The organism is candidate division Zixibacteria bacterium HGW-Zixibacteria-1, from assembly GCA_002838945.1.
GTDB lineage: Bacteria > Zixibacteria > MSB-5A5 > GN15 > PGXB01 > PGXB01.
Genome location: PGXB01000009.1, coordinates 1 through 57,671 on the forward strand (window position 1 = coordinate 1; position 57,671 = coordinate 57,671).

45 protein-coding genes, 2 tRNA genes and 1 other RNA gene (1 of these 48 running past the window's edge) are annotated in these 57,671 nt (G+C 48.5%); 37 read left to right on the forward strand and 11 right to left on the reverse strand.

Annotated elements, in window-relative coordinates; genetic code table 11:
• Positions 1-785 precede the first annotated feature (785 nt).
• From CVT49_05175 to CVT49_05185, 3 genes are all read right to left on the reverse strand, one after another.
• Entirely contained in the window at positions 786-1,220 is a 435-nt protein-coding gene (locus CVT49_05175; protein PKK84019.1) for a hypothetical protein, read from the reverse strand.
• Positions 1,195-1,902: a hypothetical protein gene (locus CVT49_05180; protein PKK84020.1), complete on the reverse strand. Its 708-nt coding sequence runs from the start codon at positions 1,900-1,902 to the stop codon at positions 1,195-1,197. The genes CVT49_05175 and CVT49_05180 overlap by 26 nt, the downstream gene beginning before the upstream one ends.
• An 81-nt stretch (positions 1,903-1,983) precedes the next feature.
• Positions 1,984-2,526 carry a hypothetical protein gene (locus CVT49_05185; GenBank protein PKK84021.1) on the reverse strand — a complete coding sequence of 181 codons (543 nt, stop codon included), beginning with the start codon at positions 2,524-2,526 and terminating at the stop codon, positions 1,984-1,986.
• A gap of 108 nt (positions 2,527-2,634) precedes the next feature.
• Between CVT49_05185 and CVT49_05190 the strand changes: the two genes are divergently transcribed.
• The 3 genes from CVT49_05190 to groL all read left to right on the forward strand — a co-directional run bounded on the left by CVT49_05190 (position 2,635) and on the right by groL (position 5,561).
• The gene (locus tag CVT49_05190; protein ID PKK84022.1) at positions 2,635-3,435 is read left to right on the forward strand and encodes a pantothenate kinase; all 801 of its coding nucleotides are present in this window, start codon (positions 2,635-2,637) and stop codon (positions 3,433-3,435) included.
• A 183-nt stretch (positions 3,436-3,618) separates the two neighbouring features.
• The gene (locus CVT49_05195) at positions 3,619-3,903 is read left to right on the forward strand and encodes a co-chaperone GroES (protein PKK84023.1); all 285 of its coding nucleotides are present in this window, start codon (positions 3,619-3,621) and stop codon (positions 3,901-3,903) included.
• Between the two features lie 20 nt (positions 3,904-3,923).
• Positions 3,924-5,561, forward strand: a complete 1,638-nt coding sequence (gene groL / locus CVT49_05200) for a chaperonin GroEL (GenBank protein PKK84024.1) — start codon at positions 3,924-3,926, stop codon at positions 5,559-5,561.
• A 70-nt stretch (positions 5,562-5,631) separates the two neighbouring features.
• On the opposite strand, the gene CVT49_05205 is transcribed toward groL, so the two are convergent.
• Both CVT49_05205 and CVT49_05210 read right to left on the reverse strand, forming a co-directional pair.
• Positions 5,632-7,719, reverse strand: coding sequence for a hypothetical protein (locus tag CVT49_05205; protein ID PKK84025.1), 2,088 nt, complete (start codon positions 7,717-7,719; stop codon positions 5,632-5,634).
• Between the two features lie 16 nt (positions 7,720-7,735).
• The gene (locus tag CVT49_05210; GenBank protein ID PKK84026.1) at positions 7,736-9,766 is read right to left on the reverse strand and encodes a hypothetical protein; all 2,031 of its coding nucleotides are present in this window, start codon (positions 9,764-9,766) and stop codon (positions 7,736-7,738) included.
• Positions 9,767-9,821: 55 nt separating this feature from the next.
• On the opposite strand from CVT49_05210, the gene CVT49_05215 reads away from it, so the two are divergent.
• Positions 9,822-10,625 carry a hypothetical protein gene (locus CVT49_05215; protein ID PKK84027.1) on the forward strand — a complete coding sequence of 268 codons (804 nt, stop codon included), beginning with the start codon at positions 9,822-9,824 and terminating at the stop codon, positions 10,623-10,625.
• Positions 10,626-10,633: 8 nt separating this feature from the next.
• Here the strand turns inward: CVT49_05215 and CVT49_05220 are convergent, their stop codons facing one another.
• Positions 10,634-11,833 (reverse strand): butanol dehydrogenase, encoded by a 1,200-nt coding sequence (locus CVT49_05220; GenBank protein PKK84028.1) that lies wholly within the window; start codon positions 11,831-11,833, stop codon positions 10,634-10,636.
• 154 nt (positions 11,834-11,987) lie between these two features.
• Here CVT49_05220 and CVT49_05225 point away from each other — a divergent pair, with 154 nt between their 5' ends.
• On the forward strand, positions 11,988-13,220 hold the full coding sequence (locus CVT49_05225; protein PKK84029.1) for a hypothetical protein: 1,233 nt from the start codon (positions 11,988-11,990) through the stop codon (positions 13,218-13,220).
• On the opposite strand, the gene CVT49_05230 is transcribed toward CVT49_05225, so the two are convergent.
• Positions 13,209-15,143, reverse strand: a complete 1,935-nt coding sequence (locus CVT49_05230; GenBank protein PKK84030.1) for a Glu-tRNA(Gln) amidotransferase GatDE subunit E — start codon at positions 15,141-15,143, stop codon at positions 13,209-13,211. The genes CVT49_05225 and CVT49_05230 overlap by 12 nt on opposite strands.
• A 180-nt stretch (positions 15,144-15,323) precedes the next feature.
• Between CVT49_05230 and CVT49_05235 the strand changes: the two genes are divergently transcribed.
• The 5 genes from CVT49_05235 (at position 15,324) to CVT49_05255 (ending at position 21,952) form a co-directional block, all read left to right on the forward strand.
• Positions 15,324-16,031, forward strand: a complete 708-nt coding sequence (locus CVT49_05235) for a hypothetical protein (GenBank protein ID PKK84031.1) — start codon at positions 15,324-15,326, stop codon at positions 16,029-16,031.
• Between the two features lie 243 nt (positions 16,032-16,274).
• Entirely contained in the window at positions 16,275-16,997 is a 723-nt protein-coding gene (locus tag CVT49_05240) for a hypothetical protein (protein PKK84032.1), read from the forward strand.
• A 297-nt stretch (positions 16,998-17,294) separates the two neighbouring features.
• Positions 17,295-17,741 carry a hypothetical protein gene (locus CVT49_05245; protein ID PKK84033.1) on the forward strand — a complete coding sequence of 149 codons (447 nt, stop codon included), beginning with the start codon at positions 17,295-17,297 and terminating at the stop codon, positions 17,739-17,741.
• 142 nt (positions 17,742-17,883) lie between these two features.
• Positions 17,884-20,088, forward strand: coding sequence for a S9 family peptidase (locus CVT49_05250; protein ID PKK84034.1), 2,205 nt, complete (start codon positions 17,884-17,886; stop codon positions 20,086-20,088).
• Between the two features lie 133 nt (positions 20,089-20,221).
• Positions 20,222-21,952 (forward strand): hypothetical protein, encoded by a 1,731-nt coding sequence (locus CVT49_05255; protein ID PKK84035.1) that lies wholly within the window; start codon positions 20,222-20,224, stop codon positions 21,950-21,952.
• Here the strand turns inward: CVT49_05255 and CVT49_05260 are convergent.
• Positions 21,896-22,609, reverse strand: a complete 714-nt coding sequence (locus CVT49_05260) for a glycosyl transferase (GenBank protein ID PKK84036.1) — start codon at positions 22,607-22,609, stop codon at positions 21,896-21,898. The two genes, CVT49_05255 and CVT49_05260, sit on opposite strands and share 57 nt — an antisense overlap.
• A gap of 150 nt (positions 22,610-22,759) precedes the next feature.
• Here CVT49_05260 and CVT49_05265 point away from each other — a divergent pair, with 150 nt between their 5' ends.
• From CVT49_05265 to CVT49_05305, 9 genes are all read left to right on the forward strand, one after another.
• A complete protein-coding gene (locus CVT49_05265; GenBank protein PKK84037.1) occupies positions 22,760-24,265 on the forward strand; it encodes a hypothetical protein in 1,506 nt (501 codons plus the stop codon).
• A gap of 4 nt (positions 24,266-24,269) precedes the next feature.
• Positions 24,270-25,472: a hypothetical protein gene (locus tag CVT49_05270; protein PKK84038.1), complete on the forward strand. Its 1,203-nt coding sequence runs from the start codon at positions 24,270-24,272 to the stop codon at positions 25,470-25,472.
• 91 nt (positions 25,473-25,563) lie between these two features.
• Positions 25,564-26,322, forward strand: a complete 759-nt coding sequence (locus tag CVT49_05275; GenBank protein PKK84039.1) for a UDP-3-O-(3-hydroxymyristoyl)glucosamine N-acyltransferase — start codon at positions 25,564-25,566, stop codon at positions 26,320-26,322.
• Positions 26,323-26,333: 11 nt separating this feature from the next.
• Entirely contained in the window at positions 26,334-27,434 is a 1,101-nt protein-coding gene (locus tag CVT49_05280) for a transcriptional regulator (GenBank protein PKK84040.1), read from the forward strand.
• Between the two features lie 52 nt (positions 27,435-27,486).
• On the forward strand, positions 27,487-28,581 hold the full coding sequence (locus CVT49_05285) for a UDP-N-acetylglucosamine 2-epimerase (non-hydrolyzing) (GenBank protein ID PKK84041.1): 1,095 nt from the start codon (positions 27,487-27,489) through the stop codon (positions 28,579-28,581).
• Between the two features lies 1 nt (position 28,582).
• Positions 28,583-30,124, forward strand: coding sequence for a hypothetical protein (locus tag CVT49_05290; protein PKK84042.1), 1,542 nt, complete (start codon positions 28,583-28,585; stop codon positions 30,122-30,124).
• Positions 30,124-31,533 (forward strand): hypothetical protein, encoded by a 1,410-nt coding sequence (locus CVT49_05295; protein ID PKK84043.1) that lies wholly within the window; start codon positions 30,124-30,126, stop codon positions 31,531-31,533. The genes CVT49_05290 and CVT49_05295 overlap by 1 nt, the downstream gene beginning before the upstream one ends.
• Entirely contained in the window at positions 31,533-32,609 is a 1,077-nt protein-coding gene (locus CVT49_05300) for a hypothetical protein (GenBank protein PKK84044.1), read from the forward strand. The genes CVT49_05295 and CVT49_05300 overlap by 1 nt, the downstream gene beginning before the upstream one ends.
• Positions 32,606-33,757, forward strand: coding sequence for a UDP-4-amino-4,6-dideoxy-N-acetyl-beta-L-altrosamine transaminase (locus CVT49_05305; GenBank protein ID PKK84045.1), 1,152 nt, complete (start codon positions 32,606-32,608; stop codon positions 33,755-33,757). Before CVT49_05300 ends, CVT49_05305 begins: the two co-directional genes overlap by 4 nt.
• 65 nt (positions 33,758-33,822) lie before the next feature.
• On the opposite strand, the gene CVT49_05310 is transcribed toward CVT49_05305, so the two are convergent.
• A complete protein-coding gene (locus CVT49_05310; GenBank protein ID PKK84046.1) occupies positions 33,823-36,156 on the reverse strand; it encodes a hypothetical protein in 2,334 nt (777 codons plus the stop codon).
• A 385-nt stretch (positions 36,157-36,541) separates the two neighbouring features.
• Entirely contained in the window at positions 36,542-38,890 is a 2,349-nt protein-coding gene (locus tag CVT49_05315) for a hypothetical protein (GenBank protein PKK84047.1), read from the reverse strand.
• A gap of 332 nt (positions 38,891-39,222) precedes the next feature.
• On the opposite strand from CVT49_05315, the gene CVT49_05320 reads away from it, so the two are divergent.
• From CVT49_05320 to CVT49_05360, 9 genes are all read left to right on the forward strand, one after another.
• The gene (locus CVT49_05320; protein ID PKK84048.1) at positions 39,223-40,218 is read left to right on the forward strand and encodes a GTP-binding protein; all 996 of its coding nucleotides are present in this window, start codon (positions 39,223-39,225) and stop codon (positions 40,216-40,218) included.
• A 121-nt stretch (positions 40,219-40,339) separates the two neighbouring features.
• Positions 40,340-40,413: transfer RNA gene (locus CVT49_05325), tRNA-Met, on the forward strand.
• Between the two features lie 30 nt (positions 40,414-40,443).
• A tRNA-Val gene (locus tag CVT49_05330) sits at positions 40,444-40,517 on the forward strand.
• A gap of 148 nt (positions 40,518-40,665) precedes the next feature.
• Positions 40,666-41,412 carry a hypothetical protein gene (locus CVT49_05335; GenBank protein PKK84049.1) on the forward strand — a complete coding sequence of 249 codons (747 nt, stop codon included), beginning with the start codon at positions 40,666-40,668 and terminating at the stop codon, positions 41,410-41,412.
• Positions 41,412-42,878 (forward strand): IMP dehydrogenase, encoded by a 1,467-nt coding sequence (locus CVT49_05340; protein PKK84050.1) that lies wholly within the window; start codon positions 41,412-41,414, stop codon positions 42,876-42,878. The genes CVT49_05335 and CVT49_05340 overlap by 1 nt, the downstream gene beginning before the upstream one ends.
• 38 nt (positions 42,879-42,916) lie before the next feature.
• Positions 42,917-43,294, forward strand: an RNA gene (rnpB, locus tag CVT49_05345) — RNase P RNA component class A.
• 22 nt (positions 43,295-43,316) lie between these two features.
• On the forward strand, positions 43,317-45,065 hold the full coding sequence (gene recJ / locus CVT49_05350; GenBank protein ID PKK84051.1) for a single-stranded-DNA-specific exonuclease RecJ: 1,749 nt from the start codon (positions 43,317-43,319) through the stop codon (positions 45,063-45,065).
• A 5-nt stretch (positions 45,066-45,070) separates the two neighbouring features.
• Positions 45,071-46,024, forward strand: coding sequence for a methylmalonyl Co-A mutase-associated GTPase MeaB (locus CVT49_05355; GenBank protein ID PKK84052.1), 954 nt, complete (start codon positions 45,071-45,073; stop codon positions 46,022-46,024).
• 124 nt (positions 46,025-46,148) lie between these two features.
• Complete coding sequence (locus CVT49_05360; protein PKK84053.1) at positions 46,149-46,532, forward strand: hypothetical protein; 384 nt, start codon at positions 46,149-46,151, stop codon at positions 46,530-46,532.
• Between the two features lie 31 nt (positions 46,533-46,563).
• Here CVT49_05360 and CVT49_05365 read toward each other — a convergent pair whose 3' ends face one another.
• Positions 46,564-47,784: a hypothetical protein gene (locus CVT49_05365; protein ID PKK84054.1), complete on the reverse strand. Its 1,221-nt coding sequence runs from the start codon at positions 47,782-47,784 to the stop codon at positions 46,564-46,566.
• Between the two features lie 299 nt (positions 47,785-48,083).
• On the opposite strand from CVT49_05365, the gene CVT49_05370 reads away from it, so the two are divergent.
• The 9 genes from CVT49_05370 to CVT49_05410 form a co-directional block, all read left to right on the forward strand.
• Entirely contained in the window at positions 48,084-49,718 is a 1,635-nt protein-coding gene (locus CVT49_05370; GenBank protein PKK84097.1) for a methylmalonyl-CoA mutase, read from the forward strand.
• Positions 49,719-49,765: 47 nt separating this feature from the next.
• A complete protein-coding gene (locus CVT49_05375) occupies positions 49,766-50,185 on the forward strand; it encodes a methylmalonyl-CoA mutase (GenBank protein ID PKK84055.1) in 420 nt (139 codons plus the stop codon).
• A 61-nt stretch (positions 50,186-50,246) separates the two neighbouring features.
• Complete coding sequence (locus tag CVT49_05380; protein PKK84056.1) at positions 50,247-51,392, forward strand: acyl-CoA dehydrogenase; 1,146 nt, start codon at positions 50,247-50,249, stop codon at positions 51,390-51,392.
• Positions 51,392-52,225: a hypothetical protein gene (locus tag CVT49_05385; protein ID PKK84057.1), complete on the forward strand. Its 834-nt coding sequence runs from the start codon at positions 51,392-51,394 to the stop codon at positions 52,223-52,225. The genes CVT49_05380 and CVT49_05385 overlap by 1 nt, the downstream gene beginning before the upstream one ends.
• A gap of 43 nt (positions 52,226-52,268) precedes the next feature.
• Positions 52,269-53,819, forward strand: coding sequence for a methylmalonyl-CoA carboxyltransferase (locus tag CVT49_05390; protein PKK84058.1), 1,551 nt, complete (start codon positions 52,269-52,271; stop codon positions 53,817-53,819).
• A gap of 12 nt (positions 53,820-53,831) precedes the next feature.
• Positions 53,832-54,431 (forward strand): hypothetical protein, encoded by a 600-nt coding sequence (locus tag CVT49_05395; GenBank protein ID PKK84059.1) that lies wholly within the window; start codon positions 53,832-53,834, stop codon positions 54,429-54,431.
• Positions 54,432-54,483: 52 nt separating this feature from the next.
• Positions 54,484-56,004 carry an acetyl-CoA carboxylase biotin carboxylase subunit gene (accC, locus tag CVT49_05400; protein PKK84098.1) on the forward strand — a complete coding sequence of 507 codons (1,521 nt, stop codon included), beginning with the start codon at positions 54,484-54,486 and terminating at the stop codon, positions 56,002-56,004.
• Between the two features lie 4 nt (positions 56,005-56,008).
• Positions 56,009-56,527 (forward strand): hypothetical protein, encoded by a 519-nt coding sequence (locus CVT49_05405; GenBank protein ID PKK84060.1) that lies wholly within the window; start codon positions 56,009-56,011, stop codon positions 56,525-56,527.
• Positions 56,528-57,671 carry the 5' portion of a methylmalonyl-CoA mutase gene (locus CVT49_05410; GenBank protein ID PKK84061.1) on the forward strand. Its footprint extends 428 nt past the window's final position, so 1,144 of the gene's 1,572 nt are visible here — the first part of the coding sequence; its start codon is at positions 56,528-56,530; the stop codon falls past the right edge of the window.

The following is a 57,671-nucleotide window of genomic DNA, read 5'->3' on the forward strand; positions in this document are numbered from 1 at the left end:
AGATCGATCAAATCTACGCCGCTTTTCCATCAGGACACCTCCTGGATTAAATGTAATCCAACCTACTCAAAGTGTCCACTAAATTGGGGCAAGATCAAACCCCTATGGTTTCGACATCATTTCGTTTCTATTATAATCAAAGAATTGTCAAAACCTCCTTCGCTTCGTTTTTGATTTCTGACCCTTCATATCATTCAGGGGCTTCGACGGGGGTTTGGCCTCCCCATGATCTCATTCCCTTATAAAAACGCCACCACTTTATTGTTAATTCCGGTCGGGGGGTAATATAGAGGGATGTGAATATAATTATGGCTATAGGTGCGTCAAAAATGGGGATTGTCAAGAAGATATGTGGAGGGACAGAACATTGCTCTGTCCGCTTTCATCAAACGCGGACAGGGCACTGCCCTGTCCCTAAGCCTTATTTAGTTTGTAGGGGTGACCCATGTGGTCACCCGTTTCATACAATCGCGGGCGGGGGCAAGCCCCGCCCCTACCGTTTCTATATGGCAGGCCGAAGGCCAGAAAGCGCTTTTGCGCCCGATTTTACTATCAAAATGAAGTCGAAACTTTAAAAATGGGAAAACGAACCCAATTCCGTGTAATTGAATGATGGTAAATATAGTACAAGGGAATTTTCGCAAAAGACGCTGCAAAAACGATAGTAATTTGATGGTAATTTTGTCCCTGTGGTGTCGGGTGCGGAGACCCGACACCACATTTGAATTTTCTCGTAGTTTGTCGGCATCACCGCGCGGCATAATCAAATTTGTCTGGGGTTGTACTTAATCCTCTTCGGAGGTGCGTTTGGAGCCGTAGACGATATCATCATAGAAAACATAATCGGCTTTTTCAAAAGCAGACAGCGAGGGTGTGTTCCAGTCCTCGATCAGGACGGCCAGAACCTTGATACCAAGACCATGCAGGAAATCTTCCGCCGCTTTAATCAATTGCGCCGCCAGGCCGCGCCCGCGAAAATCCGGGTCGATCGCCAGACGGTTGAGCCATCCCTTGCGGCCGTCCGAAGTACCGACAATGACGCCGATCATGATGCCGCCGTCGAACATTCCGAGAAAGCAGGTATCGGCCCGGGCAAATTCAGGGCTCATCGCCTCGCGCGAATCGCGCCCATTCGGGCGGTATTTCAGCCCGGCGCGGGACCACAATGCGATTATATCATCATAATCCGAGACATCAAGATGACGCATCGGGTAATCCATACTTCTCCTCCAGAATTGCGGCAACTTTTTCAATCTTCGTTTCAGTGGCAAACGGTTTCTCGGCCCAGTGCTCGCAGCCGGTGAAATTGAGAAAGACCCCGCGCGAGGGCACCCCGGCTTCTTTGGCCGACCGCATCCCCGAGGCCAGCGTCAGGATGCAGGAGATGCCGATAACGCCCAGCGACGGCTTATGTTTTTTGATCCTCTCCAGTTGCTCGGTTAGTTTTCGTTTGGAAAAGTACCCCTCGACACCATACCTGTCCGCAATCTTCATGATCTTATGGATACTGCAATTGGGGACACAGCGGGTGCAGATTTTACCGTATTTTTTTCTCTTCCGCTCGCACTTGTCGCCCATCAGCGACATGCAGTCCGGCAGAATGATGACGGTATCCCGGGTCTGATTGAAAGCATCCCGGTTGATATATTCGAAGACCTGGTAGTACAGCGCTTCGATTAAATAAATCTGTTTCGGCGTCTGCCGGAATGTCTGATCGCCGCGATCCGAGGATTCCTGGAGGGTTTTTAGATAAAACCCGTCGATATTTTTGAACTCTTCGGAAAACAGGTCAAGTCCTTCATTGAGTATTTTTCTGGTGAAAGCATCCAGCTTTTCATAGAAACTGTCGCCGATGCGGAACGTGATGACAGGTTTTTCGGCCATATTAATAATATAATCCATTTGACGTCAATTTGCCCACAAATAAAAAAACCGGTTGAGAAAATTCAACCGGTTTGAAGGAGCGTTTAATGCCAAACGCAATTAGGGTCGCATATTTTTCTTTTTGCCCCAGTTGTCCATGGTTTTGTCGACCGTGATCCGGTTACGGGCCTCGATGGCTTCCTGGTTATCCGGATTGTATTCGAGCGCCAGGGCATATTCGGTCTGGGCATTCTTGATTTTGCCGAGATTTTCCCAGTTGTGGCCGATGGCCATATGCAATTCGGAGCGAATCATATGATTCTCGGGCGAGTATTTCAGGCTGACACTCAGAATCTCGACTGCCTGGGCATACTCTTTCCGGCCCTGCATGGTCAGGCCGAGATAGTAATGGGCCTCCCAGTTACTGTGATTGAACTGGATCGCTTTTTCGCAGTGCTTTTGGGCCTGTTTGTATTTTCCGCTATAGTAAAATTTCTTGGCCTGGCGGAGATGATTTTCAGACGATACAATATCAGGTTTACCGGGCTTGTCCGGCTGGACAATGACCACCTCTTTGGTGGCGGGCGGCTGTGTTTTGACGACAACCACACCGCGGCTGCAGCCGATTGCAAGCAAGAGCATGACCAATATGGAAAGCAACATTAATTGACGCATGGTGACCTCCAGACTCTAATGGAATTGACCTATTATCCTTATAATTATCGGCATTGACAGCCCTTTCCTGAAAGAGAATTATATTCTGCAATTGACATGAGCCGGGGAAAGGAATATATTCGCGCTATGCTACTGGCCATAGACATAGGTAATTCCAATACGGTTGTCGGCGCCTTCGATAACGGCAATCTGATCAATCATTTCCGGCTGGCTTCGAACCACAGTTTCACCATCGACGAATGCGGTTTTTTCGTGATGGGCCTGCTGGAGAAGCTGAATCTGAAACCGGCGCAGGTTGATCGGGTGATTATCTCATCGGTGGTCCCGCGTCTGACACCGGTGTTTAAGGAAATGTCGAAAAAATATTTGTCGGTCGAGCCTCTTATGGTATCATGTAATCTCAAGCTGCCGATTAAGATAGCTTATGATGACCCGAATGCGGTCGGGGCCGATCGCATTGCCAATGCGGTGGCCGGATTTGTCAAATTCGGCGGGCCGATTATTATTGTCGATTACGGGACAACGACCAATTTCGATGTTATCAATGATTTGGGAGTATATCTGGGCGGAGCTATTGCGCCGGGGCCGGAAACTTCGGCCCAGGAACTGGCCAACCGGGCGGCGCGATTATTTGAAGTTACGGTCGAAAAACCCCGATCGGCAGTGGGGAGAAATACCGCCGATTCGATCAAATCGGGGCTGTTTCATGGCACGGTGGGGCAGGTTGACCACATTATTCGGCTTATTCGCGATGAATTGGGCGGGGATGCCCGCGTCATTGCCACCGGCGGCCTGGCCGAGCAGTTCGTGCAATATTCCCAGTTTATTGAGGCCTCATATCCGGCCCTGACGCTTGAAGGACTAAAAATAATCGCCGACCACCAATCTTCGGAATAATCTAAGGCATTGCCATATAATAAATTACCTTGCCACGGCAATTTTCCCAAAAATAATTGAAATTTCTTGACAATTAAGCGTAAAAGAGTATATTTGACGTCTTGTTAGCACTCGTCGATTGCGAGTGCTAACAGATGATAAACTGGAGAAGTTCATTTAAGACAAAATACAGGAGGAAATTCAATGAACGTAAAACCGTTAGCTGACCGTGTTCTGGTAAAACCGAATGAGGCGACAGAGGTCAAAAAGGGCGGGATCATCATTCCCGATACTGCCAAGGAAAAACCGCAGGAAGGTACCATTATCGAAGTCGGCCCGGGCCGCACCGAAGATGGAAAGATAATTCCGATTGCCGTGAAGAAGGGTGATCGTGTGCTTTATGGAAAATATTCCGGCACCGAAATTTCAATCGAGGGCCAGGAATTATTGTTTATTCGTGAATCCGATATTCTGGCCATTGTCGGTTAATTAAGAAGGAGAATTAAATTATGGCAAAACTAATAGAATATGATGCGGCAGCCCGTGAAAAGCTTAAAGTGGGTATCGATAAACTGGCCAATGCGGTCAAGGTCACCCTTGGTCCCAAAGGCCGCAATGTCATTCTTGACAAGAAATTCGGTACACCGACCGTAACCAAGGACGGTGTCACGGTGGCCAAGGAAATCGAGCTGGAAGATCATTTCGAAAACATGGGCGCTCAAATGGTCAAGGAAGTTGCTTCCAAGACATCCGATGTCGCCGGTGACGGCACCACGACCGCGACAGTTCTGGCTCAGGCCATTTACCGCGAAGGTATCAAGGCTGTTACGGCCGGTATTAATCCGATGGCAATCAAATGCGGTATTGACGGCGCCGTGGTTCATCTTGTAAAAGAGATAAAAAAACTTTCCCAGCCGGTAGCTGGCGATGTGGAGAAGATTCGCCAAGTCGGGACCATTTCGGCCAACTCTGATACTGAGATTGGCAACAAGATTGCCGAAGCGATGGGAAAGGTCGGCAATGATGGTGTTATTACGGTGGAAGAATCTCGAACGATTGAAACGACGCTTGAAGTGGTCGAGGGCATGCAGTTCGACCGCGGCTATGTGTCTCCGTATTTTGTGACCGATCCCGACAATATGGAAGCTGTTCTGGAAGACCCGGTGATCCTGATTCATGACAAGAAGATTTCCACCATGAAGGACCTTCTGCCGATTCTGGAAAAAGTTGCGCAGATGAGCCGGCCGCTTCTCATCATCTCCGAAGATATCGAGAGTGAGGCCCTGGCGACCCTGGTCGTCAATAAGCTTCGGGGCACCATCAAGGTGGCCGCCGTTAAGGCTCCCGGTTTCGGTGATCGCCGAAAAGAAATGCTGGGCGACATTTCCATTCTGACCGGCGGCAAGGTCATCTCCGAAGAGCTTGGGTTCAAGCTTGAGAACACCGTCGTTTCCGATCTTGGCTCCGCCAAGAAGGTTACGATCGACAAGGAAAAAACGACCATCGTCGAGGGCGGCGGTAATACCAATGATATCAAGGCCCGTATCGGCCAGATTCGGAAGCAGATTGAAGACACCACGTCCGATTACGATCGCGAGAAACTCCAGGAACGTCTGGCCAAGCTGGCCGGGGGTGTTGCGGTAATCAATGTCGGCGCGGCCACCGAGACCGAAATGAAGGAAAAGAAAGCGCGTGTCGAGGACGCTCTTCATGCCACTCGCGCGGCGGTTGAGGAAGGCATTGTTCCCGGCGGCGGTGTTGCCTTCCTGCGTGTTATGGATTCATTAAACAGTCTGAAGTTCAGCACCGACGAGATGGTTGGTGTCAATATTATCTGCCGTGCTCTTGAAGAGCCGATCCGGATGATTGCCAGCAATGCCGGTGTCGAGGGCTCGATCGTCGTCGATAAGGTCAAGAGAGAAAAGGGCGCCTTCGGTTATAATGCCGAAACTGATGTCTATGAAGACCTGATCAAGGCCGGTGTCATTGATCCGACCAAGGTCACCCGTACCGCTCTTGAAAACGCGGCTTCAATCAGCGGTCTGCTTTTGACGACCCAGGCCATCATTACCGATAAGCCTGAAGATGAAAAAGCGTCTGCGATGCCCGGCGGCGGTATGCCCGGCGGCATGGGCGGAATGTACTAATTCCCGATTATTCCAATTGTAATAAAGACCTCTGTCGTTTCCGGCAGAGGTCTTTTTTACATTTAATAATTTATTTGCGGAAGATCAGACTTTCCAATTCGCCGCAATTGGTGTCGTAATTCAGGGAATTGATACCGACAGCTTTGAATTTCTGATAATTTACCAGCGCCTTTTCAATGTCGCCTGTCATGGCATAAGTCTTGGCCAGAATAAAATAAGAGGCGGAATAGGTTGAATCTTTCAGGGTCATTTTCTGAGTATATTTATAAACCGAATCAACCCTGGCGTTTTTCATGTATGTCGTCGCCAGCCCTTCGAGGATGACCATATTGGTGCTGTCCAGGCGATAGGCCCGCGTGAGAGCCGCCGCGGCTTCGTCATCGCGATTCATGGTGGATAAAATCATGGCATGATTGCACATTAGAAGCGGATCATATTGACGCAATTGCAGGGCCATTTTTGACTCTTCAAGTGCCCCCTCAAAGTCATTGGCGTAAAGATCAAACATGCTTAAGAGATTATGGTAATTTGACGAGTACTTGTCCGGGTCAATCGATTTGATGAGCGTTCCGGCAAGTTCAAGATTGTAATTATCAAGGGCCCGGAAAGCCTGATCCATTCTTTTTTCGTTGGGGAAATTCCTGTCAATAATGTTTATGATTCTATCGGCCTCTTTTTTCTGACCAAGGCCAAGATAATAATTTTTCAAGGTGACCAGTGATGGGAATGATTTATTTTGATCCAGCTCAATAATGTAGTTGAAGTATTTAATCGAGTTTGCCCGATTCAAATTGACCAGCAGGAGGGGTGCTACTGCTATAAGCAAATATATGATTAATGTCGGCATTATTTTTTTAATGACGGGGATTTGCTTGGTGGCAATCAGTGTGATTAATGAGAGATTCAACCCGACGGCCATGAATGAGAACAGATCCCAGTCGCGAGGCATGGCCAGTTTGGGATCGATTATGAAAAGAAATGTAAGACTGAAAATTGCAATAAGAGCCAGGAAAAGTGAATCTTTTGCCTTTTTAATTTTTGTGAAGTCCCCAATAGACATGTATAGCAACCAGGGTAATAATGGTGACAGCAGAAACAGTTGGTTGGCTATGTCTAATAAATGTCTCAAGCCAAGGAGTGAGTATTCGGGATAAATATCCTTGCCTTTGAAGAGCGGAAGGAAAATATTCTGGAAGTACAGATCAGATTTGTATTTAAGAATGAACAGGATAATAAAGCCTATGGCGCCGATCGCAGTTAGTATCCATAGTCCGGCTTTGAACTTTTTATAAAAAGTGAGTCCTTTGCCGTTGCAGAAGATGAGAAACAAATATGCCGGCAGGAGCACCGCCATTTGTAAATGCACCAGAATTCCAGCCAGGAGGAACAAGCCGGCAGCGATTATTCCACGGCCATTTTGTGTTCTTTTCAACCCGAAATAGACAAAACTGCACAGCGGCGGCCATATTAGCGGATAATTCTCGACATATCCGAAAAACAGGAGAATCGCGGATGATATCATAAGGGTTGAAAAGCTCAAAAGTCGTAGCATATTATCTTTTGTGATCAGTTCGGCAATCAAAAAATAAGACCAGATTGAAACCATCCCGGAAAAGACGGAAACTAATTGAAATGCGGCGCGGGCGGTATGCTCGTTTTTGGGGCCGATTAAAGATTGTATCTGTGAGAGAAGAACAGTGATCCACCTTTCGCTCCACTTGTAGAAAGTCCCGGAATCGGAACCGAGATTGGCAATCAGGGTGTACCCATCACCAAGAAAATGGGTCGGCGCCGCGAAGATTGTAAACAGTGCACCCGCGACGGCCACAAAAACCAGTCGGTAGAAATATTTCCGCCGGCTATCGAAAAATACTCCCGAGAATCCGGACGATAGGTCAAAATTTCCGCGCCAACTGCCGGAAATAAAAGGCAGCATGAGGGCGACCAATGAAGCGATCGCAAATAATAGGGTATATGAGTCGGGAAGAAATATAAAATGGTTAAATCCCCAAATTCGAGCCGAGGGGAATAAAACCGCTATGAATCTGATCAGCAGAAGGAAGACAATTAAGCTGAATGAGATCCAGAAAACGGCATTCCCTCTGTCAGGAATATTCTCCGGCGTATTATTATGACTACTTTTTCCACCTGATGTCATTATGTATTTCACCCTGTCATTTGTTTTGAATCAATTGCTGCAGCTCAGCGCTTCTGGCATTATACAACGGATCTCTGGTTCCTCTGGAAAGATATATCTCGGCATTGTCATGCGCCTGTGTCAATCTGCCGAGTTGTATATTTATTTTTGCCAACAGGTAATAACCGGCCACGTTGGCCGAATCCAGTTGAATCAATTTTTCCGCGTAATAATATGCCGAATCCGGTTTGGCGCTGTTGAGAAAGACATTTGACACCATCTCCACGACTTCAGGGGAAGTGTTGTTGTATTTATAAGCCTGCCGGACAGATTCAATTGCCTCGCCGGGCTGCCGTAGCGCGGAAAAGATATATGTTCGAGTCAGATAATATTTATAGTTGTATTTTTGAAGCTGAATAAGCTTATCGGATTCTTCCAGAGCTTTTTGATACTCGCCGGAACTCATGTAGAGCGTACTCATAAAGTTGTGATAATTGGCCGAGAACTTGTCCGGTTTGATGGAGGCGGCAATGCTGCGGGCCCGATTTAGATCGCGCCGGCGCATCGCCGAGAAGGCTTCCTGCATTTTTGATTCATCGGGAAACCAGACCTGAATAATATTATTAATCGAATCGCCGCTGATTTTGTCATTAATGTCGCCGTAATAACCGCGAAGCGTTATCAGGCTCGACATCGACTTGCCCTTATCGAGGTCGATCATGTACTTGAAATAGTCTTTGGAGCGGGCCGCATTGAGATTGGTCGCAAGATAGGGGATAACCGCGGCAATTAAATATATGGTTATGCTTATTATCAGGCGGGAAAGCGATTCAATATGTTTTTTATCGATCAGATAAATAAACAACAAGGTGGGTGCGAAAGCGGCCAGTGAAAACAGATCCCAGTCGCGGGGCATCGCCAGTTTAGGGTCAATCGCGAATAGAAACAACAGGCCGGCGGCGGAGATCAATACCAGAAATATAGAAATATCCTGCCTGAACATTTTCTTCAGATTTCCAAACGAAGCTGCCAGAAGAAGTATAATTGCCGGTGACAGAAGAATAAGTTGATTGAAGATATCAGCCAAATGCGGAAAGCTTAATAATGAATATTCGGGGGCAATTGGCTTACCTCTCAATAAAGGCAGAAAGATATTCTCGAAATAGAGATCGCGGTTATATTTATAGAAGAATATCGCGATAAACGCGACCAAACCCAAAATAAGCAGACTCCAAATATAAATTCGAAGTTGTCTATAAAGGTTCTTTCCCATACCGCGGCACAGCAAAAGAAAAACCATGGCCGGTATCATAAATACGAATTGGAGATGGACCAACATTCCAAATATCAGGAAGAGGCCGCAGAGGGCAAGCCCCCGGCCATTTTTTATGTAATTGGAGCCGAAAAAGATGAAGCCGGTTAGGGCGGGCCACAGAAGCGGATAATTTTCGACATAGCCAAAAAAGAGCAACAGAACAGCCGAAAATAATGACGAGATAAAAATAAGCAACCGTTTGAAGCGATCTTCGGCCAGGATTCCGGCGATTTGAAAGAAAAACCAGGTGGAGACTATTCCCGAAATGACAGAGATGGTTCTGAAGGAACAAAGTGCCGTCTGCTCATTCCGTCCGCCCAATAAGGCCTGGATGCCGGATAATAGTAAAGTGATACTTTTTTCGCTCCATTTATAAAAGGTGCCTTGTGCGGAAGCCAGATTGCTCAAGACAGTGTAGCCATCACCGAGAAAATGGGTCGAGGCCGCAAAAAAAACAAAAGCAACGGCGGCCAAAATAATAAAACCGAACCTGAAATAATATTTCTTTGTTGATTCATAGAAGAACTGATGGAATTTCTCCGAGACTTTTTTTCCAGCGGCGGGTTCAGTCAGGAAAGGGATTCCTAATGCGATAATGGCGGCTATTATATATGCGATGGTATAACCGGACGGCAGGAACAACAAATGATTCAGTCCCCACAGCCTTGCCCCCGGCATCAGAAGCGGGACCAGTCGCATCAGGAAGAGAATAGTCAGAACCAGATATAACGGCAGGAACAGATTTTTTCGCATACTCAAACTCGTTTTCAAAAAGGTCGGCTTTTATATTTTAATATCCTCTAATTTATTGACTAATAGTGATTTTTTCAATAACATATATGCCGCCATGAGTATTGAGAGTTTTTTAAGCATAATCGGGAAGGAATTTCCCGATGACAGGCTGACTTATCAGAAAGGGGTGCCCACTTTTCATCCAGAGTCGGCTCATGAAGCGGCGCATCTTTTTGGTTTAGCCAACCAGAACAATCAACAACTGTTTATCACCGGATTTGGCAATAATATTTCGCCGGTCGGGGAGAAATTTGCCAATATTGTAGCCATCCACACCGACCGCCTTAATAAATTGGTTAAGGTCGTTCCGGCCGATTATTATGTCGAAGTCGGGGCAGGGTATCCGCTGAAAGAGCTGAATCTTCACCTTAAGGAATTCGGGCTTTTTTTGCCGCTGGCGGACTTACCTTATGTCGGCTCGATCGGCGGGGCGCTGGCGGCAGGGTTGGCGGCGATGCGTCTGGGCCACCCGTTGCCGATCGGCCGCTACTTTCTCATGGCCGAAATCGCCGTTCCCGAGGGAAAGGTAATTGAGCCGGGTTCGGCTTGTTTTAAGTCGGTCTCGGGTCTGGATATAGTGAAAATCTTTTCGCCCTCATGGGGTATGCTGGGCCTGATAGTTACGGCCACATTGCGCGTCCTGCCATTGACCGCCAGGGATGAATATGTCGATATGTGTATGCTCCCTATAGAGTATGAGAAATTTGCCCTGAATTATACTCATCCCGGTGACAACCAATCAGCCGTTTACTCGCTTAAAATCAAAGAAAAATTCGATCCGAATGACATTCTGCCATTGGTCGATATTACCCGAGAATAGCCGGTTAATTATGGCAAGCCGGCCATCGACATCTCGAATATCTTGACAATATCCTGTTTATAAAGCGGCTTGGGATTATCCAGGTAACCGGTTCCGTGCGAATAAATCCTCAGCGTGTCATCAGCCATTTGCTCGAATTTGGAATCGTCAATTTCGATATCAGTCATGGTAATATAGCGATCGACCGATTTCAGGAAGTTAATCATGCCCATGACCGCCGCTTCGGCCTGTTCTATATCTGAAAGACCGGGATAGACATCGAACAGCTCGCGGGCCATCAGGGCATATTTTTCCGGCCGTGATCTATAAGTATAGGTCATTAACCGCGGCAGGAGTAACGCCAGACCGCGCCCGTGAGAAATGTCATAATGGGCCGAGAGGGCGTGTTCCATGGCATGAAGCGGGAAGGGGCCGCCGCGGCCGGAGTTGACCATGCCGGATAAGGCGATAGCCGAGGCCCAGGATAATTGCGCGCGCGCGCCGATATCATCAGGTTTTTTCAGCACTTTGGGCAGGTAATCCATGACGGTTTTCACGATAGCAAGGGAGAAGTGGTCTTGAATCGGGGTTTCCTCGACACCGGTGAAAAAGCCTTCTATTACATGGCAGATGATGTCGATAGCGCCATCGATAGTATAATCTCTCGGAACGGTGACAGTCAGTTCCGGGTCGATTATCGAGACCTTTGGAAAAAGAATAGGGCCGCCGATTATTGCTTTCTCATGTTTTTCCCAGTTGGTAATGACACCACCGGCGTCGGCTTCGGAGCCGGTTGCGGCCAGGGTGGGGATTTCGATAATCGGAAGAGCTTTGGTGATTTTTGGCGGGACCGGTTGTCCGTGATAAACCAGATCCCAAACGGGAACATTCATGGCAGCGGCGGCCGCGATACCCTTGGCGGCATCCATCGGTGAGCCTCCGCCGAGTCCGATGATCAGGTTAATCTTGTTCTTACGGACCAGATCGGCCGCTTCATCAATAGTCGATGAGCGCGGATTCGGCTCAATTTTATCAAAGACAATAGCCGCGATGCCTTCCTGTTCGAGTTTGTCGGTTACGCGATTGACAATTCCGAATTGCGAGGCGGACCGTTTGCCGGTAACAATCAGGGCCTTGTCACCATATTGTTTGGCCTCAACTCCGATCTTATCAATTTCGCCCTGTCCGAAAATGAGTTTGGTGGGCAGATAAAAAGTAAAATTTTGCATTTTATTTCTCCTGTATTAATTTCGATTAGTGATATTCTTTAATTATAAGAAAACAACTGCCAAATGCCAAAGTTTCTTAAGCACCTTATAATAATTATTAATTTTGGCGTTTTTTTAGTTAAGTTTCGGACATATATTGTATCATTGAATAATTATGAAAGCAAATCTACATATTGACGGCACAAATGCCGGTAAACCTCTCAAAGTTCTTTTCGTCACTCACAATTATATCCGGTTTGTGGGGGATTTTGCCGGGGTCTTTTTGCATTTGCTGGCCAGGAAACTCAGAGAGAACGGGATAGAGGTCCATGTAGTTGCGCCTCATGATGCCGCTATTCCTGAAATGGAAGAGATCCAGGGCATCAAGATTTACCGTTTCAGGTATGGTCCCGACGAAAAAGAGACTTTTGCCTATCGCGGCAACATGCACCGCCAGCTATTCAGGAATCCTTTCAAGATTTTCAGATTGTTGAAATTCCTGTCGTCGGCCCGGAGACTGGCGTCGGAAGTGATCGAAAAAGAGAATATTCCTGTCGTCTCGGTGCACTGGCTGGTGCCGAATGCGCTTATCGGTCGTCGATTGAAGCGCAAATATAATGACAAAATCAGGCTGCTTTTTCATTCTCACGGGACCGATGTGCGACTGCTGACCGGAGTTCCGTTTGTATATACCTTTCTAAAACCCACTATCAGGAAGGCCGAACGCTGGACGGTGGTTTCGAGTTACCTGAAAAATCTGGTGACAGCAAAAGACAATTCAATCGGAGATAAAATCGAAATCATCCCGCTTCCCAATGACGAGAAGATCTTTTATCCCGATGATAATGTTCTCGAGGATTCCAACCTGGTGGTGGCGGTTTCGAGGTTGACATCACAAAAGCGACTTTATTTGTTACTGAAGGCAATCAAGATTGTCTCTGGAAAGCACCCGAATGTAAAGCTTGGCATATACGGAGCCGGCCCTGAAAAAGAGAGTCTGGAGAATCTGATAAAAGAATTGGGGCTGGAGGGCCGGGCAAAAATTCACAAACCGGTCGATCAGAGAGACCTGAGGCAGGTTTATAATAAGGCCGCGGTGGTGGTGCTTAATTCGGTCGATGAAGGCTTCGGGTTGGCGTTGACCGAGGCGATGTTGTGCGAGACGGCGGTAATTGGAGCCCGGTCGGGTGGAATTGTCGATATTATTGATGATGAAAAGACGGGTCTTCTGGTCGTTCCGGATGATGTCGAGGACTTATCCCGTGCGATTCTAAGGATTCTGGAAGATGCCACTTTACGCCAGCGGCTCGGAGAAGCGGGGTATGAGAAGGCAAAAGCGAGTTTTTCATCGGAAGCATCAGCCGCCCGATTTGCGGAGCTATTCAAGGGTAAAAAATCAACTCAATGAAGATGTTGATGCCAGCCGGGCATCTATTCTGGTCAGAATATCTCTGACATCAGTATATCTTGCAAGCAATTTTCCCGCAAAATACCGCCTGAATTTATCTTTGGAATTATTGCTATTCCTGCCCGCGAACTCCGTCAGCGAACTTTTCCAGGCCGCATTAAACTCATCATCGGTGAGAGTCATTTCCGAGGCTTCGGTATCAATGATGCCATCGGCCGCCAGAATCAAAATCTGCTTCAGTTTATTATAGGACCAGTTTCCGTTGAAGGAACCTTTGATAATTTTGGAAAGGTGCAGCGTGTCACATTTGGTGAGGTCATATCCCCGGCGTCTCAACCCGACGAAAAGACCGGTGCAGATATGTGCCATCTTTTTCAGATAACCGGAATATTCTTTATCCGAACACTCTTTGGCCAGCCGGTCGAACAGGTCGGCGAAGCGTGACAGCGAGAGCGCCTTAACTTGTTCCTCATGGAGACCCAGCTCCGACCAGCGGCGATGTTTCTCCCACAGGGGTTCGCCCACGGCGGTCCGGAGAGCATCGACTCTTTCCCCTGCAATTCTGACCGGGGGATGATCGGTATCCGGATACATTCGATCGGGGCCGGGGAGGATGCGCTCGAAATCGGTAGTTCCGTCTTTTATATCCTGACGGGTTTCATTGGGAACACCCGAGGCTAGTTCGGATATACGAATTTTTATTTCATTGATGGCGGTCGTGATATCTTCGGACGGTCCGCAAATCAGGACGATATCATCGCCGCGTTCCGGCTTGAGTTCATCGACCACATTATTCCAGAGTTCTTCGGGGATATCGTACTTTTCCCGCTGGGAGTAGAAAAACAGGTTGGGTCGGGTGTCGATACAGGCGATGACCCTGACTCGTCCCGACAGCTCAAAGCCAAAATCCCGTCCCGGCTGGAGCATATATGATATAATATCCACCATTCGGGGCAGTTTCAATCCGACCACTTTGAGGGGATGGTCACTTTCCAATCGTCGTCCTATCTGATTGGCGGTGCCGCTGAAATTCAAAGTGAAAACGGCTTCATCGTAAGGTATCTCACCCGGTTTGGGGAAATGCTCCCTGAAGATATTTTTCAGCTCCAATAATCCCTGTTGGCGATATGCTTCAGAGGCGGTGAGATCGGGAATATTGCCGACTTTATGTACACCTTTGATTTCGACCCGGTCGCCGCCGGTAATGGAGACATTGACGTCCTGGCGGACGGTTCCGATGCCTCGCCGAACGAGCCCCGTAACCTTCATGGCATTGCCCAGCAGGCGGCAGACCTCGGCCGCTTCACCGGGATCCTTCATGTCGGCACCGGTGATAATTTCCACCAGCGGAATTGACAGTCGGTCGGTGGCAAAGACAATGCAATGGCCGATATCGGAAACCTCCCGGCAGGCCTCTTCCTCAAGATTGACCTGCGAAATCTCTATCTTTTTTCCTTTGAAGGGGACCCAGCCATCGATTCCAATTATCATGGTCCTTTGGAAGCCGGTCGGGATGGAGCCGTCAAGGTACTGCTTTCGAATCACATGAAGTTCATCGACTATTTTGCAGTTAAACAGGAGGGCCAGTTTTATGGCGATATCGACCGCCTCCTGATTGACCAGGAAGGGAGGCGTATCATCCATTTCATAAGTGCAGGTTCGTTCGCGATAAAGCCGGTAAATGACATTTTTTTTGGTCTTGAACTCCATCAGGGCGGTGCCGTCATACTCCCCCAGTTCCGAGAGAGTCGGCCGCATATGCCGCAAAATTTCAGCGTCATGGGGGGCGCCGGTCAACCCGACGGGACAATGACAAAACAGTTTATTTTTTGTATTAAGCTGCTGGTGAATTTCCAGCCCGCATTTAAATCCCAGTGATTTCAACAGGGCATAGTTTTTTAATTCAAAATCATTTTTACTCATAACGATGCGCAATATATATTGTATTGCAGAAAATCAAAGATTTTTTTTCAGATTATTATACGGTTTCCGGTATTTAAAATCGTCTAAATTTGGGATACAATAGCCCGAAATTCGACAGAGGCAACTGGAAATTATCAGAGCAATTGTACTCTTTCAGATATATCATAAAGGGAGGCAGTAATGGGATCAATAGAAGCCATCATAGACCGTCAGCTTCGTAAATGGGAGCTGGAGCAACGGATACGTCGGGAAGCGGCCGAAAAAGGCAAAAAGCCGATTGTCAAACCGATTGTTACTATCAGCCGTCAGAGGGGCAGCCAGGGGAGACATATTGCGGCGCAATTGGCTGAAAAACTTGGTTATGATTTTCTGCATCGGGAGGTAATCGACAAGATTTGCGAGTCATCGGGCTACAGACGCAAAATAATAGAATCACTTGATGACAAGGTTCGTCATGGGATTGAACTCTGGTTCGAGGGGGTATTCAAGGGACCTTATGTCGACGCTTCGGATTATTTTCGCCATCTCTACCGGGTGATTATGACTATTGCGGAGCATGGAGGCGTGGTGGTCGTGGGGCGCTGTGCCAATTTTATTGTTAAGGCCGACCAGGGATTTCACCTTAGAATTGTCTGCTCACTCTCCCGGCGGATTGAGACCCTGGTCAAACATCAGGGGTTTACCCCGAAGGCGGCGGAGCAGGAAATCAAGGAATTCGATCGCAGCCGGGCCGAATTTGTCAGGCGCAATTTTCACCGGGATATCAATGACCCGATGGCTTATGACTTGATTATCAACACTACTTTCATAGAGAGCGACCAGGCTGTCAGGCTGATTGAAGAGGGGATGAGGGCCAAGACCTTATCAGGGATTAAGTTTCCAGAATAGCAGGATATCGGGACTTAACCCGGGAAAACATGACAAGGCCGGCCTTTTTACATTTTGCACTTGCATCTTTACACCCCCGCATTATATTGAAGTACCATTATCGTCGGCAAAAAACATATGTGGAGGTCATATTTCAATGTGTTATCTGACTGAAGTGTAATTTCAGAATCCTTAAGAAGATCATGTATTTTATCCATAAAATAATAGACTTTATTTAAGTCTGAAGGGAGAGGAGAAGCGTTCATGCCTCTTGATATGAAGCCTGATAGAAAGGCCATAGATAAATTAATTGAAATACAATGCCGGAAATGGGAGTTGAGCCGCCGGCAATTGGCGAGTGGAAAAAAGAGTGAATCCACATGCCAAAGACACCCGATAGTCACTCTAAGCCGCATGCGGGGGAGCCAGGGGCGGTATATTGCCGAACAGCTGGCCAAACGTTTCGACTATCGGTTTCTTGACCGCGAAGTGATTGATGAGATTTGCCGCGTCAGTAAATTCCGAAAGCAGGTTATTGAACTGGTTGATAATTATGCCCGGAAGGAGATTGAACTGATTGACCGCCCGCTTTTAAGGGAAAAATATATCGGTAAAACCAATTACTTCCAACACTTGACCAATGTAATTCTCTCCCTGTCTTCGCTGGGAGGTGTCGTGGTATTGGGGCGGTGTGCCAGCTATATTGCTAAACCGTCCGAAACATTCCGTATCAGGATCGTCGCCCCGGTTGCCCGCCGGATAAATAACCTGGTAAAATTCGAAAAGCTGACAAGGGAGAAGGCTATGGAGGAAGTGAGAAAGTCAGATAAACAGCGCTCCGATTTCGTCAGGAAATATTTTAAGAAGGCTGTCATGGGACTGGATCAATACGATATATTAATCAATACTGCTTACTATGATGTCAATGATGCCATTGACTTGGCGGAAGAGGCGATGCGGCGTAAATTCAAGCTCGAAAGAAAATAAGAGGGATTTTCCTGATCCCGCCGGACCAAGGCAATTGGTCCGGTTTTTCATAAATTCGGCGCCGTCTATTCCCGGCAAAGGCGGTTGACCTCTGACAGAAATTTTTAAAATAATTGTTTTAATATAAAAATTTTTGTTGCAATACTATTGTGTAATGACGTTAATTTCTTCGTACGGCGTCGAAGTTCATAGACGATTAATGCAAAATCAAAAGATTGCATCGACGCATGATTCGGGCAAATGTAAAAGACTAGAGCAGCATAAACATTAACACTCCTAAACAAAAAGGAGCCAGGCATGCCAGTTAAGAAGACGGCAAAGAAGAAACCCGCGGCAAAGAAGCCGGCGGCCAAGAAGAAACCCACCGCAAAGAAAACCACAAAGAAGGCAGCGCCCAAGAAAAAAGCTGCTACCAAGAAACCCGCTACTAAAAAGGCTGCGCCCAAGAAGGCCGCACCCAAGAAAAAAGCAGCTCCCAAGAAGAAAGTGCCGCGCAAGCCTAATCCGGCTTTCATGAAGCCCATGACACCGGATGCTATGCTGGCGGTTGTTGTCGGGAGTAAGCCCATTCCTCGGACCGAGATCACGAAGAAAATCTGGGCCTACATCAAGAAGAACAAACTTCAGAATCCCGAAAACAAGAGAGAGATCATGGCCGATGACGCTTTGAAGCCGCTCTTTGACGGTAAGAAGAAGGTCAATATGTTTGAGATGACCAAGCTGGTCAACAAGCATATGAAATAGGTCGGATTACAGTATTTACAAGGGCCGGGTTTATCCCGGCCTTTTTTTGTGCCTATTTTTCGGCAGGGCATTGACGATAAAAGTCTTCTTTCATATAATCAAATATTATTCGCCTGCAGGGAATACAACCGCACGGGCTGTGATGACCTCGGTCGGTAATACCCTGAAGGATGCTTATACGACAATGAAGCCGAAAGGGACCGCGATGCGAACCAATGATATTAAAATAAAAGTTACCTTGACCATTTTGGCGCTGTTGGTCGGTTTGGCTATCGGCAGTTGTGGTGACTCGAAAACATCTCTATCGTTTCCGGAAACCCCAGTCAGAACCGTGGTGGACACTTTGCATGGAGTGGAGATAGCCGATGACTACCGTTGGCTCGAGGATGGTAAATCTCCCGAAGTGAAAAAATGGGCCGACGAGCAGGACAAATACTGCCGGCAGCTCCTGGGTGAATATGCCGGGAGAAAGGACTTAGAAGCCTCAATTGAAAAATTGATGAAAATCGGGAGTATGAACAGCCCGGCTGTTTATGGCGGGAAATACTTTTATATGAAGAGAATCGGCGATGAAAACCATGCTATTTTATATATGCGTCGTTCTCCCGAAGGTCCGACTGAAACTGTCCTCGATCCGAATGCTTTCAGCACCGACGGCACCGTCGCGCTGGACTGGTGGTATCCTTCGACCGACGGCGGTCTTATGGCTTACGGGAAATCCGCCGGCGGGACCGAAAACAGCACCCTCTTTCTGATGAATATAGACAGTCGGAAAATGCTTAAGGATACGATCCCTTTTACCGATGCGGCGAGTATCGCCTGGCTGAAGGATAACAGCGGATTTTATTACACGCGCTATCCCGCTCCGGGGACGGTTCCCGAGGGGGATGAAGTCTACTATCGGCGAGTTTATTTTCACAAAATCGGTTCCGATTATTATAGCGACCCGCTGATATTCGGCGAGGGCCGCGACAAAACTGAATGGCTCACGGTTCAGATTTCGCCTGATGACAAGCACCTGATTATCGGCGCTTACATGGGCTGGAGCAAATGCGACCTATTCCTGAAGAATCTTGCCGGCGGGGGCGATTTCATGCAGATTACCGACGGCGAAGAAGCGATACACACGGTATTCCCCCTGAACGACGCCATGTATATTTTCACGAATTATCAGGCACCCCGCTATCGGATTATGAAGGCGGATTATAATCGTCCCAAATTGAAAGAATGGAAGGTGCTTGTTCCCGAAAAGGAATCAATTATGGAAAGCTTTACCATTGCGGCGGGAAATATTGTCGTGATCGGGCTGCAAAATGCCGCCAGCAAGGCATCCATATATGGTCTCGACGGGACCTTCAAGAACGACATCGCTCTTCCGGCCATCGGTTCGATCGATACTTACTACGAGCACAGTCTGGGGGCCGAGCCGGGGGGCAAAGATCTGTTGTTTGCCTACAATTCTTATTTTATACCTCCGTCCATTTATCGATATCAATTCGATACCGGGGAATTGACCGTCTTTGATGAAATAAAAACCGACCTCGATCTGACACAATTCGAGGTGGAGCAGGTCTGGTATCCATCAAAAGACGGCACGAAAGTTTCGATGTTTCTCACTCATCGCAAAGATATCAAACTTGACGGCGGCAATCCGACCCTGGTCTATGGCTACGGCGGTTTTAACAGTAATGAGAAGCCGTACTTTTCACGGACAATGACACTGTTTTTGAGCAAAGGCGGGGTTTACGCACATACTCAGCTTCGGGGCGGCGGCGAGTATGGCGAGGAATGGCATCGGGCCGGGATGCTGGAAAACAAGCAAAACAGTTTTGATGATATGATTGCCGCCTGCGAATGGCTGATTGCGAACAAATATACCAGTTCGCAAAAGCTGATTATCGAGGGCGGCAGTAATGGCGGTCTGCTGGTCGGTGCGGTTCTGGTGCAGAGGCCGGACCTGATGAAGGCGGTTGTCTGCTCTCGGCCGCTGCTGGATATGCTTCGCTACCAGAAGTTCCTGATCGGCAGCCTCTGGGTTCCGGAATATGGCTCGGCTGATGATTCCACACAGTTTGAGTATCTTTATGAATATTCGCCCTATCACCATATCAAAAAGGACGTAAGCTACCCGGCGGTGTTATTGCAAAGCGCCGACAACGACACCCGGGTCGATCCGCTGCATGCCTACAAAATGGCCGCGGCGCTTCAGGCGGCGACGGCTTCAAATGAGCCGATTTTGCTGCGGATCCAGCGCCAGACCGGTCATGGCCAGGGAGCCCCGCAGAGAATTATAATCGAAGAATTGGTGGATGAGTGGAGCTTTGTTTACTGGCAACTGGGGCTGTAGAAGCTGCCTGATTTATAGGATATTATAAAAACTGCCGGGCCGATTCGCCCGGCAGTTTTTTAATGCCTCTTTATATTAAAGCTGACTGCAATAAGGGGTTTCCAACTAAGTCTGAAAAATATATATTACTTCTATGCCGAAGGAATTATCCAGCAGGAAATCGGCGTATATACCGCCGGTCATTTTCTTTGTTATCTCACTTGTTTTTACTTTGCCATATTTGCTGAAATGGGATTTTATCGGGGTCGGCGATTGGGAGCTGTTTACGTTAATGGCGGCGGTGCCACAGCAGACAATTCTGCATTATCACCAATTTCCTTTCTGGAACCCATATATCGGCGGCGGTAATATTCTTTTCCCGCACCCTGAAGTCGGTATTCTCTCACCGTTCTTTCTGCTGATGCTGATTTTCGGAGCGGTTGGTGGCCTCAAGCTGCAGGTTTTGGTGGCGTATTTTCTCGGTTTTTACGGAAGTTATCTTTTTGCACGGAAACTGGGGATATCGGAGGTCGGATCCTACCTGGTATCATTTGTCTATTTCGGGAGTTCGTATTTTGCGCTGCATTTTTCAATAGGACATATACCATTCACCCACTTTTGCTTTTTACCCTGGTTTATATACTTCATTCTGAAAGTCGATGAGAACTGGAAATATATATTTTCGGCGGCGTTGTGTATCGCCCTGATAATCATCGGCAACGGCGCCGCGGTGCCGCTGTTGTACACCTGTTTTTTTGCAGGATTGTTTTTTCTTCTTTATTCCTTTGAAAAAAAGAAGCCGACTTATTTCAAAACATATCTGGGGGCGATTATTATTGGGGTGCTGCTGGCGGCGGTGAAATTTATTCCGATGTATCACTATCTGTCGCAGAATCAGTGGGAAGGGATGGCCGAAGACACCACGCTTTGGGCCATTATCCCCAAAGCTTTCTTTTCATTTAATCAGGAAATATTCCGTCTGGCGGCGCCGGATCAATACTGGGGCTGGCACGAGTACGGCGCCTACATCTCGCCGCTGGTTGTAATTCTGGCCCTGACAGGCCTGTTATTATCTTTCAAGAAATGTCGTATCTGGCTGGTGCTGATGCTGTTCTTTTTTATTTTTGGCCCGGGGCATTTTTCGGACTTTTCACTCTGGGGACTGATGCATCACTTGCCGGGGTTTTCTTCAATCAGGTCCCCGGCCCGCGCTTTTCAATTTGTAATACTGGCCGTGGCGGTAATATCGGCATTCGGTCTGGATGGGGTATTATTGCGGCTGAAGTTATCAATGTTTTCAAAAAAGCTGATGGCCGGGGCGCTGGTTGTTATAATAATTGCCGTCAATTTTTTTGTAAATCTTCCGGCTCTGAAATCCATCGCTTACAAGAAGCCACCCATGGCACAATATAATAATGAATTTCAACAGGTCATCGGCGACAAATTCAAAATCTATGATCTCTTTCTGGAGAATAAAGGTTCCCTGGTGGCGCCATGGCTCTCGGCTTATAAGGACAGCCGCGGGATAGTAGCCGAGAATAATCAAGTTTTTATGGAATATATAACCCGGGGGCAGGCGACTATCAGTCACTGGATATATACTCCCAATCGGGTCGATTATGATATTGCTCCCGCAATCGCCGGCACGATTGTTTTTTCCATCGGTTTTGATGAAGGGTGGTATTCTTCCGATAGTAGGCGCCTATTTGAGACCAATGGGCTTGTCTCGACCGATTTTCTGACATCCGACAGGCATATCACGCTTCGATATCGAACACCATATTTTTATTCTGGTCTGATACTGTCGTTGCTGGCGATTGCCGGATGTCTATTGATCAATTTTAATCGAAATCTTGGAAAACGGTTTAAGGCGATATTTAATTAAGGTCCAGATGGCTTCGAGGCCGTCAATCCATCTGATTTTTTTCCCTTGTTCGAAATTTCTGGGCATGTAGGAAATCGGAATCTCATGTATCGTAATTTCATTTCTTCCCAGTTTGGCCACCACTTCGGGGCAAAATTCGAACTTTCTGCTTTCGAGTTTCATGGCCTTAAGAATATCGGTACGGATCATTTTATAGCAGGTCGATTCATCGGTAATATTCACCCTGAAAAGCAAATTGGCCAGGAATGTCAGTAACTTCCCGCCCCATAGATATCGTTTATAGGATATCCCGGCTCCGGGATTGAGGATTCTGGAACCAAAGACGACCAGGGCTTTTTCCTGTTCGGCCAACCGGGTCATCCGGATAATATCCTCGGGATCATACTCGAGATCGCCGTCCTGGATGACGGTATATCGGCCGGCGGCATGCTTCAGCCCCTCTATGATTCCATCACCCTTGCCGATATTGCGGGATTTTTCTATGATTCTGACATTGTTTCTGTTCTGGAATTGACTGATGACGGCACTGGTGTTATCCGTGGAACCGTTGTTGACAATAATCAACTCCAGATCCAGCTTGAGGCCGAGAACCTTTTCGATAATTTGGGCGGCGGTCGATTCCTCGTTGTAGAGAGGCATTATTACAGAAAGAATCATGGCTCAATATAATGCACAACGACCGAAAGTCAATAACTGATAATACGTTACATGATGGGAATAGGCGCTTGACTTTTCCCGGCGTTTTTAGTATAAAGTAGCTTTAATAAAGACTTTATAACAGGTTGACTGACTTGTTAAGGAGATTTTGTGTTATCGGATAGCAGGCCTCAAAAGCTGTTTTTTTATGCCTGTCTGTTTGCCTTCCTTTATGTCATGGGCGGGATAGTTTTAATAATCGGCGACCCGGCCGGCGCTGAGGACGGCGCCTTTTATACTACGATTGATCCGGACAGTTATATTGTTGGTCCCGGTGATGGTTTCCGTGTCGATTTCTGGGACGCGACGAATCCGCCGATCACTTTCACCGTCACATCCGAAGGCACGGTCTTGTTGAATTCCATCGGCTTGATTGAGGTAAACAATCTCACCTTGACCGAAGCCAAAGAGCGTCTGACCCAACTGCTCCGAAAATATTATTCCGGCGTCGATTTTTCGATAAGTTTGACGGGAGTCCGGCCTGTAAAGATTATGGTGACCGGCGCGGTAAAGAATCCCGGTCTTTATATGGCGAGTGCCTCGGCGCGTGTTTCCGAGGTTATTGAGAAAGCGGGCGGTTTTATCAGGGGCGCATCACAGCGGAATATCACTCTTTTTGGTGCGAACCATGAAAGCAGCGTAGATTTATTTCGTTTTGAGAGAATGGGCGACTTCAATAGTAATCCATATATATATTCCGGCGATAAAATTCATGTGCCATTGGTGACCGATTCGTCGTCATTTGTTCAGATTTCCGGTGAAGTAGTCAAACCGGGTGGATTCGAATTCAAGGAAGGGGATGACCTTGGCGCCCTTGTGAACCTGGCCCTTGGCTTCACAGGTTTGCAGGGAGATTCAATATATGTTTTTAATGGAGTCGAGTCTTCGTCCGACCGACAGGCGGTTGGCATTTCGGATCTGGGACGGCCCATTCTGCCGGGCTCCAAAATCATAGTCAGCCGCATCGACAAGGGTCATTTCAGCAATTATTTTTCAATCACCGGCGAAGTTGTTTTGCCGGGCCGCTACCCGTTTCTTGAAAACCTGACCTTTGATCGGGCCCTGGTGGGGAGCGGCGGCCCGACGGACAAGGCGGATATGTATTCGGCCGTCATATACCGCTGGCAGGAATTCAGCCGGACACCGGATGCGAAGAATTTATTGACAGGTGCTTTCACTAATGGTGTCACATTCGTGGATGACAGAGAGCCGGTCTCCATCGATTTTCGAGAAATCAATCCTGATCGACTGGATCAGGTTTTGATCATGCCCGGTGATTCGATAATAATTCCGGTAAAAACCGAATTGGTATCGGTATATGGTTTGGTCAAGCGCCCCGGTTTGATACGTTATGACGGCCCGGGGACCGCCTCGAAATATATAAAGAAAGCCGGAGGGTTTGCTTCGGGAGCGGACAAAGGGACAATCAAAATTATCCGCAAAACATCGGGGATACAGATAATCAGCGGTCCCGGAATCGAAATTTTTGACGGTGATACCATAATCATTCCGGAAAATAAAGAGAAAAAAAGTGTCTGGGAAAAGGTCAAGGACGGCGCCATGATTCTGGGTGGACTGGGGATCCTGTATTTGGCTGTCGATAACGCCACGGATTAAGGATATGGAAGAAAAAGAATTTAATCTCTGGAAACTGCTTGAAATAGTCGCTCGCAGGATCAGATTCATAATTATCTTTGTTCTCCTGGTGACCATAATTGCGGCCGTTATCTCATTGCTTTTGCCGAAATGGTACCTGGCGACAACTTTGGTCCTGCCGCCCAAAGATGAGGGTCTGAAGCTGGGATGGGGTGGCAGTATCGACAAAATGACTTCCCTGACATCGGGGCTGAGCCTGCCGCTTATGGCGACGCCGACCGATGTCTACGCCCGCATAGTCGGGAGCCGTGCCCTGATCGATCGCGTCATCGAAAAAAATAATCTGGCCGAGTATTACGGTATCGAATCGCGGGGGGACCTTTATACCCGCATCGACCTGGAGTCCGATTACCGGGTTACGCCCGAGGGATTGATGGAGATATCTTTTATGTCCAAAGATCCTGAAATGGCGGCGCAGGTGGCCAACTCCTTCGCCGAGGAACTCGATGGCCTGAATCGGGAGCTGGCGACATCGCGCGCACGGCTGGTTAAAGACTTTATCAAAGACCGTCTGAGTATGGCCGCGGCTGACCTGGAGGCGGCACGGCGGGATCTTCGCGATTTCCAGGATAAAAATATGGCGATCGATCTTGACCGGCAAACCCAGCTGGCGATCGAATCGGCGGTTGGGCTGAAAGTAGATCTGGCCCGCAATGAAATCGAGCTGAGCCTGAAGGAAAAGACGCTTACTTCCAGTCATCCTGATGTCGTTATGCTTCGCCGGCGAATTGAAGAAATTAAAAAGCAGATTAACATGTTGGAATTCGGCGGCAAAGACAGCACTTTTCTTAGTTTGCCCATTTCCGAAGTACCTCAGCTTAAGATCGCCTACGCCGAATTGACCAGCCGGGTGCAGATTGCGGAAACCCTGTTTCGGCTTCTGTCCGAGCAGTATGAGCAGGCCAAGATACAGGAGATGATGAACACGCCGACGATATCTGTCATAGATCGCGCTTACCCACCCGAATTGCCGATTAAACCGCAGAAGCGGATAATCGTTGTTATCGCGTTCATCGTGTCCCTCGTGGCTGCGATTTTTATGGCATTGTTCTTTAACTATCTGGAAAATCTCAAGCTTAAATCACCGGCCGATTATGAACGGGCCAGATATTTTATAAGAGTCATTTTTGGCTGGCTTCCAGGGGTAAAAAAAACCGGTGATACCTGACCCTGAGCGTATAACAGATATGTAAATAAATTGCCCTGGGGGATATCGACATTCTGAAAATGAACCAGTTTAAAAAGAACTTGAGGATATTATGAGCAGTTCTGTAATAGATAAATCGGCTAAGATCGGAGACGGCACCACTTACGGGCATTTCTGTTTTATTGATAAAGATGTGACGATAGGACGCGGCTGTCGAATCGGCAGCAACGTGATTATTCATGGCGGCTCCCGAATCGGTGACAATGTCAGAATCGATGATGGGACCATTATCGGCAAGTTCCCGATGCGGGCGGCCAATTCCGCGGTCACCAAAGATCAGGAGCTACCTCCGACGGCGATTGCCTCGGATTGCATTATCGGCACCAATGTTGTCATTTACAGAGGAGCGGAAATAGGGCGAAAGGTTCTTGTTGCCGACCTGTCGACTGTCCGCGAGAATGTTTCCATCGGTGATTTCACCATTGTCGGGCGCGGTGTGGCGATTGAGAATTTTTGTAAAATCGGCCGTTACTGCAAACTTGAGACCAATGTATATATCACCGCATATTCCGAGCTTGAAGATCGGGTTTTTGTCGCGCCGTGTGCGGCAACCTCGAACGACAATTATGTCGGGCGGACCGAGGAACGTTTCAAGCATTTCAAGGGAGTGATTATAAAAAAGGGCGGGCGCATCGGCGTGAATGCAACTATTCTGCCCGGGAAGACGATAGGAGTTGACGGCTTGATCGCCGCGGGAGCTTTGCTGACTACCGACTGCCCGGACAAAAAAATCATGGCGGGCGTTCCCGCAAAGCAGTTTCGTGACGTACCTGATGAACAGCTTCTGGAAAACCAGGGCTGGGAAGAATAAAGGAGTTGGTTATGGCGGTTCCATTGCTGGATTTGAAACGTCAGTATATAAAAATAAAGGATCGCATAGATCAGGCTGTTCTGGATGTTTTTGACAAGGGTTATTTTATTCTGGGCCCGCCGGTCGATAAGCTTGAAAAGCGAATCGCGGAGCTTTGCCGGGTGAAATATGGTATTGGCGTCGCATCGGGCACCGATGCGTTGCTGGTTTCGCTGCGCGCGGCGGGAGTCGGCCCGGGTGATGAAGTAATAACTTCGGATTACTCCTTTTTTGCATCAGCCAGCGTAATCAGCAGGGCCGGTGCCGTTCCGGTGTTTGTTGATGTCGAAAAGGATACTTACAACATTGACCCATCAAAAATAGAGAAGGCCATAACTTGCAGAACAAAGGCCATAATTCCGGTGCACCTGTTCGGCCAGGTGGCCGATATGGACCCGATTATGAAAATTGCACGGAAACATAAGCTGGTTGTTATCGAGGATGCGGCGCAGGCAATCGGGGCCGAATACAAGGGTAATCCGGCGGGGTCGATTGGCGATTTTGGGTGTTTTTCGTTTTATCCTTCTAAAAATCTGGGCGCGGCCGGTGACGGCGGCATGATTGTGACGAAAACCGAGGCCAACCGCGATATGGCCAAAATGTACCGGTTACATGGCTGGAAAGTGAAATATCGGCCGGAAGTTATCGGATATAATTCGCGGCTGGACAGCCTGCAGGCGGCGGTGCTTGATGTCAAACTGGATTATCTGCGGGAATGGTCGGAAGCAAGAATTGCCAATGCCAAAAAATATGACGCCGCTTTTGCCGGAACCACGATAAAAATTCCGGTGGTGAGGGATTTCTCATATCATATTTATAACCAGTACACGATTGCTGTGGAAAATCGTGAGGACCTGCTGAAAGCACTGACCGAAAAACAAATCGGCCATGATATTTATTATCCGGTGCCGTTTCATTTGCTGGCCTGTTACAAGGATCTTCCTTATAAAAAGGGTGATTTCCCCATCAGCGAATGGGCGGCCGATCATGTCGTCTCGATTCCGATCTATCCCGAATTGACGGCCAAGGAACAGGAAGAGGTCATCGAGGTTGTGAAATCGGCATCGGCATAGATATAATGAAAGCAGAAACGGCCCGCTATTCATCGGGCCGTTTATAATTAATATGTCTCAAAAAAAGAAACTGATTGTCTCCATTGTCGGCGCCCGACCACAATTTATAAAGCTGGCCCCGCTGGCTCCGGCAATATCAAAAAAATTCGATCACGTCATTGTCCATTCCGGTCAGCATTATGATAAGATGATGTCGGAAGTGTTTTTCCGACAGCTCGAAATACCGGAGGCCGACTATAATCTGGCGGTCGGATCGGGCGGTCATGGGGCGATGACCGGCCGTATTATGAGCCGCTTCGAAGCACTATTGCTGAAACTCCGACCGGATATGGTGCTGGTTTACGGTGATACGAACAGCACTCTGGCCGGGGCACTGACGGCGGCGAAACTGCAAATTCCGGTCGGGCATATCGAGGCCGGGTTGCGGTCGTTCAGGATGGATATGCCGGAAGAGATCAACCGCCGCCTGACCGATCATGTTGCCCGCATTTTGTTTTGTCCCACCCGGCAGGCTATCGTCAACCTGAGAAAAGAGGGGATTGGAAAAGGTGTCGTCCATTCGGGCGACCTGATGTACGAATTAATTGATCTTTCCCGAAAAAAAATTTCCGGTAACATCGGGATCCTGACGCAATTACAGCTTGAGAAATATAGTTATATGCTGATGACAATGCACCGGGCAGGCAATGTCGATTCTGGCGAAACGATGCAGAAAATAGTGAATATTTTGTCGGAGCTGAATTCGATAGTCATCTTTCCGATACACCCCAGAACCAGAAAAAATCTAAAGCGATTCGGGCTCTTCAGGGCGATGAAATCGCTGCCCCATATTAAGCTGATCGAGCCGGTATCTTATCTGGATAACCTCAGTCTGCAAAATTACGCTAAAGCGGTTCTGACCGACTCAGGAGGGATTCAAAAGGAGGCGGTGGCCTTGGGAACGCCTTGCTTCACGCTCCGTGATGAGACCGAATGGACAGAGACTCTGAGCCGTGGCAACCATCTGGTGGGGCTGTCCTCCCGCAAGATTGTCCAGGGCCTGAAGAATGTTCATCGACCCCGGGGAAAGACTTCATGCAAAATTCGCGGTAAAAAGCCATCAGAAATAATAATTTCCAGTATATCGAGATTTTTCAGGGAAAATTAATTTGTCTGGCACCGTCAGCATAAAGCAGGCGATTCTCGGAGTATCGGGGATTGTGCTGATCTCAAAACTGTTGGGATTCATTCGGGAAATGGTTATTGCCGAACGTTTTGGGACATCACTGGAGTATGATGTTTTTTTGATCGCCATCGCCGCGCCCATTTTCTTCAATGTCGTGATAGTCCGCTCGACCAACTTTTTACTGGTCCCGTTTCTCTCCAAAAAAATAGACAAAACCATTAATGCCGACTCCGATCGGGAAATCTGGAGCGTAATCAACTCGCTATTGGCTGTAGTGCTGTTTCTGATTTTAATCATTATCCTGGCGGCGCCGTATCTGGTCAAGCTGATCGGGCCGAATCTGGAGGGCGAGACGCTGTCAAAAGGCATTTTTTATTGCCGGGCGATTTCAATCCTGGTCTTCTTTGGTTTTGCCGAGTCATTGCTGCGTTCGGCCCTGAATGTCAGGAAATCATTTGTTTATCCGGCGCTCGGGACGATTGTGCTCAATATTGTCGCTATCTCGACCATATATTTGTTTTCGGGGGGGATGTCCGTTACGGCAATATTGCTGGGACTTATTCTGGGATATTTTCTTCAGGTCACTTTTCTTTATCTCAAAGTTAAAAACATCGGCGCCCTCGGAAATTTCCATCTAAAGTTATTCGGCCCTGAAGCAATCCGGATTTTTTCGGTCGGCGGAGTGATCGTTGCGGTGGAACTGCTGGTCAGCACTTATTTCCTGATTGACCGCTATTTTGCCTCCGGGCTTCAGGAAGGCGTTGTCTCGGCGCTGAATTATTGCAGCCTGCTGGTGATGCTTCCGGTAAGTATCGTCGGATTCGCGATTGCTTCGGTGACATTCCCATATCTGAGCGAAAATGCCCATGAGAGCGGGAAGTCGCAATTCGGCAGGATGCTTCATTCCGCCTTATCATTGGCGCTGGTAATCGGCCTGCCATGCGGCCTGTTTTATCTGATTTTCCCTCGGGAGTTGACGGCGGCGGTTTTTTTCCGCGGCGCCTTCGATTTATATTCTCTTGAGATAACCTCAAAAATATTGATAATGCTGGCGCCGTATCTGGTATGTCTGTTTCTTTATACAATTTTGATTCAGGCCTGCTATTCATCGGGCCGCCAGAGGGCCGTATTTTATATCGCTGTTGTTTCCATAATTATGAAGGGTCTTTTAACCTGGTTACTTAAAGGGTTGATGGGTTATCCCGGGATCGGACTGGCGACGTCAATCGTCCAGTTATTCATGGTCGTGATGCTGGTATGGCTCCTTCATTATGATGGCAGATTGACGGAGATCAAAAGTCTGATGCCGACCATTGCCAGGGTAGTAGTTGCCTCCGTGCCATTACTGGCCACCGGCTATTTTTTCGGTAAATTGCCTGATTTTACGATGGATATGGAAATTCTCTCAAGGCTGCGGGTTATTCCGGCCGGTTTGATTTCTATCCTTGGATTTGTTATTATTGGTTATCTGGTTAAAATAGAAACAATCAGAGAAACAGTCAATAAAGTAATTGGAAGAGCATAATGCAGAGCGCGACACATAGCCAGGAACTATCTTCAGCATCATGGGGAAGATTTTCAATCTGGTCAGCGGCGTTTCTGCTCCTGGCCTCCATTCCGGCCGTGTGGCTTTTGATGGGCGGCCGGACGATTATGGCGGCTGCTTATATGCTGGTGCCGGCGGCCGTCTTTTTTATTTCATCACCCCGCTATAGTTTCTATCTGTTTATGGCTTTGAATTTTGTATATGCGCCTTATTACCTGACCGGCCTGGCGATCCATCCGTGGGATATTGCCGCCCTTCTGTTTGCCGCCGCGGCATTGGTTTCGTGGCTGCTGAAATACTCGCCCATGGTTGATAAAACCAGCCTGGATTATAATCTTCTCTTTCTGATTCTGGCCACCGCCTTTTCGGCAGTCTTTGCCTATAAGCCGGCTCTTTCGGTTATCCCGACGGTCAGAATCATACTTCTGTTTGTCATTTTCAGGGCCATTTATTATTTGTCCGGGAAAGTGTCGCCATCAAAGATATTTCGGTTTTTCATTCATGCATATACTCTTGTCTCGTTATATAACTGCCTGATATTCTTTTTTCATGGCGGGGCGATGAGAATCTTCGGTTTTTCCGGCATTGCCTTTGAGACTTTTTGCATGGTTGGTGTGCCGGTTTCCCTCGCTTATGCCATCTGGCATCCGCGAAGTTCGGGCCGGGCGTATTATTCAATTGTTTTTCTGATAAATCTAATGGGTGCCGTTGCGACCGGATCGCGCGGGCCGCTGTTGACGATCGCAATTGCCATCCCGGTTCTGCTGTTGGTCTCATATCTAAAAGCCCGCAGAACCGGATGCAATTATGCCCGGAAGTATGTGCGCGGTTTTGTAATGATTCTTATCCCGGTCCTGCTGGTCATTATGGCCGGTTCCGGCTATTTCCTTATGGTTGGTGAAAGATTCGAAGAACTTGGCGCGGAACAGCCCAAAGGAACGATTCTTCTGCGCCTGTCCCTGTGGAAAGCGGCGATTGAAAGCTTTTTACTGGATCCTGTTTCGGGAATCGGTGTCGGGAATTTTCGTGTCATTGATGATTTGCTGGTGCATCTGAAATTTGATGCGGTGCGTTATTATTTGATCGGCTTGTCATTTCATAATGTTTTCCTCCAGTACCTGGCCGAAACCGGACTGCCGGGGGCGCTGGCGATCCTGCTTCTGGGCTGGAATGTCCTGAGGATAGGGCGGCGAGTATTACGATTCAATGAAACAAGTGAAGAGTTGCCATTGGCGGCGGCCTTATTCATAAGCGCGTTTATTTTCTTTATAACCATTTTTTATATGCGGGCCTGGACCTGGGGCCAGGAGGGGTATGTTCTGGCACTGATTATGGCGCTTCTGGCCCGCGTATATCGGCCGATTCAAATGACGGCCGGCCAAAAGTAATGTCTCATAAAATTGTCATACTGGGCTATTCCGGTTCGGTGCATGTAATCCGCTGGGCACAGGGATTGGCCGGACTGGGTTTTGACATCACCGTCATATCGCTTGGCGGCGATAAAATCGACGGGGTCGAGACAATTATTCTGTCGGCCGGCCCGAATCGTAATCTGGGCTATATTCTTCAGTCGCGCCGTGTCAGGGATATCATCCACAGCATTAAACCCGATTTGCTTCATGCTCACTATGCCACCGGTTTCGGACTCTGGGGCAGGCAATCGAAGTTCCACCCCTTCGTTATTTCGGTCTGGGGCGCCGATGTAATTGATTTTCCGAGAACCTGGCTTAAGAAAAAACTGCTGGGCAGCATACTTCATTCAGCCGACTGCATCACCTCGACAAGTCATTTCCTGAAGCAAAAGACCGTTCAGTTATTTGGTGATCTTGCCGAACGGATCAGGATAATACCATTCGGCGTTGAAATTCCCGATGTATTAAAACAGGTCCGCCGTGATGAGTGTACCCGCTTGGTTTTTATTAAGGCACATCGCAAAAAATACGGCCCCGATATTCTGATTGAGGCCGTGAATGAAGCCGTGAAATCCGGTCTTAAACTGCACCTGACCATGGCCGGAGAAGGGGAAATGACACCTCTGTTGAAGGAACAGGTGAAGCGTTTGAAACTGGATGATATTGTGACCTTTGCCGGTTTCATTGAAAATCGGCGTATGCCTGAATTTTTGGTCGGGCATGACATCATGGTGATGCCATCGACAATGGATTCGGAATCATTCGGGGTGGCGGTTCTGGAGGCCTCCGCGGCCGGACTTCCGGTTATTGCCAGCAGGATCGGCGGTGTTCCCGAGGTTCTTAAAGACAACGCGACCGGATTACTGGTGCCGCCGCGTGATGTTCATAGTTTGACCGAGGCAATTATAAAGCTCGCCGGAAATGCCGAAATACAGAAAAGTATGGGACTGGCCGGAAGGAAATTCGTCGAAGAGAATTATCTCTGGGGCGCTTGTTTGAATATGATGAGTCAATTGTATGAAGATATAATGGCCGGAAGGAGTGACGTTTGAAAGTGCCGTTTTTCAGGCTTTCCTTTGCGAATGAAGAAAAAAAGGAAGTCCGCGATGTTCTCGAATCCGGCTGGGTGACATCCGGCCCGAAGGTAAAGTTGCTGGAAAAACAGGTCATCGGTCTGACCGGGGCCCGTTATGCGGCCGCTGTTTCATCGGCCACGGCCGGGTTGCATCTGGCGCTGACAGGGCTTGATATCGGTCCGGGTGATGAAGTTATTACGACGCCGTACACTATGGCCGCGACAGTCGAAGCCATACTATATACCGGGGCGCAGCCGGTTTTGGCCGATATCGATCCGGTCAGTCTGAATATCGATCCGGTCGCAGTGGAAAGGAATATCACCAAAAGGACAAGGGCAATCTTGTCGGTTGATATCGCCGGGTGTGCCTGCGATTACCGGGCCTTGAGGCAATTGGCGCGAAAATATAAAATTCACCTCATAGATGATGCCGCGCATTCATTCGGAGGAAAGTACGAGGGCCGGATGATCGGTTCCATTGTCGATGCCACCGTCTTTTCCTTCTATTCCACAAAAAATATTACCACCGGCGAAGGCGGCATGGTTGCCGCAAATAACAAAAAACTGATTGATCGGGTAAGGCATTTGTCGCTGCATGGAATGACGTCATCCGGGTGGAAAAGGTACCGGGGAGGAAGCTGGCGGTATGATATAACCGACCTGGGTTATAAATACAATCTGTCTGATCTTGCGGCAGCGCTCGGCGTCGGGCAGATAAAAAGGTTTGCGAAATTGCAGAAAAAGCGCCGGCTTCTGGCCAAAAGATATTTTGATAATCTTAAAGGTTTGAAAGATTATATTGAACTTCCTTTTTATCATGAATTCAATGAACATACCTGGCATTTATACATAATTAAAATCAATTCGGACAGGTGGAAAATCGGGCGTAATCGTCTCATTGAAGAGCTGGAAAAGGCGGGGGTTGGCTGCGGCGTGCATTTTATTCCGATTTACCGGCTGTCTTATTTTGGAAAAAGATTAGAGTACACCAAATCCGACCTGCCACATTGTGAAAGCGCCTACCAGCGTGTCATATCATTACCCTTTTATCCCGACCTCGAAATGCGGGAAGTGGATTATGTCTGCGGCATGCTGAAAAAAATGACGGAAAAATTCGGCCGTTAAAAGTGGAAAAATAGTAAAGCCGCTTCCGGGGTGGAAGCGGCTTTTTTTGTAAAGGATGTAGATGGTTATTTCATAAGCATCATCTTTTTGGATTCGACAAAATCGCCGGCCCTCATGTTATACAGGTAAATACCGGAAGCCACCCGACTTCCGCCGGCATCATGGCCGTTCCAGATTACCTCGTAACGTCCGGGCGCCTTCTCTTCATCGACCAGCGTGGTTATGCTCTGGCCAAGAATATTAAATACTTCGATAGTTACATGAGTCGCAACCGGAACATCGTAGGCTATAACTGTCCGCGGGTTGAACGGGTTGGGCCGGTTGGGATACAGGGCAAAATTGTTCGGCAGGATTCCATTACCGGGCGTTTCGAATTCGTCCACGATTCGACTCATGCCGCCGCCGCCGCTACCGCACTGTATTGGTATAGTCGCGCCGCATCCGCCGGAAGTGTTGTTGCACTTGCCACCAACGCCATTGGCACTATATGCAACATAATGCGAGTTTGATGTGTTATCTTCAATATAGCCGTCACTTAAAGTAGGGGTCATGCCATATGATTTGTTGTACATGCAACTCGGCATGCCGTACCAGATTGTCGCCAGCTTGGTATAGCTGTCACCATTGGCGCCCTCATTGAATGAGCTGTTCGTCGATGATATCTCATATACACTTGATGATATTCTATGAGCGGTAACGCCAGATTCGCATATAACGCATTTGATGCACCAGCTATTATTAGCAGTGACTTCTACATAAAATGTATCGACCGTAATGTTATTGCGGAGTCTTAAATCATGCGAAACAAAAACCGACTGGGAGGAGCCTGAGGTGGTAGAGAATTCACCCATCAGCACCTCTGCCTGGCCACAAGTAAAGGTCAGCCCGTCACCATATTCAGTGGGGACATTCCCGGTAACATCGACAATCTGGCTCTCATATGTGGAGGCCTCATCGATGGGGCAGAGGTCGACATATCGATTGGCGTAGTTCGGTGAAAAACCGTCATTATCCCACTCCACCGTGACCAGGCCCAGACTGTCATATTCGCCTTCTGTGCAATCAAGGGTGGCTGAATTATATTGACTGATTGCCAAATAACTATAGTCAACAGAGGCTTCGGTAAAGGTAAATCCGTTATATGGAGTGTTAAAATCGGCCGTGCCCCAGTCATCGGTAAGATCGAAGACGGCTTCAATCCGATCGCTGGCTCCTCCTGAAGCAAAGTTGGCCTCAAGCTTCACGGCTGCAGTCGCCTCATCATCGGACAGGGAGAGATACTTATCGCAATCCTCACAATCGAAGTCGACCTTGATATCGGCGGTATAATCATCCATGGCAATCGTGCCATCTTCATAATTCCATGCCTCTGTCAGGCTTGAACAGTAATAATACATGCCGTCGCTGAAATATACGTAAGTCTTAGAACTGTCATCGACGAAGTCCAGAACAGTTCCATTTGCCACTCCGTCCCATGGTGGATTGGCAATGACGTCGAATTGAAGAGAATAAAGCGTATCTCCATAACCGGGGTAAGTATCGAAGTTGCGGGCATTATAGGTATCAAAGGAGGCATTTAGCAGAACTCGCAAAGAGTCATTCGACTCGGCGCAATAGGAGTACATATACCAGATATCCGGTTCATATATAGTCCAAGATCCGGAAACATAATCCAGTTTTTCGTCATCATAAGTAATTAAATGGGTTGTTGCTCGAGTGCGGAAGTTATTATCGCATAATACATAAACGGTGATTCTGTCACCGAGGACGCCACAGGTATAGGTCGCATCGTTGATGATGTAATCTGCGTAATAGTTCGTCACGGACAGAGTCCCATTATCAAGATTCTCTGCATAGTACCAAGTGGGGCCGCCATCGTCAACCTGCATACCATTAGTACCGGCATCGAGTACAAGATCGGTCGTAAAATATTCGCTCTTGCAGGCCGTTAACTGAAATCTCAGCGTAATATATGTAGTGGCCGCCTCCTGCGGAAATTCGCTCGGACTGTTGTCCACAAACTCCAGTTCCACTTTGTCATAGTCGTTGTTGGGGGTGTTGGGGTAAACGGTTATGGTTACGGTACCATCCCAATTCTGCAGAGTGTAGTCTTCTTCCAGGAAGTCGACGTTATCATTGTCATAAAAGAAATATCCCTTTATGCTCTTAATCTCGTCTGCTGGCGCCGTTCCTGTCTCCCACCACATCTGAAAATCTACTTCGGCAATGGTATTGTCGTTTACATCGGTAGTGGTCTTAATTTGCGCCGATGCATCGGTTAATTTGCAGCTTAGGTTTGGATTTGTTTCCATTACTTCCGCCGAAACCACGGAAACGATGAATATTAAAAATAAAAATGTAAGTAATGGACTAAGCAGTGATTTATAAGATGAAGTCATACTTTCCTCCATGAAAATATATTTAAAGTTAGTGTCAGAATAAAAGGCTTGTCTATTTTGGTATTTGGGGGGAGGACGGGCGCGTTCCTGCATAGTTATAGTACCGCATTGATACACGATCAATGTACCTCAACTGTACTGTGCTTTACCAGCGGGGGAAACGTAATTACACAGTAAAGTGCATTAGCGTTAAGCAGTGTTTCTGTCTTGATGTCGTATCACGGTGTCGTAGCTAAAACGAATGTAAATATTGTACTACCCTTTGTCAAGCGAAAAATACAAAATATGGGCATTATATTGCGATATTGTGTACTTAAGCTTTTCGACTCTCATTAAAAAACCGCCCTTTGAACGAGGGCGGCTTTTTTAAATATTATTCGATGAGCTATTTCATCAGCATCATCTTATGGGTTTCGACATAGTCAGCGGCACGCAGACTGTAGAGATAGATGCCCGAGGCCAGTTTTGAGCCGTAGTCGTCGGTGCCGGTCCAGACAGTTTCATAATGGCCGGGAGCCTTAACCTCATCAACCAAAGTGGCCACCTTCTGACCGAGGATGTTGATAATATCAAGAGTGACATGAGTGGCTTCGGGGATGTCATAGGCAATTACGGTTTGCGGGTTGAAAGGATTGGGAGAGTTGGAATAGAGACAGAACCGGGTCGGCATCGTTTCCGACGGCGATTTGTAGTCATAAGGATTATCGGGATCGCTGTCGGCGAAAATATTGACTAATGAACATTTGCCGCGAACATTGGCCGGATCCACATCGACGTAATGCGAATGCGCCGGAGCGGCATCATCATAAATTGATGCATTGGTGAAGTTGACATGTCCGTATTCATAATAATAGGTGGGGGGTTCGCCGGGCGATGAATCGCCTACTTTATTGATGCCGTTGCAGTAAGTGCGATATTTGATAGTGGCTATCTTGACATTGTTATCGCCGGTAGCCTCCAGGAATGTCCCGGGGCCATCATAATATATCGTGGCTGTTTTAAGACCATACGTGTAGGAAACGCCCGGCAGCTCGGCCACGACACCGGTAATCTTGCAGTCGTCATTCTGAAGGAGATTGACGGTTACCGAAAACTGACCGATGTCGAAATTGGCGGCTATATAAAGAGGCTGATCGATAGTATTGTCACCATCGTAGGAGAATGGCGAATAAAAACGGCCCATTTGGAATTCGGCTTCGACCGATTCATAAGTAACTTCGTCCTGCGTTGCTTCAGCCTTGGCAAACCCTGTCGTATCTTCCATTTCAGTAAACCAGGTGAGATATTGGTCGACATAGCTGTCCTTGAAGTCAATAGTTACTGTCCGACTCTCATACTCGGGGACAAACACGCCATCATCCACGTCGCAGGTGAGTGTAAGAAGGTGGACGAAATCTTCGGTGGGGGACATGTAGTTCACGGTTCTGTTGGCATCATAAACCTGGTAAGTGAAATAGGATTTATCCCCGTTGGTATGGAAAGCACCGTCAAAGGTCAGCGGATCGACCTGGTCATCACCGGCCACGTCGGGATATTCGAAAATATCCGGCCAGGTGTAAACAATCGAAATGGCGCCGTTATTGTTAAGATTGGAATAATCACCGGCCGGGAAATTGTTTTTCATCAGAATATCAAATGTCACCGGCTCGTCTTTGATAATGTAATTGGTGTGGAGTTGAGATTTCAGGCCGGCGGTATAATGCGGAATCTGAACGCCGCCGTCTTCATAGGTTCCCACTTCGAATAGTTCCTGACAAAATCCAAATGGGTAGACTAATGAATTGACATCATCAAAATTAACATAATTGAATGAATTGTCGCTCTGGCCGGGGATGAGATTGAAATAGAAGGCATAATACCAATCTTCGGTTTCGTTCGGGGGCGTAAAGTAGGTCCATGGATAATCAAATAGAAATTGGAAATGAATGGTATTTCCGTTGACTGTGGGCGTGCAATATCCAGGTGTGCAACCATACATGGTTGGGAAAATCACCGGATTCATGTCGTACCCGGAGTATGTCAGATTGTCGCTGTCGAAAGTGAAATAGTGGTTGAAACCGACCATGTTGAAGTTATGGGTGGCCTTGATTTCAACCCGGACAAGGTTATCGCCCAGAAGGGCCGTTTTTGTTTCAACGCCGAAATCCGCCTGGTAATCAGCAATAGTAACGGTGCCGCCATCATAGGTACCCGGCGCCCAGGGAGTCGTGGCGCCGTTATAGGTCTCAACATAGCAGTAATCGCTGTTTTCCACGAAATCGACGGCGTGCGCGCTTAACTCGGGCTGGCAGTACGCCTGGAATCTAAACGCTACGTAAGAAACCGGAGCGACCGGAATTGGAATCCCCGATGCCCCAAAGAGCTCGACGGCGATAACACCATTGGCCGGACTATGGGCGGCCAGGTAGTTTATCTGCCAGGACGTTTCATGAATAGCCCCATAATATATCAATTCCGCAGGATTGAAATTAAGACGGACGACTATTTTTGTAACCTCTCCAGTCGGCAAAGGATCAACAAAACCTGTACCGTCGTCAAAGTAAAAGCTGAACGGCACGGTGACTTCTTGAGTTGGCCCGGTGCCGGTGCTGAAGAGCTCATCGGGATCACCCAAAATAAAATTCAGACGATCATTGCCGATCGCCATAGTGCCCGCCGAAGCAAAGCTGCCAAGAAGTAACAATATAAAACCGGTAATTAAAATGATGGGACCTTTTATCTTTATTGCAGTCATTTTCTCCTCCATGAATGTCAATCAAAGTTTCTAGTGTAAGTCAGCAAGCCGACATTTAGGATTTTTACATGTTGATTGGCGGCGGCGGCCGGATATGAAAAACAATATGCATAAGAAAATGCATGGAGAAATTCCTCAAATTTTGATCTGATGCGGCAAGGAAGATGCTTATTGAAATGTTGATGACCCTATATCCCAGCCAATAATAATATATCATTTATGACAATATCTGTCAACTAATTAGAATGCCTATTTATAGGTCAAAAGGTTCGAATAATGTGATTTTTCTTGATTTTTGGGTAGATTTTCTTATGATTCAGTGGAGGTGATTTATGCCCGCGAATCTGCCGCCGCAGTATTACGAGCTGGAGCGCGAGTTTAAGGCCGAAAGGGATCCCCGGGAAAAACTTCGCTTGGCCCAGGAGCTGTTGGCAATGATGCCCAAGCACAAAGGGACCGACAAACTTCAGGCGGAGCTGAAGGGGAAAATCTCCAAACTTAAGCTGGAGATTGAGGGAACCCAGAAAAAGCATGGCGCCCGGACGGTCGAGTCGTATGATCATATTGACCGTGAGGGTGCCGCCCAGATTGTTCTTATCGGCCCCCCGAATTCCGGCAAATCAACCATTGTCGATGCTCTGACCGGAGCCAGGCCCTTAATCGGCGATTATCCTTATACCACCCGCACCCCTTTGGCCGGCATGGCCGATTATGAAGCGGTTCAGCTTCAGCTGATCGACACGCCGCCGATAGCCCCTGATTACATGGAGAGTTTTGTTCCCAATCTGGTCCGGCAGGCCGATCTGGTGGTAGTCATCGTCGATGTTGCCACGACCGGTTTCGAAGAACGAGTCGATTGCGTCTTCAAACGTCTTGAGGAGAAGCGGATTATTCTGTCGGCAAATGTTCCCAAGGAGGTTGATGATCCGAGGTTTTATTATAAGAAGACGATTTTGGCGGCGCATAAATATCTCGAAGAAGGCGGCCAGGCGGGTCTGGAGCATCTCAGGACCTTGTATCCCGATTTTACCGTTGTTCCGTCGTCGGTTCTTGATGACGAAATCATCTACAATTTTAAGCGGAGTCTTTTTAACTCATTGGGTGTCATAAGGATTTTTACCAAACGCGTCGGCCACGATCCCGATTTCAGAGATCCGATAGTTCTTCCGATCGGCGGAACCGTGGAGGAAGCCGCCTTTATTTTGCATAAAGATTTCGCGCGCAAGCTTCAATATGCCAAGGTTTGGGGTCAGGGTAAATTTGAGGGACAGCGGGTCAAGAACAACTATCAATTGATTGATGGTGATATTGTTGAGTTTCATATTTGAGGCAGGGGCATATCTTCCCGAATTTGTCCATTATTATTTGGAACCGATTTAAGGTAAATTTGTTAATAATATTAGCTTGACGGCCTGTCATACGTATATTATTATTAAGGCTTACTATTGCGGGCCCATAGCTCAGTTGGTTAGAGCAGCTGACTCATAATCAGCGGGTCCCAGGTTCGAGTCCTGGTGGGCCCAGATGATATTTGAAAATTTGAGGATTTTAACGGGCAATTAGCTCAGTTGGTTAGAGCGTTCGGTTCACATCCGAGAGGCCACTGGTTCGAATCCAGTATTGCCCAATTGATAAAGATTATGGAGATGGCCATATTCATCGCTACTAACGCGGCAAATAAGAAAAGTGATGAAATAAAAATGGGCCCCTCAAAAAAGGTAAAGGAAAATCGGGCGCAGTCTTGGGTGTAAATTCAAGACTGCGCTTTTTTAGTTATGTCTATTGGATCAAGTAAGGAGCGCGCGATGCTAAGCGATATCGAATTGCTTTTAAAGTTGCAGGTAATTGACTATGACCTTGGGGAACTGGAACGCTCTAAAGAATACATTCCGGATATGATGGAAAACCTCAGAAGCGAAAATAAGGAAGCCCAGGAATTATTTCAAAAGACGGAGAAAGAGCTTTCCGAATCCCAGGTATCGCAGAAAAGCCTGGAACTTGAAATTAGTGTCAAGCAGGCGGAGTTGAAGAAGCTTCAGGCGCAGATGATGTCAATTAAAACCAATAAAGAATATGATGCTCTGATTTCTCAAATAGATAATGTCAAGGAGGCGATCAGCGAGCGCGAGACACAGGTTCTGGAGTTGATTGAAAAAGTAGAGAAGCTGAGTAGCTCGATTGATGATTACCGCCGAAAAGCAACTGAGATTGGGGAGCAGAACGAAAAGCAGCTCGCGATACTGCAGGAAAAAATGGATTCGGTCGGCACCAAAATAAGTATAAAGGAAGATGAGCGCCTTCGGATCGGCATTCAGGTACCCAAACGGACGATGTCGGTCTATGAGCGGGTGCGCAAAAACAGGGGCGGCGATGTCGTTGTCGCGGTTAAAAAGCGGGCCTGCGGCGCCTGTTACAAGGCCTTGCCGCCGCATCGAATACAGGAGATCAAGCGAAGTGATCAGATAATCACCTGCGACAATTGCGGCCGAATGCTCATCTGGCATGAAGGAGAAAGCGAATAATGGCTGAGTTTTTCCCAAATGAGGGACTGACTTTTGATGACGTCCTGTTGATGCCGTCGCGTTCCGATGTTCTGCCCAAGGATGTTGATATTTCCACCAGGCTGACCGAGCGGATAATACTGAATATTCCGATCATATCGGCCGCCATGGATACGGTTACTGAATATCGCATGGGCATCGCCATTGCCAGACAGGGCGGCATAGGCATAATCCACAAAAATCTTTCACCCGAACGTCAGGCCGCCGAGGTCGATAAGGTCAAGCGCTCCGAATCGGGTATGATTGTCGATCCTATTACTCTGCCGCCGGATGTGCCGATCGGTGAAGCTCTCAGCGTCATGAAACAGTTTTCCATCTCCGGGGTGCCGATTACTCAAAACGGCAAGCTGGTCGGAATAATTACCAATCGCGACCTGCGCTTTCATAAAGATGTCGATACCCTGATTAAGGATGTCATGACCTGCAAGAATCTCATTACCGCTCCCGAAGGGACCGATCTGGACACGGCACAGGAATTATTGCACAAGAATCGTATTGAAAAATTGCTTATTGTCGATGGAGAGAATCATCTCAAGGGGATGATTACCGTTAAAGATATAATGAAGAAAATTCAGTACCCCAACGCCTGCAAGGACAGACGCGGCCGGCTGCGAATCGGCGGAGCGGTCGGTGTCTCGAAGGATCTCGAAGAAAGAGTGGAGCTTATGCTTAAGGCGGGGGTGGATATTCTGGTGGTCGATTCTTCTCATGGGCACTCCATGGGGGTTCTGAAAACCATAGAAGTTCTGAAGAACAAATTCCCCAAGATTCCGGTTATGGGAGGAAATGTGGCGACCCGGGAGGGGGCCCAGGCCCTGATTGATTTTGGCGCCGATTGTGTCAAAGTCGGCATCGGCCCCGGCTCTATCTGCACGACACGGGTCGTTACCGGATGCGGCGTGCCGCAGATAACGGCCATTACGGAATGTGTCGAAGCGGCCGAAAAACATAATGTCCCCATTATTGCCGACGGGGGTATAAGGTATTCGGGAGAGATAACCAAGGCTCTGGCCGCCGGCGCCGCGGCTGTGATGCTGGGATCCATTTTGGCCGGAACCGAAGAATCTCCCGGGGAAACCGTATTATACGAGGGGCGGACTTTCAAGACTTATCGCGGCATGGGTTCGCTGGAGGCGATGAAAGCGGGAAGCCGCGATCGATATTTTCAGGAACATCAGGAGGATGTTTCCAAATTCGTGCCCGAAGGGATTGAAGGGCGCGTTCCATACAAAGGCGAATTGGGCAGTACTATTTATCAACTGGTCGGCGGGCTTCGCTCCGGCATGGGTATCTGCGGCGCTCATAACATTGGAGAGCTGCAGAAGACGGCCCGGTTCATTCGGGTTACTCACGCCGGCATTATTGAGTCGCATCCGCACAGTGTGACCATTTCCAAAGAGGCGCCCAACTATCGCCGCAACAACTAGAAAAAATGTGTTAACTATAGATTCTAACGAAAGCACAGGAAGAGGAGAAAACGGTCGCGCTTTATGATTGAATGAAGTGAGGAAAGTCCGAGCTCCACAGAGCCATGGCGCCCGGTAACGCCGGGGCGGAGAGATCCGACGGAAAGTGCCACAGAAAATATACAGCCCACCTGAATGCCGCAAGGCCTTCAGCGGCAATGGTGAAATCGAGGTGTAAGAGACCCCGTTCAGGCCGGGTAATCGGTCTGGAGGTAAACCCCGCCAGGAGCAAGGCCAAATAGGGAAAGAGGGGCTGGCTCGCCCCGTTTGATTTCCGGGTAGGCTGCATGGAACCGGCAGGCAACTGTCTGGTCAAGATAAATGACCGTACCGCCATTTATGGCGGAACAGAACTCGGCTTATTCTGCTCTTTCTGGCTTCTTATAAAAGGAATCAGAAATGAACTGGGCAACAAGGTCCGTCCCGCTCAAATGGGTAATTGCGCCCGAGCCGGATACCGAATTGCTTCAAGACATCGCCGTCAAAACCGGGCTGGAAAAGATAATCGTTAAGATTCTCTTTAACCGCCAGATCGACACGGTCGAAACCACTCAGAAATTTCTCCATCCCACCCTGGCTGATCTTCAGGATCCCTTTCTCCTGAACGGCATGGATAAGGCTGTCGAGAGAATTCTTGATGCTCTCCGTGAAAATGAAAAGATCATGGTTTATGGCGACTATGATGTCGATGGCATCACCGCCGCATCGCTTTTGTATCTGGTGCTGAACAAGCTTGGTGCGCTGGTGTCTTATTATCTTCCCAATCGCCTGATTGAAGGGTATGGTCTTTCGATTGACGGCATAAATGAGGCCAACGAAAAGGGTGTCTCGCTTATTATTTCGGTCGACACCGGCGTCACCGCCGTGCAGGAGGTGGAATTCGCCCGGTCCCTCGGTATCGAATGTATCCTGACCGATCACCATGAACCCGGGGAAGTCCTTCCCAAATCGGTTGCCCTGGTCAATCCCAAACTGAAAGAATGTAATTATATGCACGGCGATCTTTCGGGCGTTGGCGTTGCCTGGAAGCTGGCTGAGGCTTTGTATCAGCGATTGCAGCAGGACCGCAGCGAACTTGAGGAACATCTCGATCTGGTGGCGTTGGGAACGTCCGCCGATATTGTCCCGCTGGTGGGTGAAAACAGGGTTCTGACAAAATTCGGCATCAGGCAGATAGCGCGGACGACAAAACCTGGTCTGAAATCGCTGGCCTTTGTATCCGGGCTGATGGGTAAGGAGATCGGGACCGGTCAGGTGGTTTTCATTCTGGCGCCGCGCATCAACGCCATCGGCAGGTTAGGCGATGCCGAACTGGCTATCAAACTGCTGACGACAAAAGACGAAAAGCTTGCTTCGGAAATCGCCCGCAAACTTGACCGGGAAAATCAGCGCCGCAAAAATATTGACGAAAAGACGCTCAATGATGCCCTCGAACAGATTCGCCAGGTGGTCAATCCCAAAGAGGACCGGGCCATTGTGCTCGCCTCCGAAGGATGGCACCAGGGAGTTATCGGAATCGTCGCCAGCCGGCTGGTGGAAAAATTCCATCTGCCCACGGTGATGATCGCGATTGACAACGGCGAGGGCAAGGGATCGGCGCGATCCATCCCCGGTTTCCATCTCTGCGATGCTTTGAAGGAGTGCGAAGATCTTCTGCTGCGTTATGGCGGCCATAAATATGCCGCCGGCCTGACGATCAAACCGGAGAATATTAACAGCTTCCGGGAAAGGCTCAAGGAAGTATCGAAGCGGATGCTGACCGATGAGGATCTGGTGGCCAAGTTGTTTATCGATTCGGGAATAGAACTTTCCCAGATTGACAACAAGCTTCTTGACGTCATTGAAACCTTCGCCCCCTTCGGGCCGCAAAACATGCGTCCCGTATTTCTTACCCGTAACTGTGAAATACTGGGACAGCCCTATTGTGTCGGTAAGAATCACCTGAAGATGAAAGTCCGCAAGGGTGACGCCGTCTTTGATGTTATCGGCTTTGGTTTCGGCGACTGGGCGCGTCGGTTGTCCAGCCGCGGCAGCCTGGTCGATCTTGTTTTCGTAATCGAGTATAACTCCTGGGACGGACATACCAGAATCCAATTACGCTTGAAAGATATCAAGCTTGCGGCCGGGGATATGAGACAGTTCGGATAAAGTTTATGACGGTTTTGGATAAATTCAATCAGGGCGATCAAGCCGCTCTGGCGAAAATAATTTCATTTGTGGAAGATTACCAGGATGGCTATCGCGAGGTCCTGGGAAAGCTTTATCCCGAATCGGGCCGGGCAACCCGGATAGGGTTTACCGGTCCGCCCGGTGCGGGCAAGTCATCTCTGGTTAATAATATCTCTAAGGCGCTGGCCTCAAACGGCAAAAAAGTGGCCGTAATTGCCGTCGATCCGTCTTCCCCTTTCACCGGCGGAGCGCTTCTCGGCGACCGTATTCGCCTGACTGATATGCCCACCGACGGCACCATTTTTATCCGCTCAATGGCGACCCGCGGCTCATCGGGGGGCCTGGCCGCCGCCACCGGGAATGTTGCCACCGTGCTGGATGCTTTCGGCTTCGATTTTATTCTGATCGAAACCGTCGGTGTCGGGCAGATTGAACTCGATATCGTTGATGCCTGCGACACCGTAATCGTGGTTCTGGTGCCGGAATCGGGAGATTCGATTCAAACACTCAAGGCCGGGCTGATGGAAATCGCAGATATTTTTGTGGTTAACAAGGCCGACCGTCCCGGCGCCGAGAATATCGTCATGGAATTGAACATGACGCTTGATCTCAAGCGTGATCAGATGACCTGGGATATACCGGTATTGTCTTCCGAAGCCATCAACAATAAAGGGACCGACATATTGCTTGAGAAGATGGGCCTGCATATGGATTATGCGATAAAATCAGGCTGGTTGGAAAAACATCGCCGAAAACAGATTCGCAAGAAAATATACAACATCCTGACATATTACGTCGATAACATGATTCGCAGCCGTTTGGCCGATATGCCCGATCTCGAGAAAGCGGTGTCGGATATTTACACCGGCCAGGGCGATCCTTATTCGGCCTGCCGTGAGCTGGTCAAGCTGTCCGGTTTGACCATCAATAATTTTTAGATTATAACCCCTCTTTAATTAACCCCTTATATATAATAAAGATAAGATAGTCAAGTCGTTGTTCGGAATTGACGATATTAAGCTATATAAACTTTATTGAATCAATTATCATCGGGGTTCAATTATGTCGGAAAAAAGGGAATTTGTCGGACGGCAGGCCTGCGGCAATTTCAATCTGTTCGACCGAAACACCGGCGATTTTATCGGCCGGGTCGTGAATATGTCCATCAACGGCCTGATGCTGGTTTCGGACGAGCCGATTGAAGTGTCGAAACTTTTTCCATGTAAAATGGAATTGCCGGAGGAGATTCTTGAAAGCCGGCAACTGGTTTTTGATGCCGAAAGCAAATGGTGCAACAAGAATGCAGCGCTCAATTGCTATGAGACCGGTTTCCTGATTCGCAATCTGTCCGATAAGGTCTGTGATATCGTCAGACTGCTGATGCATGAGCACTTTACCGAAAAGTCCGATGCCGTGAGTACCGCTTCGACAAAAGCGAAAGCATAAAACCAGATTGTCAATTTTGATAATTTTCTGATCAGAAATCATTAATACTTTCCCGACCGAATCTCTGAGAAATAATTATATCGAATTCAATTCTCGCCGCGGGGAAAACAGTCCAGATAAATATGAGAAGCGCCGTAATGGCGAAGTTTATTCCGGCCCATTGCCGGCAGTAGTTGGCGCATTGGCGGTATTCAAAGGTGGGAAATAATAAATATGCCGCCCAGATTCCAGCTGCAATCAGGATGGGAATAAACAGGATTATCAGAGTTCTTTGCAGGCGGGTCATACTTTTGGCGACATATTCAACTACCGCGCGGATAATAATCAGGACCAACGGGTAAACAAACAGAAACGGGGGAAAGAAGATTCTTGTCTCGCGGGCATGTGTGAAGAAGACCGTCATTATTGTATTAAGGGCCAGCATTATAATCGAACTGCAAAACAGGAAGTCGAGGATGGAATTTCTTTTTGAACCGGCCAGCCTGATCCAGGCTAGAACCACGGCAACCCAGGCAAACCCGAAAGAAATGAAAAATGAAAATATGGAATCGCTTGCCCGCAGTCTGTTTGCGAAATTGAAATAGATAAAGCCGACACGCTCCGGCTCGGAATCCTGCCATAATATCAGGTAATAAATGCCGCAGATGATTAAGGGGGTCAGCAGATAAAGCATCTTTTTCCTGAAGGCTGTTTTGCGGCTGAACTGAAAGACGGCCAGGACCACCGCCGGATAAAAAATGGTCGTGGATTCGCGGGCCAGGCAGGCCAGAATGAAAAAGAATATCCCGGCGGGATTCCTTCCCCGGATCAAATACAAAAATGACAGAATCAGGAAAAGATATACCCAGAAATCATCCCACGTATGGACCGGTTCGAAATGTGCGGCCATGATCGAATATGAACTCATCAGCAGGACGACCCCGACATTGGACCATGTTATTTCGAAGCCAAGCTGCTTTAAAAACCGGTAGAAAACAGGGCCCAGAAATACGGCCAGACCGAATTGAATTATATAAAAAGACTCGCGGTGGGGAAGCCCGGAGATGTTCGATAGCAACAGAATCAGGTAAGTGGTGAAGAACCTGATTGACATCGGGGGATGATTCAAATGGTAATCCATCTTATTCCGCCAGACTTCGGAATCGGCCGTCATCGGCGAGCCGCATGATTTGAGATGGAGGATTAGTGATATAACCAGGAGCACGATAGTTATTGACAGGGGCGGCAGATATTCTTTGGTGGTCTTATTCATAAATTTTGTCGTAAGATAATGCCATATTGAGCCATATAAGGCCAAAAAGGGATTAAAATCAAGAAGATTTCAGTCTCAGTATTCGATTGTTCAATCGGCCCATATTTTTGCCAAAGACCGGCCCCTTCCGGCGCCGTATAATCTGCAATAAGTTAATGCAAATTAACAGCTTGAGTGTTATAAATTAGGTTTCTAATGGGGCTTGATTTTTCCCGTTAAACTTATTAAATTGTTAAGTTAATTAATAACCGGAGTGTGCTGTGTTTGATAAAGAATTTCTTGAAGAAAACGAAAAAAAAATGAAAAAATGGGATGCGGAGGCGGAAAAAATCCGCTCCAAGAAGTCTCATCCGCGTTTTATCACTGTTTCCGGCGAAGAAGTTAATGAGCTTTACACCCCGGCCGATGTGGACAGCGATAAATATTTTGAGAAAATAAGCTATCCCGGCCAATATCCCTACACCAGAGGCGTCCATCACACCATGTATCGCGGCCGGCTCTGGACCATGCGCCAGTTTTCGGGCATGGGAACGCCGAAACAGACCAATGAGCGTTATCATTACCTGCTGAAGAATGGTCAAACCGGGCTTTCGGTGGCGTTTGACCTGCCGACTTTGATGGGCTATGACTCCGATCATCCTCGCTCATTGGGCGAAGTCGGCAAGTGCGGAGTGGCGGTTGATTCGCTGGCCGACATGGAACTTATCTTCAAAGGGATTAATCTGGGCGAAGTGTCCACTTCGATGACCATCAACGCCCCGGCCTCGGTGCTTCTGGCCATGTACCTGGCCGTGGCGGAGAAACAGGGCATACCGTTTAACAAACTCCGCGGTACCCTCCAAAATGACATCTTGAAAGAATATATCGCTCAAAAAGAGTGGATTTATCCGCCGGAACCATCGATTCGGCTGATCACCGACCTGATGGCCTTCTGCACCGACCATGTGCCGCAGTGGAACACTATTTCTATCTCCGGTTATCATATCCGCGAGGCGGGCTCCACCGCTGCTCAAGAGCTGGCCTTTACACTGGCCGACGGCTTTACCTATATCGAAGCGGCCATGAAGACCGGACAGGATGTCGATGCTTTTGCACCACGGTTGTCGTTCTTTTTCAATGCCCACCAGGATTTTTTCGAAGAAATCGCCAAATACCGCGCGGCGCGGCGAATTTTTGCCCGCCGTATGAAAGAGAAATACAAGGCCAAAAGCGAGCGCTCGTGGCTGTTGCGTTTTCATACCCAGACCGCCGGATGTTCGCTGACCGCCCAGCAGCCGGAGAACAACATTGTCCGAACCGCTCTTGAGGCGCTCTCGGGTGTGCTCGGCGGAACGCAATCATTGCACACCAACTCGATGGATGAGACCATGGCGCTGCCGTCGGAAAAAGCGGTATTGATTGCTCTGCGGACTCAGCAGGTGATAGCGCACGAAACCGGCGTGGCCAATACGATCGATCCGCTGGCGGGATCGTATTTTGTCGAAGCGATGACCGACAAGATCGAGGCCGATGCCGAGAAATACCTTGATGAGATCGAACGGCGAGGCGGTGTGGTCAATTGTATCGAAGAGGGATTCCTCCAGCGCGAGATTGCCAAGGCGGCTTACCGCTACCAGAAAGAGATCGAGAGAAAAGAGCGGATTATTGTCGGGATCAATGATTATGTAATGGATGATGAGAAGATCGATATCCCGATTTTGAGAATCGATGAATCAGTCGAGAAAGAGCAGAGCGCTTTTGTCAAAAAGATTCGCAAGGACCGCGATAACGACAAAGTAAAACGGACACTCGAGGAACTTCAGACCGCGGCCAAAGGCAGCGGCAACACACTGAAGGCGATGCTTGACTGTGTCAGAGTGTATGCGACCGAAGGCGAGATATGCGATGCTTTGAAGCCGTTATTCGGCGAGTATATCGAACCTCCGGTGATATAGATAAATATTCAACAATAATCGTTAACTCTTAGAATAAGATAAAGACTATGCCAGACAAAATAAGAATACTGCTTGCCAAGCCGGGTCTTGACGGACATGACCGCGGTATCAAAGTGATCGCGGCCGCGTTCCGGGATGCCGGATTCGAAGTTATCTATTCCGGGTTGCGCCAAACCCCGGACATGATTGTCAACGCCGCGATTCAGGAAGATGTCGATGCCATCGGGGTGTCGATACTTTCGGGCGCGCACATGACCCTTTTCCCGGCGATCCTTAAGCTGCTCAAGGAAAAGAAGGCCGAAAATATTATTCTATTCGGCGGCGGGATTGTCCCGGACGACGACATCGCCGCGCTCGAGAAGATCGGGGTAGCCAGACTATTCACCCCGGGAGCGACGACCGATGAAGCGATCGAGTACGTCAAACAAGCGGTCGGTTCAAAGAAAAAAGATGAAAAAATAATGTAGTTTCATTCTCGCAGATAGAGATTATAGGATTGTATAAATAGCTAAATTTTCAGGAGGAAGAATGCCTTATAACATTGATCCAAAACAGCAGGCAGTGCGCGACCGCGTCAAACTATTCGCGGAGAAAGAAATTCTGCCTGTTTATCGGGAACTGGACCGGAAAAAAGAAGAATTCCCCAGAGCGTACTACAAGAAGCTGGCCGATGCCGGTCTGGTCGGTTTTGCCATGCCCAAAGAATACGGCGGCGGCGGCTTTTCCAATATCGAATATACCACACTGGTCGAAGAGCTGTGCTACTATGATGCCCCGACCGGGCTCCTGGCGGCCGTTCCGGAACTGGCCGCTTATCCGATTTATACCTTCGGCAGTGAAGAGCAAAAAAAGAAATATGTCCCGAAATGCGCTTCCGGTGAAATCATCCCGGCATTTGTCCTGACCGAGCGCAACGCCGGCTCGGATGCCGCCAACCAGCAGACGACGGCGGTCATCGACGGCGATCATTTTGTCATCAACGGCGAGAAAATATTCATCATGCATGGTGATGCCGCCGACCTGGCCGTTCTGTTTTGCCGTATCGGTGCGGCGGACGAAGGACGTCCGAAAGTTTCGACCATTCTGGTCGAGACCAATACCCCCGGCTGGAAGGGTTTTACCCTCCAGCACAAGATGGGTATGCGCGCCGCCACCACCGGCCGTATCGAGCTGAAAAATGTCCGGGTTCCAGTCACCCAGCAGCTTGGCGAAACCGGTAAAGGTTTCAAATATGCCATGAACACGCTCGACGGCGCCCGTATCGGTGTTGCCGCGCAGGGTGTCGGTATGTCCCAGCGGGCGCTCGATGAATCAATTAAATACGCCAAGGAAAGACAGGCTTTCGGCGCGCCGATCGCCAAATTGCAGGCGATTCAGTGGATGATTGCCGAGATGTCGACTCAGCTCGAGGCGGCCCGCCTGATGACTTATAAAGCGGCTCTGCTGCAGGATAATGGCGAGCGGTTCAGCTTTGAAGCGGCCCAGGCCAAGATGTTTGCGACCGAGGTCGCACGGTTCTGTGTCGATCGCGCCATGCAGATTCATGCCGGATACGGTTATATCGGCGAGTTCTCGATTATCGAAAAGCTGTATCGCGATCAGCGCGTCACCGAGATCTATGAAGGAACCAACGAGGTCCAACGCCTGGTTATTGCAGGCACTTTATTGAGATAATGAAATTCGGTTCTTTTGAAATAGTACCCTTCGTCGAGCAGTCTTTCAGGCTCGACGGAGGGTCAATGTTTGGGGTGATTCCCAAAAAAATCTGGAGCAGACTGGTTCCGGTCGATGCTGACAACCTGGTTTCGATGACGGCCAACCTGTTTGTTCTCAGGACCGGCGACATGAATATTCTTCTCGACACCGGCCTGGGCGACTGCCTGACCGATGGTGAGAAGAAAATTTATGCCGCTTCGGGCGACACCAATATCGAGCGCGGTTTGAAAGAAATCGGCCTGACGCCGGATGATATCGACCTGGTATTTTTGAGCCATCTTCATACCGACCATGCGGGAGGCTCAGTCAAAAATTCCGACGGTACGTACATCACGCGATTTAAAAAGGCAAAATATCTGGTTCAAGAAACCGAGTGGCGAGATGCCGTTAATCCGAACGAACGTACCGCCGCGGTGTATATACCGGAAAGACTGGAAATATTGGAAAAATCGGGGCAATTGGAATTGATCGACGGCGATTATGAAATAAGGCTGGGAGTGAAGGTGTTTCTCACCGGCGGCCATACGCCGGGGCATCAGGTGATCGAGGCGACATCGGGCGATATGATGGTGGTTTACTATGCCGATATTATGCCGTCGTCACATCATGTCAGGGTCCCTTATGTGGCGGCGGTTGACCTCGATCCGGTAAAGACGATGGAGGTCAAACGGGCCCTGCTGGAAAGATTGATCGATCATAAGCACGCCATTGTCTTTGACCATGACATCGATATAAAAGTGGGATCATTGAGCCGTGACGGGAAAAAGATTATTGTAAATAAAATCGAATAGATGGTACGACTTTGGGGGCAGGCTTTAACCGGGTGGAATAATTATGGAACTTAAAGAGAAATTGGAAAAGCTTGAGGAAATGCGCCGTGAGGCGCAGCTCGGGGGCGGACAAAGCAAAGTCGATGCCCAGCATGAAAAGGGCAAGCTGACCGCCCGGGAACGGCTGGAACTTCTGCTGGACAAGAATTCCTTCGAGGAATTCGATATGTTCGTGACCCACCGCAGCCATGATTTCGGTCTGGAGAAACTCAAGATACTGGGTGATGGTGTCGTCACCGGTTGCGGTACTATCGAGGGCCGTAAGGTTTTTGTCTTTTCGCAGGATTTTACTGTCTTCGGCGGCTCCATGTCGCTGGCCAACTCGCAGAAAATCTGCAAAATCATGGATATGGCCATGAAAGTCGGGGCGCCGGTTATCGGGCTGAATGACTCCGGCGGGGCGCGAATTCAGGAAGGTGTCGTTTCACTCGGCGGCTATGCCGATATTTTTCTGCGCAATACGCTCGCTTCGGGGGTTGTCCCTCAAATTTCGGTTATTCTCGGCCCGTGCGCCGGAGGCGCGGTGTACAGTCCGGCCATCACCGACTTTACCTTAATGGTCAAGAAGACTTCATACATGTTCGTCACCGGCCCCAATGTGGTCAAGACAGTGACGCATGAGCAGGTGACATCCGAAGAGCTCGGCGGAGCCGACACGCATGCCTCCAAATCGGGCGTGGCGCATTTCGCCTGCCAGAACGAGGCCGATGCCATTGCCTGCCTGAGAAAGCTGCTGAGTTATATTCCGCAGAATAATCTCGAGGATCCGCCCTTTGTCGAGACGGCCGATTCATTCGACCGCATGGATGAGGCGTTGAATACTATCGTGCCGGATAATCCCAATAAATCATATGATATAAAAGATGTCATCACGCGAATCATGGACGACCGCCAGTTTTTCGAGGTGCATGCCGATTTTGCCATGAATATCGTGGTCGGATTCGCCCGGCTGGGCGGTCATTCGATCGGAATCATCGCCAATCAACCGGCGGTGCTGGCGGGATGCCTGGATATTAATTCCTCGATGAAGGCGGCGAGATTTATCAGGTTCTGCGATGCTTTTAATATTCCGATTCTGACTTTCGAGGATGTTCCCGGCTTTTTGCCCGGCACCGATCAGGAGCACGGCGGGATTATCAAGCATGGTGCAAAATTATTGTACGCCTACTGCGAGGCGACCGTGCCGAAAGTGACGGTTATCACGCGCAAGGCATACGGCGGGGCCTATGATGTCATGAATTCGAAACATATTCGCGGCGACATGAACTATGCCTGGCCGACCGCCGAGATCGCCGTGATGGGGCCGAAAGGGGCGGTGGAGATCATCTTCAAGAAAGAAATCGCCGCATCGAAGAATCCGGAAGAGGCGGTCGAGCAAAAGACCGAGGAATTCCGCGATAAATTCGCCAATCCCTTCATTGCCGCCGGACGGGGCTATCTGGATGATATCATTGAACCAAAAACCACGCGGCCGAGACTGATACGCGCCTTTGAAATGCTCTCATCGAAGAAAGACACCAACCCGGCCAAGAAACACGGGAATATACCGTTGTAGAGACTTATAATAATGGTTAATAACCCTGTAAAATTAAGAAATAAGCTGCTTAGTAGCATAAACAATATCATTTGTGATTTCCAGGAAAATCCTTATTCATATTTGTATGAGCGGGATATACAATGTGCCCTATTTGCGGAAATGAGAAAAGAAATCAGTCAAATGGTTTCAGTTCCTGGAATTAATGAGAAGAAATACCTTCTTAATTTAATTTATTCCGAATATGCCTGCAAAGGACACAAAGAAAGAATAGACCTCGTTTGCCTGAATCCTGACAAGCTGGCTGATGCCGAGCGCCAACAACATAAAAAAGAAGATACATTTATTTATGGGTTACCAATTTTGGCAGCAATAGAAATTAAGTATATAGCAATGGGCTATTTCAATAAAGGCATTGATATTTCTTTTCAGGACTATGATAAGTTGCACAAAATGGGTGAACCCGAAACAATGGGAAATAAATTGGCTTTATGTTTCCGACAGAAGGATGCGGAAAATAGTGTTTTTATTACAGAAGACTTTAAGCAAAGTAATAATTTGGATATTGTTTGTGATCTAAATGGTGTTTATGCAATTACTCCCAAGAGGATAATTAAGGTCACGAAGAACTAAAGACCAAATTTTCATGATGAAATGAATAGATTAAATTTGTAATATGGAACGGATTGCCAAAAAGATACTAGTTGCCAACAGGGGCGAGATTGCCATCAGGGTCATCCGCGCCTGTAGTGATGCCGGAATCAGATCGGTTGCGATTTATTCCGACTGCGATAAGACCGCGTTTCATGTGCGGCTGGCTGATGAAGCGTACTATGTCGGCCCATCGCCATCGCGAGAAAGCTACCTGAACCAGAAGAAAATAATCGAAGTCGCCAAAAAGGCGAATGTCAAAGCGATTCATCCCGGCTATGGTTTTCTTGCCGAAAACGCCGAATTCGCGAGGTTGTGTGAAAAAGAAGGCCTTATTTTTATCGGACCGAAATCAGACACGATTGCACTGCTGGGCGACAAATTGGAAGCGCGCAAGATGGCGGTCAAAGCGGGACTGCCGGTTGTTCCCGGGACCGAATTCGATATAAAAGAAATTTCGGTCGTCAAGGAGATGGCCTCCGAGATCGGTTACCCGGTGCTGATCAAGGCGGCGGCCGGAGGCGGCGGCAAAGGGATGCGGATAGTGCAATCCGAAGAGAGCCTGACCGAGTCGCTCGAATCGGCCATCCGTGAAGCGGGGTCGGCCTTCGGTGACGGGCGCGTCTATCTGGAAAAATATCTCGAAAAACCGCGGCATATTGAAATACAAATTTTGACCGATTCGCACGGCAATGCAGTGTATCTCGGCGAGCGTGAGTGTTCCATACAGCGTCGGCACCAGAAAGTCATCGAGGAATCGCCGTCACCGATTATGAGTGAGGAACTCCGGAAGCAGATGGGTGAGGCGGCGGTCAATATCGCGCGCGAATCGGGTTATCTTGGCGCCGGAACGGTCGAATTCCTGGTCGATCAGGAACTCAATTTTTATTTTCTCGAGGTCAATACCCGCCTGCAGGTGGAGCATCCGGTAACCGAAATGGTGACCGGGGTCGATCTGGTACGCGAGCAGATCCGGATCGCCGAGGGGCGGCCGATGACCTTCACGCAGGAAAGCATCAGCACGCGCGGCCATGCCATCGAGTGCCGTATTTACGCCGAGGACCCGCATCAGAATTTCATGCCGTCGACCGGCACCATCACCGAGTATCGTGAGCCGTCCGGGCCGGGTATCCGGGTCGATTCCGGTGTCGTGGCCGGATCGGAGATTCCGATGTTCTATGACCCGATTATTTCCAAATTGATAGTCTGGGGCCGGGACCGCAAGGAGGCCATCGACAGGATGCGCCGGGCGCTGTCCGAGTACCGCATTTCGGGCGTGCATACAACCATTGGATTCGGCTGTTCGGTGATGCGTTCGCCGCGGTTTCATATGGGCGACTATGCCACGGATTTTATCGATGTCGAATTTCCCGACCGCATTTTCGAGTGCGCCGAGGCCGACCAGGCCGAAAAAGCGGCGATTGCGGCAGTCATTTATGAATATATCAACCGGCAGAAAGTGCAAACGACCTTCAAAAAAAGGCTGGAGTGTCGGAGTAACTGGGTGCATTATCATCGCCGGGAAGGTGTCAAAGGATTAAGCAAGATTAAATAGAACCATGGGTGACCTGAGAAATAGATACATAGTTTCGGTCGATGACGAGGAATTTGACATCGAATTGACCCGTCATGGCGATGGGTATCTGGTAGAATATGGGGACGTCAGATATCTGGTTACGGTTGATCAGTTATCGGACAAAAAATTTCTGTTCAAAATCAATGAGCGCGCTTCCGAGGTGGATATTACCCGCAACGGCGGCGGCCTTGATATCTTTTTGGAAGGGAAAGAGGTCAATGTCAGGGCCGAACCGTATGATCTGGCCGAGCTTCGCAAACGGGCCGGAACCGCCGTTGGCGGGCCCGAAGACAAAATTATCAAAGCACCGATGCCGGGGCTGGTGCTTTCAACGGCGGTTGCACCGGGCGACAAAGTCGCCAAAGGGCAGACGCTGGTTATTATCGAAGCCATGAAAATGGAAAACATGATAAAAGCCCCGTATGAGGCAACTGTTAAAGAAGTCTTTGCCGACCCCGGAATGGCGGTCGACAAAAACGAAAAATTAGTGGAGTTTGAATAAATGGAAGAGGAAAAACGTCTCACCACTTCCGGTATCGAAATTCCGGTGGTGGCGGACCAGGATTCCCGAAAAGGAAGTATGCCGGGTCACCCGGGTGAGTACCCATATGCCCGCGGCATTTACAACAACATGTATCGCGGCCGTTTGTGGACGATGCGGCAGTATGCCGGTTTCGGCACGGCCGAAGAAACCAATCAACGCTTTCGATATCTTCTTGAAAACGGCCAGACCGGTTTGTCGGTAGCCTTCGACCTTGCGACCCAGATTGGATATGATTCCGACAGCCCGATGGCGCTCGGCGAGGTCGGGCGAACCGGGGTCGCGATCGATTCGCTGGCCGATATGGAAACTCTTTTTAATAAAATACCGCTGGGACAGGTCTCGACTTCGATGACCATCAATGCTACCGCGGTTGTTCTGCTGGCCATGTATATCACTGTGGCCAGGAAGCAGGGGGTTCCGCAAAATAAGATCTCCGGGACAATACAAAATGATATTCTCAAAGAATTCATTGCCCGGGGAACTTACATATATCCGCCGGAACCTTCAATGCGCCTTATCACCGATATCTTTTCGTATTCCAAAGATAATCTCCCGAAGTTCAATACAATATCGATTTCAGGTTATCATATTCGCGAAGCGGGCGCCAGTGCCGCCCAGGAAGTAGCTTTTACGCTTTCCAATGCCAGGGCCTATGTCGAAGCGGCTCTTAAGGCCGGGATGGAGGTTGATTCTTTTGCGCCGCGCCTGTCATTTTTCTTTGCCGCGCATAATAATCTGTTTGAGGAGGTCGCCAAATTCAGGGCTGCCCGGCGTATCTGGGCGAAACTGATGAAGGAGCAATATAAGGCGGGGGATGAAAAATCGCTGCTGCTGAGATTTCATACTCAGACCGGCGGCTCGACCCTGACGGCGCAGCAGCCGGAAAACAACATTGTTCGGACAGCCATGCAGGCATTGGCGGCCGTTCTTGGCGGAACCCAGTCGCTGCATACCAATTCGTTCGATGAGGCCCTTGGCCTGCCGACTCAGAGATCGGCCGAGATCGCCCTGAGGACGCAGCAGGTTATCGGATATGAATCGGGTGTCGTCGATTCCGCCGATCCGCTTGGAGGCTCATATCTTATCGAATATTTGACCGATG

What these genes read in the sequence shown, in the direction of transcription:
- CVT49_05365 (PKK84054.1), bottom strand. Translation starts at nt 47,784, where the DNA reads ATGAATAAGACCACCAAAGAATATCTGCCGCCCCTGTCAATAACTATC.
- CVT49_05405 (PKK84060.1), top strand. Translation starts at nt 56,009, where the DNA reads ATGGGTGACCTGAGAAATAGATACATAGTTTCGGTCGATGACGAGGAA.
- CVT49_05295 (PKK84043.1), top strand. Translation starts at nt 30,124, where the DNA reads ATGCAGAGCGCGACACATAGCCAGGAACTATCTTCAGCATCATGGGGA.
- CVT49_05340 (PKK84050.1), top strand. Translation starts at nt 41,412, where the DNA reads ATGGCTGAGTTTTTCCCAAATGAGGGACTGACTTTTGATGACGTCCTG.
- CVT49_05395 (PKK84059.1), top strand. Translation starts at nt 53,832, where the DNA reads ATGGTTAATAACCCTGTAAAATTAAGAAATAAGCTGCTTAGTAGCATA.
- CVT49_05245 (PKK84033.1), top strand. Translation starts at nt 17,295, where the DNA reads ATGCCAGTTAAGAAGACGGCAAAGAAGAAACCCGCGGCAAAGAAGCCG.
- CVT49_05180 (PKK84020.1), bottom strand. Translation starts at nt 1,902, where the DNA reads ATGGATTATATTATTAATATGGCCGAAAAACCTGTCATCACGTTCCGC.
- CVT49_05320 (PKK84048.1), top strand. Translation starts at nt 39,223, where the DNA reads ATGCCCGCGAATCTGCCGCCGCAGTATTACGAGCTGGAGCGCGAGTTT.
- recJ (PKK84051.1), top strand. Translation starts at nt 43,317, where the DNA reads ATGAACTGGGCAACAAGGTCCGTCCCGCTCAAATGGGTAATTGCGCCC.
- CVT49_05255 (PKK84035.1), top strand. Translation starts at nt 20,222, where the DNA reads ATGCCGAAGGAATTATCCAGCAGGAAATCGGCGTATATACCGCCGGTC.
- CVT49_05210 (PKK84026.1), bottom strand. Translation starts at nt 9,766, where the DNA reads ATGCGAAAAAATCTGTTCCTGCCGTTATATCTGGTTCTGACTATTCTC.
- CVT49_05260 (PKK84036.1), bottom strand. Translation starts at nt 22,609, where the DNA reads ATGATTCTTTCTGTAATAATGCCTCTCTACAACGAGGAATCGACCGCC.
- CVT49_05315 (PKK84047.1), bottom strand. Translation starts at nt 38,890, where the DNA reads ATGACTGCAATAAAGATAAAAGGTCCCATCATTTTAATTACCGGTTTT.
- CVT49_05285 (PKK84041.1), top strand. Translation starts at nt 27,487, where the DNA reads ATGTCTCAAAAAAAGAAACTGATTGTCTCCATTGTCGGCGCCCGACCA.
- CVT49_05385 (PKK84057.1), top strand. Translation starts at nt 51,392, where the DNA reads ATGAAATTCGGTTCTTTTGAAATAGTACCCTTCGTCGAGCAGTCTTTC.
- CVT49_05310 (PKK84046.1), bottom strand. Translation starts at nt 36,156, where the DNA reads ATGACTTCATCTTATAAATCACTGCTTAGTCCATTACTTACATTTTTA.
- CVT49_05270 (PKK84038.1), top strand. Translation starts at nt 24,270, where the DNA reads ATGGAAGAAAAAGAATTTAATCTCTGGAAACTGCTTGAAATAGTCGCT.
- groL (PKK84024.1), top strand. Translation starts at nt 3,924, where the DNA reads ATGGCAAAACTAATAGAATATGATGCGGCAGCCCGTGAAAAGCTTAAA.
- CVT49_05280 (PKK84040.1), top strand. Translation starts at nt 26,334, where the DNA reads ATGGCGGTTCCATTGCTGGATTTGAAACGTCAGTATATAAAAATAAAG.
- CVT49_05195 (PKK84023.1), top strand. Translation starts at nt 3,619, where the DNA reads ATGAACGTAAAACCGTTAGCTGACCGTGTTCTGGTAAAACCGAATGAG.
- CVT49_05380 (PKK84056.1), top strand. Translation starts at nt 50,247, where the DNA reads ATGCCTTATAACATTGATCCAAAACAGCAGGCAGTGCGCGACCGCGTC.
- CVT49_05220 (PKK84028.1), bottom strand. Translation starts at nt 11,833, where the DNA reads ATGCAAAATTTTACTTTTTATCTGCCCACCAAACTCATTTTCGGACAG.
- CVT49_05205 (PKK84025.1), bottom strand. Translation starts at nt 7,719, where the DNA reads ATGACATCAGGTGGAAAAAGTAGTCATAATAATACGCCGGAGAATATT.
- CVT49_05275 (PKK84039.1), top strand. Translation starts at nt 25,564, where the DNA reads ATGAGCAGTTCTGTAATAGATAAATCGGCTAAGATCGGAGACGGCACC.
- CVT49_05240 (PKK84032.1), top strand. Translation starts at nt 16,275, where the DNA reads ATGCCTCTTGATATGAAGCCTGATAGAAAGGCCATAGATAAATTAATT.
- CVT49_05370 (PKK84097.1), top strand. Translation starts at nt 48,084, where the DNA reads ATGAAAAAATGGGATGCGGAGGCGGAAAAAATCCGCTCCAAGAAGTCT.
- CVT49_05390 (PKK84058.1), top strand. Translation starts at nt 52,269, where the DNA reads ATGGAACTTAAAGAGAAATTGGAAAAGCTTGAGGAAATGCGCCGTGAG.
- CVT49_05360 (PKK84053.1), top strand. Translation starts at nt 46,149, where the DNA reads ATGTCGGAAAAAAGGGAATTTGTCGGACGGCAGGCCTGCGGCAATTTC.
- CVT49_05355 (PKK84052.1), top strand. Translation starts at nt 45,071, where the DNA reads ATGACGGTTTTGGATAAATTCAATCAGGGCGATCAAGCCGCTCTGGCG.
- CVT49_05335 (PKK84049.1), top strand. Translation starts at nt 40,666, where the DNA reads ATGTCTATTGGATCAAGTAAGGAGCGCGCGATGCTAAGCGATATCGAA.
- CVT49_05225 (PKK84029.1), top strand. Translation starts at nt 11,988, where the DNA reads ATGAAAGCAAATCTACATATTGACGGCACAAATGCCGGTAAACCTCTC.
- CVT49_05230 (PKK84030.1), bottom strand. Translation starts at nt 15,143, where the DNA reads ATGAGTAAAAATGATTTTGAATTAAAAAACTATGCCCTGTTGAAATCA.
- CVT49_05190 (PKK84022.1), top strand. Translation starts at nt 2,635, where the DNA reads ATGAGCCGGGGAAAGGAATATATTCGCGCTATGCTACTGGCCATAGAC.
- CVT49_05175 (PKK84019.1), bottom strand. Translation starts at nt 1,220, where the DNA reads ATGGATTACCCGATGCGTCATCTTGATGTCTCGGATTATGATGATATA.
- CVT49_05250 (PKK84034.1), top strand. Translation starts at nt 17,884, where the DNA reads ATGACCTCGGTCGGTAATACCCTGAAGGATGCTTATACGACAATGAAG.
- CVT49_05300 (PKK84044.1), top strand. Translation starts at nt 31,533, where the DNA reads ATGTCTCATAAAATTGTCATACTGGGCTATTCCGGTTCGGTGCATGTA.
- CVT49_05375 (PKK84055.1), top strand. Translation starts at nt 49,766, where the DNA reads ATGCCAGACAAAATAAGAATACTGCTTGCCAAGCCGGGTCTTGACGGA.
- CVT49_05185 (PKK84021.1), bottom strand. Translation starts at nt 2,526, where the DNA reads ATGTTGCTTTCCATATTGGTCATGCTCTTGCTTGCAATCGGCTGCAGC.
- CVT49_05235 (PKK84031.1), top strand. Translation starts at nt 15,324, where the DNA reads ATGGGATCAATAGAAGCCATCATAGACCGTCAGCTTCGTAAATGGGAG.